We start from the raw sequence: 54,334 nt of genomic DNA on the forward strand, positions 1-54,334 counted from the left end.
GGGCGCGAACGCGAAGCCACACCAACAACAACCCGCCCGACACCACAGCACCACAGCACCACACCCACAACCACCACGCCCACGCCCACGCCACGCCCAACCGCAGCGAACCGCGAACCGACCCCAAGACCGACGCGGCGCGTCCCTAGTTCGGATTCGGATCCGTGTTCGGCGGCGTGCTGCCCGGCGTCGTCGGCCCGGTGGCCGGCGCCGTGTTCCCGATGGTGATCCCGATCGGCGGCAGCCCGGTGATCAGCGGAGGGAGCGTGACCGTGGTGCTCGACGAGCCGATCGGCACCGAGACGTGCAGGGTCGAGGTCGGGTCGCTGCTCGGGGTGCCCGGGGCGCTCCCGGGCGGCTCGCCCGCCGTGCTGGTCGGCCCCCCGACCGCGGGCGGGCGCTGGCCCTCCGGCGGGTGCGCGCCGGGCGCGCCGGTGGGGGTCGGGGTCTGCGGCGGGTCCTGGTGCCGGCTGGAGGAGGACGACCCGCCGGCCGGGTGCTGCTGCGCGGCCCGCAGCTTGTCCAGGTTCGCCTGCGCCACTGTCATCCGCGCGCTCAGCCCGTTCATCAGTGCGACCAGGCGGCGGGCCTTGTCCTGGGTGTCCGGCGCCAGCAGCGTCTCCAGATCCACGGCCCGGGGCTGGTAGGTGGTCAGGAAGTTCTGCAGGTTCGCCAGCGCCTCGGCGTCGCCGGACTCGGCGAGCGGGGCCAGCAGTTGGCCGGCGTCGTCGACGTCCCGGTAGAGCAGGTCCATGGTCTCGGCGATGAGCTTGCTGTCGTCGGTGCCGTCGACGTTGGAGTCGTGGCGGTCCAGCAGCTTGTGGACCTCGGTCAGGCGGGTCTTGGCCTGCCCCAGGTACTGCTCGCCGCGCTCCAGGTCCGAGCCGGACACCGAGACCCGCATGTTCTCCAGGCTGCGCTTGACGCCGTAGAGCGGGTCGCCCGGCAGCGCCGAGGAGGCGGCCCAGGCCACGCCGCCGATCCCGCCGGACAGCACGCCGACCGCGACACCGCCGCCGATCAGCCGGCGTCGCCAGGGTGAGCGGCCGCGCACCAGCACGTCGCCGCCGGGCCCGTCGCCGGGCGCGTCGGCGTTGAACAGCACCAGGAAGTCGCGGTGCAGCCGGGCGCCCAGCGCCTCCTTGAACTCCGGGCGGACCACCGGGGGGCGGGTCCGGCCCTCCTCGATGACGTTCTCGACCACGCGCAGCATCAGCGCGGTCTCCGGGTCGACCGCCGGGGGCGGGACGAGCGTGGCGACACCCGCGCCGCCGTCCCGCGGGCCGTCGAGGCCGTCGAGCAGTTTGGCGAACTGCTCGGCCCGCTGGCGCTCGCCGAATCCTGCGGCCATGTGTCATCCCTTCCTTTTCCCGCATGCGGGAAGCCCACCCGTCGCCCCTGCGCCGCCCACCGCGGTGTCAAGACACCGACGCATTGTTAGACACCGACAGACGACAAAGGTTGTGCCCCCGGCTTGCAGCGGCATGTCTTTCGGCCACTGATTCACCCGTCAGAGTGAGTTGTTGGACAGCAGTGGACCCGTGCCCTGAAAACGAGCATCCCAGTTCACGGGTTACGGCGTGTCCCGCATACGGGTGGCGCCGGTTGGGGGTATTAGAGCGATTCGGCCGGCAGCAGGCGCGCGAGCGTGCGGACCGCGCGGTACTGGAGCGTCTTGATCGCGCCTTCGTTCTTGCCCATGATGTCGGCCGTCTCGGCCACCGACAAGCCCTGCAGGAATCGCAGCGTGACGCATTCGCGCTGTTGGTCGTTGAGCCGGTGGACGGCGTCGAGCAGGGCCTCGTTGGAAAGGTGCTCCAGCACCGACTCCTCCGGGGAGGCCTCGACCTCGTTGGAGTCCAGCATCTCGCCGGTGGAGACCTCCATGCGGTGCCGGGAGGACTTGAAGTGGTCGGCGACCAGATTGCGCGCGATGGTCACCAGCCACGCCCCGAAGTCGCGGCCCTGCCAGCTGAAGGTGGTGATCCGGCGCAGCGCGCGGACGAAGGTCTCGCTGGTGAGGTCCTCGGCCAGGGCGCGGGTGGAGACCCGGTAGTAGATGTAGCGGAAGACGGTGTCGCAGTAGATGCGGTAGAGCTCGCCGAAGGCGTCGGCGCTGCCCTCCTGGGCCAGCCGGACCAGGTGCACCATGGCCTCGGACTCGCCGTCGCCGGCCACCGGGCCGCCGGCGCGGTCCGCGGTGCCGGTGCCGCCTCCGGACCCTCCGGACCCGCCCCGGGCGGAGCCGGCCCCGACCCGGCCGGCGGCGTGCGCGCCGCCGCGCCCGGCCCCCTCCCCGGCCACCGTGCGGATGGCCTCGCGCAGCATGAGAAGACCGCGCTCCTGGCGGTCCAGCAGCGGCGCCGGCATCGGCAGGGGGGCGGGCATGGGCACGTGCGTGGACAGCACCTGCGTGGACAGCGACCCGGTGCGGGCGAACGGATCGCTCCCCACCTTCGCGCTGTAGCCGTTGAGTCCGTAGTTGTCCCGGTACACGTGTCTCCCGTGGCTCGGTTCTTTAGCGGTCCGAATGCTCGTGAGAAGCCTGTCGGTTGCAGAGTGTTCCGCCTCGATCACCGATCGTAGGGTTCACCATCGTACGGAATGAAGGTGGACCCGTGCGGGTGATTCCGGCTATTGCACCCTGAGGAAACACCCCCGTGGAGAGGAAGTCCGGTCGAGGTCCGCTGAGTGGACGACGTGTGTCCGGAGGACTTTAGAGGACTTCAGGGGGCCTCCCAAGCGTTTCGCAGGGGACTTCCAGAAGGTTGAACGGCATTTTGCCTGGAGATGGCACGGCGCCTATATGCGTGCGGTGAATTCGGTCGGTCGCATTCAGCCGCGATCCCCGGACCAGTGGGCCGCGGCGGCCGCCGCCCCGGCCGCCACCGCGCCGACCGCGGCCGCCGCGCCGGCCACCGGCAGACCGACCCCGGCGCGCCGGGTGGTGCGGTAGTCGACGATCGCCCAGCCGTTGTGCCGGGCGTGGCGGCGCAGCCCGCGGTCCGGGTTCACCGCGACCGGGTGCCCGACCAGCGACAGCAGCGGCAGGTCGTTGGCCGAGTCGCTGTAGGCGTAGCTGTGCGCCAGGTCCAGGCCGCGCTCCCGGGCGAGCCGCGCCACCTGCCGGGCCTTGTCCGGGCCGTGCAGCAGCGGGCCGGCGATGCGGCCGGTGTAGACGCCGTCGACCGACTCCGGCCGGGTGCCCAGCGCGCCGGTCAGCCCCAGCCGCACGGCGATCACCTGGGCCAGCTCGATCGGCGCGGCGGTGACCAGCCACACCTCCTTGCCGGTCAGCAGGTGCGCCTCGCTCAGCGCCCGGGTGCCGGGCCAGATCTTGTCGGCCAGGTAGTCGTCGTAGACCGCCTCGCAGATCTTCTCCATCCGGGCCACCTCGTGGCCCTTGACGAAGTCCAGGGCGTGCTCCTGCACGTCGTCCAGCAGTCCGGACTGCTCGCCGAAGACCCGGAACCGGACCTGGCGCAGCGCGTGCCCGGCGATCTCGCGCTTGGACACCATGCCGTGCGCGGTCAGGCCGCGGGCCAGGTGGAACAGGGAGGCGCCTTGGACCAGGGTGTTGTCCAGGTCGAAGAACGCTCCGGCGTGCCCGGCGTTCGACCCCGTCGCTTCGGTGCCCATGGGCTTTACTGTAGGCCCTGAGCGTGACGGATAGATGACCTCTGCGTGTTCTCCGTACGCTTTCGTGTGTGATCCGACGCCTCTTCAAGCGCCCCGGCGGCGCTCCCGTGACCGTGACCCTGGTCGGCAAGCCCGGCTGCCACCTCTGCGACGACGCGCGGGACATCGTCCGGCGGGTCGCGGCCGAGACCGGCGCCGACGTCGAGGAACTCGACATCACCGCCGACGGCTTCGACCCGGCGCTGAAGGAGGAGTACTGGGAGCAGATCCCGGTGACCCTGGTGAACGGCGCGCGGCACGACTTCTGGCGGGTCGACCCGGACCGGCTGCGCGCGGCGATCACCGCCGCCTCCCGGGCCTGAACGGGGCTCTGGCCTGGGCCGGACCGGACGTGATGTACGGCACTTCGCCGCCGGTCGGGTAACTATTCAGCCGTCAGTTCTCCCGACAATCCGGACATCGCGTCATGGGGTGACCGAAGAGACTTTGTGCGTGCGTTCACAAACGCCTATCGTGCTTGTCCAGAGGAACAAGCGCGCAAAGTCGCGCCGACCCCCGCCGCGCCGCGCTGCCAGGGCACCCCGCACCGGGCCCGAGACAGCGCCCCGCCCCGGGGGTTCCCCGCGGCGCGGGGTTCCAGAGCAGGACAGATCCACCGCACGACGGCAACGCCGAGCGCGAGCGCGATGAGGAGCAGCGTGGCCAGCACGAGCAGCAACGCGTCGGGCGGCACCGGTCCGGACTCCCGTTCCGGCAACGGCGCCTCGCTGCGCTCGTCGCGGCAGGGCATCCCGGAGGCCACGGTGGCCCGCCTGCCGGTCTACCTGCGGGCCCTGATAAGCATGCAGGAACGCGGCATCATCACGGTATCGAGTGAGGAACTGGCCGCCTCCGCCGGGGTCAACTCCGCGAAGCTCCGCAAGGACTTCTCCTACCTCGGCTCGTACGGCACCCGCGGCGTCGGGTACGAGGTCTCGTTCCTCGTCTACCAGATCTCCCGCGAACTCGGCCTGACCCAGGACTGGGCCGTGGCCATCATCGGCATCGGCAACCTGGGCCACGCCCTGGCCAACTACGGCGGCTTCGCCTCGCGCGGCTTCCGGGTCGCGGCGCTGTTCGACGCCGACCCGGCGCTCACCGGCTCGCTGGTGGCCGGGGTCCGGGTCCGGCACACCGACGAGCTGGAGTCCGCGATCCGGGGCCTGGGGATCTCGATCTTCGTGATCGCCACCCCGGCGCCGGCCGCCCAGGCCGTCGCCGACCGTCTGGTCGCGGCCGGGATCACCTCGATCCTGAACTTCGCGCCGGTGGTCCTGAACGTTCCCGAGGGCGTGGACGTGCGCAAGGTGGACCTGTCCATCGAACTGCAGATCCTCGCCTTCCATGAGCAGCGCAAGGGCGGGCACGCGCTGCCGCAGGCCGCGAGCGGAAGCGGGGCGGCGGATCCGGGCGGCGGCAGGCGTGCCGCCGGACCGGCCGCCGCGACCGTCGACGCCCCCGACCGGTCCCTGGACGCCTCTCTGATCGACACCGGGATCCCCTCGTGAGTCTTCTAGCCCTAGGACTGTCCCACCGGTCCGCACCCCACGCGCTCCTCGAGCGCGCGGCCCTGAGCACCGAGCGCACCGGGAAACTGCTGGCCGACCTCGCCGCCTCGCCGAACGTGCACGAGGCCGCGGCCCTGGCCACCTGCAACCGCATCGAGGTCTACGCCGGCGTCGACAAGTTCCACGCCGCCGTGACCGAGGTCACCGAACTGCTGTCGGTGCACACCGGGATCGCGCCGGCCGACCTGACCCCGCACCTGTACGTGCACTACGACGGCCGCGCCGTCCAGCACCTGTTCACCGTCGCCTGCGGCCTGGACTCGATGGTGGTCGGCGAGCCGCAGATCCTCGGGCAGATCCGCACCGCGCTGGCCACCGCCCAGGAGCTGGGCACCGCCGGGCGCTCGCTGAACGACCTGGTGCAGCAGGCGCTGCGGGTCGGCAAGCGCGCGCACAGCGAGACCGGTCTGGACCGGGCCGGGCAGTCGGTGGTGTCGGTGGCGCTCGACGCGGCCTACCGCGCCCTGGCCGTGGACGGGCCGACGGGGCTGCGGGCCCTGATCATCGGGGCCGGCTCCATGGCCGCGCTGGCCGCCGCGTCACTGAATCGGGCCGGCGTTCGTCACATGGTCGTGGCGAACAGAACGCAGGAGCGGGCCGAGCACCTCGCGGCGCAGTACGGCGGCGTGGCGGTCCCGATCGAGCAGATCGTGCCGGCGCTGGGCGAGGCCGACCTGGTGGTCGCGTGCACCGGCGCGCCGGGCCACGTGATCACCGCCGAGATGCTGACCCGCAGCGCGCACAGCCACCCGCTGGCGCTGGTGGACCTGGCCCTGCCCCGCGACGTGGATCCGGCGGTGCGCGTGCTGCCCGGGGTGCACGTCGTGGACCTGGAGCGGGTGGCCGAGGACGGCAGCGCGCAGGCCGCCGGGGCGGCCCAGGAGATAGCCGCGGTGCGGGACCTGGTCCTGGCCGAGGTCGAGGCCTACGCCGCCGCGCAGCGGGCGGACGCCGTGGCGCCGACCGTGGCCGCGCTCCGGGTGATGGCCGCCGACGTGGTCCGCGCCGAACTGGAGCGGCTGCGCGGCAAGACCCCGGGGCTGGGCGACCGGGACCGCGCCGAGGTCGAGCAGACCGTGCGCCGGGTCGTCGACAAACTCCTGCACGTGCCGACGGTGCGCGTGAAGCAACTCGCCGGCGCCCCCGGCGGATCCTCCTACGCCGAGGCGCTGCGTGAGCTCTTCGGCCTCGACCCGGCCTCGGTGGAGGCCGTCAGCGCGGCGAACGCCGCGGGCACGACGAATGAGGTGTCAGCATGACCGGGAGTCCGGCCCAAGGCGGATCGCCCGCCCCCGGTGACCAGTCCGGCCGGCCCGGCGGACCACCCCCGCTGCGGCTCGGGACCCGGGCCAGCGCCCTGGCCCTGGCGCAGTCCGGGATGGCGGCCGCGGCCCTGACCGCGGCCACCGGCCGCGCGGTGGAGCTGGTCCACATCACCACGTACGGCGACACCTCGCGTGAGGCGCTGTCGCAGATCGGCGGCACCGGGGTGTTCGTCAACGCCCTGCGGGACGCGCTGTACGCGGGCGAGGTCGACTTCGCGGTGCACTCCCTCAAGGACCTGCCGACCGCCGCGCCCGAGGGGCTGCACCTGGCGGCGGTGACCGAGCGGGCCGCGGTGAACGACGCGCTGGTCGCCCGGGACGGGCTCAAGCTCGCCGACCTGCCGGCCGGAGCGAAGGTCGGCACCGGCGCGGCGCGCCGGATGGCGCTGCTCCGGATGCTGCGGCCGGATCTGGAGGTCGTGCCGATCCGCGGCAACGTGGACACCCGCGTCGGCTATGTCCGCTCCGGCGAGCTGGACGCGGTGGTGCTGGCGCTCGCCGGGCTGCGGCGGCTGGGCCGGGAGGACGAGGCCACCGAGGTCTTCGGCCCCGAGGTGATGCTGCCCTCGCCGGGCCAGGGCGCGCTGGCGATCGAGTGCCGCGACGACGCGCTCGTGCCGCTGCTGGCCACCCTGGACGACCCGCTCACCCGGGCCGCGGTCACCGCCGAGCGGACCATGCTGGCGGTGCTGGAGGCCGGCTGCTCGGCCCCGGTCGGCGGCCACGCGGTCGCCGCCGATGACAACGTTTTGTCGTTGACCGGCCTGGTTGCTACCGTCAGCGGGTCCGCCTGCCTGCGGCGCTCGGCCACCGGACCGGTCGCGGACGCCGAAGGGCTCGGGCGGCGGCTGGCCGAGGCGCTGCTGGCCGAGGGCGCCGCCGAGCTGATGGAGCGTGAGGCGTGAGCCGGGCCGCGAGCGAGATGTTGGAAGTGCTGGTGGGCGCCAAGGGCGGCGCCGGGATGACGGACGGTGGGGGTGAGGCGGGCATGGTGACGACGACTCGACGAGGTTCGGCCTCTGCACTCGATTCCTGTGGGACGACGGCGCTGCTGGCGTTCGTCGGCGCGGGCCCCGGCGACCCCGAACTGCTGACCCTGCGCGCGGTGGCGCTGCTGCAGGGCGCTGACGTGGTGGCCGCCGAGACCGGGCTGGTGGAGCGGCTCCGCCGGCACATCAACCCCGAGGCGCTGATCGTGCCGGTGGTCGAGAGCGAGCGGGCCGAGCTGGGCGAGCTCGGGGACGCGGCGGTGTCGCTGACGCCGGCCTCCCGGATGAAGAACCTGCTGGCCGAGGTGGCCGAGGGCCGCCGGGTGGTGCGGCTGACGGCGGGCGACCCGGGCCTGTCCGGCGTGGTCGCGGCCGAGGCGGCGCTGTGCGCCAAGGCCGGCGTGGTCTACGAGATCGTGCCGGGTGTGGCGACGTCCACCGCGGTGCCGCTGTACGCGGGCATCCCGCTGGGGCGGTCGTCGGGGCAGGGCGGTGTGCGGATCCGGTCGCTGGCCGACGTCGCGGACTCGGCCGGCAAGCCCGGCACCGGACCCCTGAACACCCACGAGACGTTGGTGATGGTCGGGCCGGCGCACCTGCTGGAGGCGGCCGCGGCCGCGCTGCAGGCGACCGGGCTGGCGAAGGCGACGACACCGGTGTCGGTGACCGCCGACGGCTCGCTGACCTCGCAGCGGACGGTGGTCTCGACGCTGGCGCGGGTGGCGATCGAGGCCTCGGCGCTGATCGCGGCCGGCGGCGAGGTCGTCGTGGTGGTCGGGGCCGCGGTCGCGGACCGGGCGGCGCTGTCGTGGTACGAGACGAAGCCGCTGTTCGGCTGGAAGGTCCTGGTGCCGCGGACGAAGGAGCAGGCCGAGGGCCTGTCGACGCGGCTGCGCGGGTACGGCGCGGTGTCGCACGAGGTGCCGACCATCGCCGTGGAGCCGCCGCGGACGCCGCAGCAGATGGAGCGCGCGGTCAAGGGGCTCGTCACCGGCCGGTACGAGTGGGTCGCGTTCACGTCGCAGAACGCGGTGAAGGCGATCCGGGAGAAGTTCGAGGAGTACGGGCTCGACGCCCGGGCCTTCGCCGGGATCAAGGTGGCGGCGGTGGGCGAGGCCACGGCCGCCGCGCTGGTGGCCTTCGGCGTGCAGCCGGACCTGGTGCCCTCCGGCGAGCAGTCGGCGGCCGGGCTGCTGGAGGACTTCCCGGCCTACGACCCGGTGTTCGACCCGATCGAGCGGGTCTTCCTGCCGCGGGCCGACATCGCCACGGACACCCTCATCGCCGGGCTCATCGAGCTCGGGTGGGAGGTCGACGACGTCACGGCCTACCGGACCGTGCGGGCGGCGCCGCCGCCGGCCGAGGTGCGGGAGGCGATCAAGGGCGGCGGGTTCGACGCGGTGCTGTTCACCTCGTCCTCGACGGTCCGGAACCTGGTCGGCATCGCGGGCAAGCCGCACGCGGCGACCGTGATCGCGTGCATCGGGCCGCAGACCGCGAAGACGGCCGAGGAGCACGGGCTGCGGGTGGACGTGATGGCGCCTTCGGCTTCGGTGGTGGCGCTCGCGGACGCGCTCGCGGACTTCGGCGAGACCCGCCGGGTCTCGGCGCTGGCCGCCGGGGAGCCGGTGTACCGGCCCTCGGAGCGGCGGCCGGGCGGGCGCCGGCGTTCGTCGGCGCGCTGAACCGGAGCGACGGGCGGCCTGGAAGCGCAGGCTGAGCGGACGACCCACCGATGAGTTGCGGCCGTCGGTGGGAAGTGGTCGGGTATTCGCATGAGCAGTGGCTTCGCGGACGACGTATACCTGCCGCAGCCGGACGCCGACGCCCAGGACATGATCGAGCAGCTCGACGGCTCCGACACCCTGGTCCCGGGCCCGGACGAGCTGGAGACCGGCTATTCGCCGCCGGACCGGCCGATCGCGCTGCGCGGTCCGGAGACGCTCGACGAGCGGCTCGCCGAGGAGCTCCCCGACGTCGCGCCCCCGCCGGAGGACTGGGACGGCATCGGCGACCACGCCGGCAACGACGGCGAGGCGATGGGCGACCAGGTCGGCGGCCGCCGGGCCGGGCGGTTGATGGCGCCGGACGAGGGCGCGCACGGGGGCGGGAACGCGGACCTCGCGGCGTGGGACGTCGGGATCGACGGTGGGGCGGCCTCCGCGGAGGAGGCGGCCATGCACGTGGTCGACGACGAGGAGCTCGAGGACGAGTTCGACGACGCCGTGGAGTGAGATCCGTCGCGGACCGGCCGCCGCCGCTGCTTTCGTGCCCCGCGGCCGAAAATCCGCGAGTACCCTCAAATGTATGAGCTTTCCGCAGGACCGCCCCCGCCGCCTCCGTACCAGTCCGGCCATGCGTCGCCTCGTCGCGGAGACGCGGCTGCATCCCGCCGACTTCATCCTTCCGCTGTTCGTGAAGGAGACCGTCGACGAGCCGACGCCCATCGCGTCGATGCCGGGCGTCCTGCAGCACACGCTCGGCTCCGTCCGCAAGGCCGCCGCCGAGGCCGTCGCCGAGGGCCTCGGCGGGGTCATGCTCTTCGCCGTCCCCGCGCACAAGGACGCCCGCGGGTCGGCCGGCACGGATCCGCACGGCATCCTGCAACGGGCCCTCAGCGAAGTGCGCGAGGAAGTCGGCGACCGGATCGTGATCATGTCCGATCTCTGTCTGGACGAGTTCACCGACCACGGGCATTGCGGGGTTCTGCGCGCGGACGGATCGGTCGACAATGACGCGACGTTGGAGCGGTACGGCGAGATGGCCGTGCGGCAGGCCGAGGCCGGGGCGCACATGCTGGGGCCGAGCGGAATGATGGACGGGCAGGTGGGATACGTCCGCGGCGTGCTGGACGAGTCCGGTTTGCAGGACACGGCGATCCTGGCTTATTCCGCTAAGTATGCGAGTGCGTTCTTTGGTCCGTTTAGGGACGCCGTGGAATCGAGTTTGCAGGGGGACCGGCGCACTTATCAGCAGGATCCCGCCAATGCCCTGGAGTCGTTGCGCGAGGTGCGGCTCGATGTGGCGGAGGGCGCGGACATGGTGATGGTGAAGCCGGCGATGTCCTATCTGGACGTGGTGCGGCAGGTGACCGACGCGGTCGACGTGCCGGTGGCCGCGTACCAGGTGTCGGGGGAGTACGCGATGGTGGAGGCCGCGGCCGCCAACGGGTGGCTGGACCGGGAGCGGACCATCCTGGAGACCCTGACGTCCGTGCGGCGGGCGGGAGCGACCTCGGTGCTGACGTACTGGGCGGTGGAGGCCGCGCGCATGCTTTAGCGCTTTCGCGAAGAGCCGGGGAACGCCACCCTTCTGGGAACCCCCTCACCCCTTGTCGGACCCTTGCGAGGGCTCGAGAAGGCCGGTGAGGGGGTTCATCCGTTATCCGATCTTGGTATTCCCGATGGAAACGAGTGGATATAAAGGTGATGTGCCGGCGAGGCGGTGAACTGCGGGGACAATGAAGTGATCTTGAAAGGCCGTTCCCGGGAGCCCGAGATGTCGATCTTGTTAAATCCCCGCGGGCACGGCCCATACCACGTTCGTGCGTCTTTCGACATCGATTTCGTTGCCGATCCGTGATCGCTTTTCCCTCATTGTTGGGCCACTGTATGCAGGAGTGGTCGTGAGCCACCCTCGGCGCCACTGCCTGTCATCACGCCTTTGTCGCTGTCGGCTGCGCTCACAACCGCGACCGGCCCGGATCCACACACCGAGCCGGATCCGTCGAAGGGGAGGGCTTGATGGCCGTCAGCAATACCCGAAGGTTCGTGGCGATGGTGGGCGTTCTCGCCACCGTCACCGCCGCTGCCGCTTGTGGCAGTTCCAAGTCCAGCAGCGGACCGAAGCAGAACAACATCACCAGCAGCAACACGGCCTCGACGCCGACCAGCTCGGGCCCGGCCGCGAAGCAGGGCGGCACGGCGCGCGTGGCGGAGTGGCCGGCCGGGTCGTTCCCGGACGCCATTTGGCCGTTCATGTCGATCGACCAGCTGAGCACGCAGAACGCGGGCCAGTTCCAGTACTTCTTCTACCGTCCGCTGTACTTCGTCGGCCTGAACGACAAGCTGGCGGTCAACTACGACATGGGCCCGGCCGACAAGCCGACCTGGAGCTCGGACGGCAAGACCATCACCGTCCCGATGAAGTCCAGCTGGCAGTGGAGCAACGGTGAGAAGGTCACCGGGCAGGACGTCCAGTTCTGGCTGAACATGATGAAGGCCGAGCACGACAACCTCGGGTACTACAGCGCGCCGAACGACGTCGTCGGGGTGAAGTACCTGCCGGACAACATCGTGTCCACCAAGGTGAGCGACTCCAGCATCGAGATCACCTTCGACCAGCCCTACAACCAGGACTACATCGTCGGCAACGCCCTGCAGACGGTGACGCCGATGCCGCTGGCCTGGGACGTCACCGACGACAAGGGCACCAAGGGCAAGTGCTCGGCGGACACCCTGGACTCGCCGACGCTGAAGGCCGACTGCGAGGCGGTCTGGAAGTACATGTCGGGGGCCGGCAAGGACGTGAAGTCCTTCGCGACCAACCCGCTGTGGAAGATCGTCGACGGCCCCTGGGTCCTGAAGGGCTTCAACGCCACCAGCGGCGCGTTCGAGATCAGCAAGAACGACAAGTTCGGCGGTGAGCACAAGCCGTACCTGGACGAGGTCGACTTCGTCTCCTACACCGGCCCGGACGCCGAGTGGAAGGACCTGCAGGCCGGGTCCTCCCAGGCGAACGCCCTGCAGATCGGCGTCTTCCCGTCCGCGAACACGCCGCAGTACAACAAGGACGACCTCCAGAAGGGCAACCCGCTGGCGTCGGCCGGGTACCTGCTCGAGAAGGGCGCACTGCTCGACTCGATCGGCTACTACCAGGTGAACTTCGGGTCCAAGGCCCACGGCAACCTGTTCAAGCAGGCGTACTTCACCAAGGTGCTGCAGGACGAGATGGACCAGCAGGGTGCCATCGACGGCCCGTACAAGGGCTGGGGTTACCCGACCACCGGCATCGTGCCCGGCTCGCCCGAGGGCAACCCGCTGTCCCCGGCCGCCAAGGCCGCCGCGGCCAAGTACGACCCGGCCGAGGCCAAGCAGCTGATGACGCAGCACGGCTGGGACCTGAGCACCACCCCGGCCACCTGCAAGAGCCCGGGCACCGGTGACAACCAGTGCGGCGCCGGCATCAACGCCGGTGACAAGGCCGAGTTCACCATCGAGTACCCGACGGCGCACCCGGCGCTGGACACGGTGATGCAGGCGTACAAGAACGCCGCGGCCAAGGCCGGCGTGGCGATCACCGTCACCACCAAGACGCAGAACACGCTGGGCAGTGAGCTGGTCGCCTGCTCGCCGGACAAGCCGGCCGGCTGCCAGTGGGACGCGATCCTGTACGGCGGCTGGGTGTACTCCCTGCTGCCGACCGCCGACTCGCTGCTGACCACCGGCGCGGGCTCGAACATCTACGGCTTCTCGGACCCCAAGTTCGACGCCGCCGTGGCCAAGACGGTCAAGAGCAGCGACCCGCAGGCCTGGTACGACTACGAGGCCTACGCCTCGTCGATCTCGCTGCCGCTGATCTGGATGCACAACAACGTCTGGGTCTGGGCCGTGGCGAAGGGCTTCCACGACTCCGGTCAGGACGCCTTCCAGGGCTTCGAGCCCGAGTTCTGGTACTACACCCAGTGATCAAGTGCACTGACGTCACCGCGACCCCCGGCGGGGGGTCGCGGTGACCGCCTACCTGATCCGCCGCACTCTGCAGGCGATCGCCACCCTGTTCATCGTTTCGATCGCCACCTTCGGTCTGCTGCACCTGATGCCCAACGGCGTGGTGCGCGGGATGCTCGGCCAGAAGGCCACGCCCGACCAGATCGCGTATCTGACCCACAAGCTCGGCCTGGACCGGAACCTGTTCGACCAGTACTGGATCTGGCTCAAGAAGCTGGTCCAGGGCGACCTCGGCTTCAGCTACCAGTACAACCAGTCGGTGGACGACCTGATCAAGGAGCGGCTGGGGCAGTCCGCCTATCTGGTGGGCCTGTCGCTGCTGATCACCATCGTGCTGGCGGTGCCGATCGGGGTGCTGCAGGCCACTCGCCGCAACAGCATCACCGACTACACCCTCACGACGGTGTCCTTCGTGGCCTACGCGGTGCCGGTGTTCTTCATCGGTGTCATCCTCCGCCAGGTCTTCCAGGTGGAACTGCACTGGATCCCGACCGCGAACCAGATCGACTCCTTCCACGCCGCCTTCACCCAGCCGGTGCAGATGATCCTCCCGGTGGGGACGCTGGTGATCGGCCTGGTCGCCGGGTACAGCCGGTACATGCGCTCGTCGATGCTGGACGAGCTCACCCAGGACTACGTCCGCACGGCGACCGCCAAGGGCGCGACCAAGCGCCGCGTGCTCTACGGGCACGTGCTGCGCAACGCGACGATCCCGATGGCCACGCTCGTCGGACTGTCGCTGCCCGGCCTGGTGGGCGGTGCGCTGCTGGTGGAGCAGGTCTTCAACATCCAGGGCCTCGGTCTGCTGACGATCAACGCCGCGCAGCGGAACGACTACGTGGTCGTGCTGGGCACCACCATGCTGACCGCGCTGGCGACCGTGATCGGTTCCCTGGTGGCCGACATCTCCTACGCGGCCCTGGACCCGCGAGTGAGGCTCACGTAAATGGTCATGTCTCCTGCTTTCCCCGAGCAAGGGGATCCGACGGTCCCGACGGACCAGATGCTCGGCCTCGCCCCGGCGGAGAAGCCGCGCTCGATGTTCCGGCGCGGCCTGGAGGTGTTCGTCGAGAACAAGCTCGCGGTCGTCGCGGTCGGCGTGCTGCTCTTCTACATCCTGTTCTGCTACCTCGGGCCGCTGTTCTACCACGGCAACACCACCGACGTGCAGATGGGCGAGATCACCCTGCCGCCCGGCGCCGGGCACCCGCTGGGCACCGACAAGGACGGGATCGACGAGCTCGGCAAGCTGATGAAGGCGGGGCAGATCACCCTCGAGGTCGGCATCAGCTCCGGTCTGCTGGCCTCGCTGATCGGCATGCTCTACGGCGCGATCGCCGGTTATGTCGGCGGCTGGGTCGACTCGCTGATGATGCGCACCATCGACGCGCTGCTGTCCATCCCGATCATCTTCGCCCTGATCTACCTGTCCTCCACCCGCGGGCACACCAAGACGGTCTTCATCCTGACCATCGCGCTGACCAGCTGGTTCAGCCTGACCCGCCTGACCCGCGGGGACACGCTGACCATCAAGGTGCGCGACTACGTCGCGGCCTGCCGGATGATGGGCGGGCGGAACCTGCGGATCATCGGGCGGCACATCCTGCCGAACACCATCGGCACCACGATCGTCAACACCTCGCTGACCATCGCCAACTCGGTGTTCGCGCTGTCCGTCCTGAGCTACATCGGGCTGGGCCTGCAGGCTCCCGAGGACGACTGGGGCGGCATGTTCGCCACCGGGTCCAGCTACCTGGACCAGAACTACTGGTGGATGATCTATCCGCCCGGCGTGTCCATCGTGCTCATCATCATCAGCTGCAACTTCATCGGCGACGCGCTGCGTGACGCCTTCGAGACCCGGCTCCAGAAGCGGTGAGGCGGCCATGGCACTACTAGAGGTCCAGAACCTCCACACCGAGATCAGGCTCAAGCGCTCGGTGGTCCGCGCCGTCGACGGCATCAGCTTCAGCGTCGAGGCCGGCGAGACCATCGGCATCGTCGGCGAGTCCGGCTGCGGCAAGACCATGACCGCGATGTCGATCATGCGGCTGCTGCCCAACGGCGGCTCCAGCCCGGACGGCAACATCTTCCTGGACGGCCGGGACCTGCTGCAGCTCGACGACGACGAGATGGCCGGGGTCCGGGGCAACGACATCGGGATGATCTTCCAGGACCCGATGACCTCGCTGAACCCGACGATGACCATCGGCAAGCAGATCTCCGAGTCGGTGCGCATCCACCGCGGGGCCGGCAAGCAGGAGGCCCACGACCGCGCGGTCGAGGTGCTGCAGCTGGTTGGCATGCCCAGCCCGCAGCAGCGGGCCCGGGACTACCCGCACCAGCTCTCCGGCGGCATGCGCCAGCGCGCGATGATCGCGATGGCCCTGGCCAACGAGCCCAAGCTGCTGATCGCCGACGAGCCGACCACCGCGCTCGACGTCACGGTGCAGAAGCAGATCCTGGAGCTGATCGACAGCCTGCGGGAGCGGCTGGGCATGGCGGTCATCCTGGTCACCCACGACCTGGGCGTGATCGCCGGCCGCGCGGACCGGGTGAACGTGATGTACGCCGGCCGGATCGTGGAGACCACGCAGACCGAGCGGCTGTACGCCAACCCGCGGCACCCCTACACCGAGGCGCTGTTCGACTCGCTGCCCGAGCGCGGGGCCGAGAGCGGCACCCGGCTGTACTCGATCCCGGGCCTGCCGCCGGATCTGACCGACCCGCCGAAGGCCTGCCGCTTCGCGGCGCGCTGCCGGTACGCGCAGGACGACTGCCGCGCGCAGGACCCGCCGCACCGGGTCGACGAGGTCGGCCACGAGTTCGCCTGCTTCCACCCGGTGGGCGCCGCCGAGCGCTCCGGCGAGGACGTGGTGGTGACGCTCACCGAGCGCACCTCGGCCCGGGAGATCCCGAGCGCGGAGATCGGCGAGGTCCTGCTGGAGGTCACCGACCTGGTCAAGGACTACCCGATCACCAAGGGCCTGCTGCGCCGGCAGATCGGCTCGGTCAGCGCCGTGGCCGGGGTGTCGTTCAGCATCCGCCGGGGCGAGACGGTGGGCCTGGTCGGGGAGTCCGGCTGCGGCAAGACCACGGTGGCCAAGCTGATCGCGGGCCTGGAGGCCACGACCTCCGGGTCGATGCGGCTGGCCGGCGCCGACCTGGCCGGGCTCAAGACCCGGGAGCGCCGCAAGTACGCCAAGGACGTCCAGCTGATGTTCCAGGACAGCTACGCCGCGATGGACCCGCGGATGCGGGTGCGCACGGTGGTCCGGGAGCCGCTGGACATCCAGAAGGTCGGCGACAAGGCCTCCCGGGAGGCGCGGATCAAGGAGCTCTTCGACCAGGTCGGCCTGCCGGCCTCGGCGCTGGAGCGCTATCCGCACGAGTTCTCCGGCGGCCAGCGGCAGCGTGTCGGCTTCGCCCGGGCCCTGGCGCCGGCGCCGAAGCTGATCATCGCCGACGAGCCGGTCTCGGCGCTGGACGTGTCGATCCAGTCGCAGGTGCTCAACCTGATGAAGGACCTGCAGACCGAGCTCGGCCTGTCCTACCTGTTCATCTCGCACGACCTGTCGGTGGTCCGGTACCTGTCCGACCGGATCGGCGTGATGTACCTGGGCAAGCTGGTGGAGATCGGCCCGGCCGACGCGGTGTACTCGCGGCCGGTCCACCACTACACCCGCGGCCTGCTCGACACCATCCCGGTCGCCGACCCGGAGGTGGAGAAGGCCAAGGCCGACGCCGGCGTGGCCGGCGAGCTGCCCAGCGCCATCGAGCCGCCCTCGGGCTGCCGGTTCCGCACGCGGTGCCCGGCGGCGCAGGAGATCTGCGGCCAGGTGGAGCCGCCGTTGTCGGAGTACGGCACCGACGGGCACCAGGCGGCGTGTCACTTCCCGATCTGGAAGTGACAGTCTCAGAAGGGTCGGCGGGCAGGTAAGGGGTCCACGCCGCGGAGGCTCTGACGCCTTCTCAGATTGTGGACACAACTGAAGATCAGTATGTTGGGCACCGGGTTCCGTGATCGTTCGGGAACCCGGTGTCTCTTTTTCCCCTTATGGGCCTACTGTCCGCTATGAGACATTCACTACCTGTATCAGGGTTTATAACTAGAGATCCATTCGTGTCCTTTTCGTGATCGATTTTCCGGCGATCATCCGACAACCTGTTAACCAACGGGCTCGACACGATCTACGCCCGGTTCACCTGGGTTGTGGGTCTCGAGCACGGAGGTCGTTCGGACATGGGCGCGTTCATCGTCCGCAGGCTGCTGAATTACGTGGTCCTGGTGTTCATCGCCACGTCCCTGGCGTACCTGGGGGCGGCCACCGCCTTCCACCCGAAGGACCAGTACCTGCAGAAGAACCCGCCGACTCCGGCCGTGGTCATGTACCACGAGCTCGACGAGCGCAACGGGAACCCGGACAAGCCGGTGCTCGAGCGCTACGTGAAGTGGGTCGACGGGGTCGCGCACGGCGACTTCGGCAAGACCTGGCAGCTGGACTCGGTGCAGAAGCACTTCTCGATCAGCGTGTGGGTCACCGTGCGCCTGGTGAGCGTGGCGGCGGTGCTGTCGGCGATCCTGGGCGTGCTGATCGGCTCGTTCCAGGCGGTCAGACAGTACAAACTCAGTGACCACTCGATCACGTTCGCGTCCTACCTGATCTTCGCGATGCCGGTGTTCGTGCTGGCGCCGTTCCTGAAGCTGATCGCGGTCCAGGTGAACAAGGCGGTTGGCGGGGACACGCCGCTGCTGCAGTACCAGGGCGAGATCGACCCGAACGCCACCGGCTTCTTCGGCCAGCTGTTCAGCCGGGCCGACCACCTGCTGCTGCCGACCATCTCACTGTCGCTCGGCCTGATCGCCTTCTACAGCCGCTACCAGCGCGGCACCATGCTCGACGTCATGGGCTCGGACTTCCTGCGCACGGCGCGGGCCAAGGGCCTGCGCAAGGGCCGGGCGATCCTCAAGCACGGCGTGCGCACCGCGGTGATCCCGGTGATGACCCTGGTGACCTACTCCACGATCACCACCTTCGCCGGCGCCATCATCACGGAGCGGGTCTTCGGCTGGAACGGCCTGGGCTCCTGGTTCACCGACGCCACCCGGCACGCCGACGTCAACTCGGTGGCGATGATCACCCTGTTCTCCGCGGTGCTGGTGCTGATCGCCGGGATGCTCTCGGACGTGATCACGGCCGTGCTCGACCCCCGCGTCCGGCTGTGACCCTCCGCGCCGCCTCCCGCCCCAGTTCGAACCCCAGCCTCCGAAGGGCTTCGTGATGTCCATCCCGATCATCGACAGCGGCCAGACGCCCGACGTCCTGGGCGACGGCCCGGCCGTCTCCGTGCAGTCCGGCCGCGCCCGCCTGGTCTGGCGCCGCTTCCGCCGCAACAAGCTGGCGATGGTGGGCCTGGTCGGCCTGGTGCTGCTGTTCGTGTTCGCGTTCACCGGCGGGCACCTCACGCACTGGTCGCCGGCCGAGAACGACTTTGTGAACACCCAGTCGGCGCCGAGCTCGGACCACCTGTTCGGGACCGACGACGCCGGGCACGACATGTTCGCGCAGACCGTGTCCGGGATGCAGAAGTCACTGATCATCGGCCTGCTGGTGGCGGCGCTGTCCACCGGGACCGCCGGCATCCTGGGCACCGCGGCGGCCTACTTCGGCGGCTGGTGGGACAAGGCCATCGTCTGGTTCACCGACCTGTTCCTGGTCGTGCCCTCGCTGCTGATGCTGATCATCCTGTCCCCGTACTTCCAGGGCACGAACTGGATCATCCTGGTCCCGATGATCGCCCTGTTCAACTGGATGATCACCTCGCGGGTGGTGCGCGGGATGACGCTCACCGTGCGCGAGCGCGAGTTCGTGCGGGCCGCCCGGTACATGGGCGTGCCGTCCTGGACCATCATCCGGCGGCACATCCTGCCGAACATCTCCTCGATCCTGATCGTCGACTTCACCCTGAACGTGGGCGCGGCGATCATCACCGAGTCGTTCCTGTCCTTCCTGGGCTTCGGCATCCGGACCCCGGACGTGTCGCTGGGCACCGTGATCGACGACGGCTCCAACTTCGCCAGCACCGACCAGTGGTACCTGTTCGCGTTCCCCGCGGCGTTCCTGGTGCTGATCATCCTGTGCGTCAACTTCATCGGGGACGGCCTGCGCGACGCCCTCGACCCCAACTCGACGGGAGGTTCGGCGCGATGAGCCAGAACGACCACCTGCTGATCGCGGACCCGGCCGGCCGCCCCGGTCCCGGTTCGGCGCGGACCGGCGCCCCGGTGCTGAGCGTGCAGGACCTGCACGTCACCTTCGCCTCCGAGGCCGGCGACGTGCGCGCGGTGCGCGGCGTCAGCTACGACCTGCACCCGGGCGAGGTGCTGGGCATCGTCGGCGAGTCCGGCTCCGGCAAGTCGGTGTCCTCGATGGCGATCCTCGGCCTGCTGCCGGACAACGCGAAGGTCACCGGCTCGGTCAAGCTGGAGGGCCGCGAGCTGCTCGGCCTGTCCGACAAGGCGATGTCGAAGGTCCGCGGCAAGGACATCGCGATGGTCTTCCAGGACCCGCTGTCCGCGCTGACCCCGGTGTTCACCGTCGGCGACCAGATCGTCGAGGCCCTGACCGTGCACCAGGACCTGGGCAAGGAGGCGGCCCGCAAGCGCGCGCTGGACCTGCTCGACGTGGTCGGCATCCCGGACCCGCAGCGGCGGTTCAAGAACTTCCCGCACGAGTTCTCCGGCGGCATGCGGCAGCGCGTGATGATCGCGATGGCGATCGCCAACGACCCCAAGGTCATCCTCTGCGACGAGCCCACCACCGCGCTCGACGTGACCATCCAGGCCCAGATCCTGGAGGCGCTGAAGAACGCGCAGGAGCTCACCGGCGCGGCGATCCTGATGATCACCCACGACCTGGGCGTGGTCGCCGGCTTCGCGGACAAGGTCACGGTGATGTACGCCGGCCGCCCGGTGGAGCAGGGCGCGGTCGACGAGATCTACTACCGCCCGCGGATGCCGTACACCATCGGCCTGCTGGGGTCGATCCCGCGGCTGGACGAGTCCGGCGAGCACGGCCGCCGGCCGCTGACCCCGATCGAGGGCAACCCGCCGTCGATGGTGGACCTGCCGGACGCCTGCCCGTTCGTGGCGCGCTGCCCGATCGCGGTGGACGCCTGCCGCGCCTCCGAGCCGGAGCTGCTGCCGGCCGGGCCGAACTCGCACCCGTCGGCCTGCCACCGCCGCGCCGACCTGGAGAGCGGGACCATCCCGGTGGACCAGGTGTACCCGATGCCGGAGATCCCCGAGGCCGCCCTGGACACCGTGCCGCGCGCGCAGCGCGAGACGGTGCTGGAGGTCAAGGGCCTGCAGAAGCACTTCCCGCTGCTGCGCGGGGCGGTCTTCAAGCGCCGGGTCGGCACGGTCAAGGCCGTGGACGGGATCAGCTTCGACATCCGCGAGGGCGAGACCCTGGGCCTGGTCGGCGAGTCCGGCTGCGGCAAGACCACCACGCTGCTGGAGATCCTGGAGCTGGTGGCCCCGCAGGCCGGTTCGGTGGCGGTGTTCGGCCGCGAGGCCGCGAACCTGTCCGGGCGCGAGCGCATGGAGATGCGCAAGGACATCCAGATCGTCTTCCAGGACCCGATGGCCTCGCTGGACCCGCGGATGCCGGTCGGCGACGCCATCGCCGAGCCGCTGCGCACCCACGGCTGGTCCGCGGACAAGGCGCAGGCCCGGGTGGCGGAGCTGCTGAAGCTGGTCGGCCTGGAGCCGTACCACGCCACCCGCTTCCCGCGGGAGTTCTCCGGCGGCCAGCGGCAGCGCATCTGCGTGGCCCGCGCGCTGGCGCTGAACCCCAAGGTGGTGATCCTGGACGAGCCGGTCTCCGCGCTGGACGTGTCGATCCAGGCCGGCGTCATCAACCTGCTGGACGAGCTGCGGGCCAAGCTGGGCCTGAGCTACCTGTTCGTCGCGCACGACCTGTCGGTGGTCCGGCACATCGCCGACCGGGTGGCCGTGATGTACCTGGGGCGCATCGTCGAGATCGGCGACGTGGCCTCGGTGTTCCACGCGCCGTCGCACCCGTACACCCAGGCCCTGCTGTCGGCGATCCCGCTGCCGGATCCGCACAAGGAGCGCGAGCGCACCCGGATCCTGCTGCCCGGCGACCTGCCGTCGCCGGCCAACGTGCCCTCGGGCTGCCGTTTCCGCGACCGCTGCTTCAAGTATGCGTCGCTGTCGGAGGCCGAGCAGAAGAAGTGCCGCGACGAGGACCCGACGGTCGTCGCGCGCCCCGGCCGGGAGGACCACGCGACCGCGTGCCACTTCGCCGGTGCCCTGGAAGTGGTCTGACCGGTGTCCCCGACGACCACCGCCCGGGTTCAACGCCCCAACCCTCGAGCTGCCCGGGGCAACCGGCGCCGCTAAGTCCCATCAATGCGTCCCTACCCGACGTCACCCGGTCCCGCTCCTTCGGAGCCGCGGCCCGAGCGATGCGTAGGGGCCCTAGCTAGGAAGAGCCACTCATGAACATCACCAAGAAGTCGCCGGCGATCATCGCCATCCTGGCGACCGCCGCCCTGGCGGCGTCGGCCTGCTCCTCCAGCAAGAGCGGCGGCTCGGCCGCCGGCGCGGGCAGCACCGCGACCTCGGCCGGCGGCAAGGCGATCCCGGTCGCCACCAGCAACGACATCAACGCGAAGGACGTGTCGTCGCTGAAGCAGGGCGGCACCCTGACCATGGCGATCGACCAGTACTCGTCGCAGTGGAACAACATGACCAACAACGGCAACGAGCTGGACACCGCGCGCGTGATGTCCACGATGATGCCGCAGCTGTTCCACTTCGACGCCTCCGGCGCCGCGATCGTGAACAAGGACTACCTGGTCAGCGCGGACGAGACCACCACCGGCGGCAAGCAGGTCGTCACCTACAAGATCAACCCGAAGGCCAAGTGGTCGGACGGCACCCCGATCAGCTACAAGGACTTCGTCGCCACCTACAAGGGTGAGATCGGCGCGACCCAGGGCTTCGACGTGGCCAGCTCCACCGGCTACGACCAGATGGAGTCGGTCGAGCGCGGCGCCGACGACCAGACCGTGGTCGTCACCTACAAGACGCCGTTCTCGGACTGGAAGAGCATGTTCACCCAGTTCAACGGCGCCGGCCTGTTCCCGGCCTCGCAGGTCTCCACCGCGGACGGCTGGAACAAGGCGTACCTGAACGCGATCCCGGTCACCGCCGGCCCGTTCAAGCTGGACAAGATGGACCCGACCACCAAGACCGTGACCGTGGTCAAGGACCCGGCGTGGTGGGGCGACAAGCCGGTCCTGGACAAGATCGTCTTCCGCGCGATCGACGACACCGCCGCCCAGGCCGACGCCTACAACAACCACGAGCTGGACGTCTTCGAGGTCGGCCCGTCCGCCGCGAACTTCTCCAAGGTGAAGGACGCCGCGAACAGCACCCTGCACTACGCCGGCGGCCCCGACTGGCGCCACATCACCATGAACACCCAGGCCCCGGCCCTGAAGGACAAGGTCGTCCGCCAGGCGATCTACCAGGCCGTGAACCGTCAGCAGATCGCCGACGTCGACCTGAAGAACCTGGGCACCTGGAAGCCCACCATCCTGAACAACCGGTTCTTCGTGAACAACCAGACCGGCTACCAGGACAACCTGGGCAACCTGACCTACAACGTCGACGCCGCGAACAAGGCGCTCGACGCCGCCGGCTGGGTCAAGGGCAGCGACGGCATCCGCGCGAAGGACGGCGTCAAGCTGGACCTGAAGTGGGTCGAGTCCCAGGGCATCAAGGTCACCTCCAACGAGGCCCAGATGGTGAAGGCCGACCTGCAGAAGATCGGCATCAACATCACCGAGACCCCGGTCAACGGCGACGACTACTTCGACAAGTACATCAACGTCGGCCAGTACGACATCACCGCCTTCGCCTACGCGGGCAACCCGTTCCCGGTCTCCAGCGGCGCCCCGCAGATCCAGTCGGTGGACGACCCGAAGAACATCCACAACAACCCCCGCCTGGACAAGGCCCCCGAGGTCGACGCGGCGCTGACGAAGGCCCTGCAGGACACCGACCCGACCCAGGCCATCGCCGACGCGAACGAGGCCGACAAGCTGGCCACCCAGCAGGCCTCGCTGATCCCGCTGTACCAGCGTCCGCAGATCTGGGCGACCAAGTCGACCCTGGCGAACTTCGGTTCGTTCGGCTTCCAGGACTACGACTGGACCAAGGTCGGCTTCACCAGCTGAGTGCGGTAGCGGTGAACGAGGACAACTGAATACGTGAAAGCTCGAGGGCCCCGTTGTGTGGAACGGGGCCCTCGTTTTCTGCCGGGCGTGCAGCTCCCGCCTACTCCCCGCCCTCCAGCGTCAGAATCGCGTCCGCCAACCGGGCGATCTCCCCGGCCAGCAACTCGGTCTGCTGCCGCTGCTGATGCGCGATCCGCGCCAGCCACGACCCGAAGAACAAGAATCCGCCGAGGGTCGTCAGCGCCAGCCCGCCGATCCCCCCCGAGACCAGGTACGCGACCTGCTCGAAGGTGTAGGGCGTGTGCGCCGCGCCGAACCATCCCAGCCCGATGGCGATCAGCCCCAGGGGCATCAGCAGGCTGCCGGCCAGTCCCAGTCCCTGTTGCATCAGGCGCTCGGACTCGGTGGTCCGCGTCTTCGGGCGCGCGGTCACGCTCGCCGCGGTCACGGTGGTCTTGGTGGCCGCCCCTGGCCGCGTGGTGCCGGCGACTGCGCGAGCTGCCCACGTCTTCGAAGTACTCATCTACTCCTCGATCTCCCGCAGATCCGGCACTCCTGTGGTATGCCCCATCTCGCACCCGGCGCCCCCGAACAACAGGCTGCTGTACTTCCTCAGCCCCCAAGCGGCCGCGGCAGCCACGGCGAACGCCCCCACTGTCAGCTGCCCTGGCAAACCACCGAACGCCGCGGGTGACACCTTGTCCGCACTCGCCTGCATCGGCGGGCTCGGTGCCAAACCGCCTGTGCTGCCGCCAGCAGTGGTCCCACCTGCCGCCGCGCCTCCTGTGGTGCCGCCTACGGTCCCGCCACCCGTCGTTCCGCCGCCCACGACGCCGCCTGAGTCACTTCCTCCCACGCTTCCCGTCGTTCCGCCCGTCGTTCCATCCGTGGTGCCGCCTGTCGTGCCGCCCGCCGACGTCGACCCGGTCGTCCCCGTGCTCCCCGTCGTCCCGGACGAGCTGGACGGCGGCGGTGTGGTTCCGCCCGTCACCCCGCCCGTCACGTCGATCGCCGGGGAGGCGTCCGCCTTCGACTTCGCCGAGCCCACCGTCACCACGATCTTCGGCGCCAGGTCCGGCAGGATCCCGATGATCTGGTTCAGCTGGGGCGGCAGCTGCTGTGTCACCTGCGGCGGCACCTGGGCGATCAGCTGCTTCAACACCGGTGTGAACGGCAGCATCTTCTTCAGCACCGCGGTGTCGATCGAGATCTGCATCCCGTGGCTGAACATCTCGCCGGCGGTGTCCTTCGACACGTCGCTCGCCGCCGGCATCGTCACCGTGATCCCCAGCGGGGCGAGCACCTGGTTCATCGCGTCGGGCAGCTGCGGCAGCGCGATCATCCCGAACGGCGTCCGGATCCCGTTCGCCGTGATCCCGAACGGGACGCCGGCCACCGACATCGATCCGTAGTCGACGTTCCCGGTCGCGGCGCCCTTCGTCCCGTCGGACGTGCTCTGCGACGTCACCTTCAGCCCGTCGAACTCGATCAGCCCGCCGAGGATCAGCAGCTTCCCGGCGTCGGACTCCGCCGTCGCCACCGCCTTGTCCCCGGTCACCGTGGCCGAGCTCTCCGACCGCTCGCCCTGCACGTCCACGAGCGCCGCCTGACCGGTCAGGAACTTCACCATCGTCCCCAGGTCGGGCAACTGTGGCTGGGGCAGCACTCCGCCCAGCAGTCCGCCGCCGAGCAGTCCTCCGCTCGTCGATCCGGACGGGGACGAAGGCGCGCTCGTCGGCGACGACCCCGGCAGAGCCGGCCCCGTCCCCGGCAGCGGCAGCCCGAAGGTCGACACCGACTTCGCGCCGTCGGTCCCCGTGTGCGACTGCATGTACGACCCGGGGATCGGCTGCATCGTCGCATCCGGTGTCTGCCCGGGGAACTGCACGTTCGTCAGGATCGGGTACTTCACACTCGGATCGTTGAACAGCTGCCCCAACCCGAAGGCGACGGCGTCCCCCGGCCACAGCCAGCTCGCGGTCGCCGCCCCGGTCGGTCCCGACCCGTAGCTGGCGCGCGTATAGGAGAAGTCGAACTCGAGGTTCGGCTTGCCCGGCATGGCCGGAATCGGGATCTTCGGGTCGTAGATCTCCATGGTGAAAGGTGCCGCGGACGCCGACAGCGTCCACCCGCCCAGCGCCGCGTATGCGTTCGTCGCCGGCTTCGTCCCCCTCGCCGGACCCGCGTCCGCCGTCACGGACACCGGTGCCGCGAACGCCACCATCGCCACCGCCGCGGCTGCCGCGCCACCTCGTCGTACGTTCCGCTCAAGGGCCATCACACCGTCGCCCCTCCCAGATACAGCTCCGTCAAATCCCTCCGCACGACGTCCGGCTCGTCGAAAGCCACCACGCGTCCGTGCGTCATCACCGCCGCGAAGTCCGCCACCGCCAGCGCCGTGTCGGCGAACTGCTCCACCGCGAGCACCGTCACTCCCTGCTCCGCGATCTGCGCCAGCACCTCGTACAGCTGCCGCACGATCAGCGGCGCCAAGCCCATCGACAGCTCGTCGACCAGCAGCACCGCCGGGTTCGTCACCAGCGCCCGCGCCATCGCGAGCATCTGCTGCTCGCCGCCAGACATCGACCCGGCGAGCTGGTCGTAGCGCTCGGCCAGCCGCGGGAACCGTGTGAAGGCCGTCTCGTAGATCTCCGGTGTCGAGGCCTGCCCGGCCAGCCCCGACAGCCGCAGGTTCTCCGCGACCGTCAGGTTCGGGAAGATGCCGCGGCCCTCGGGGATCGTGCACAGCCCGGCTCGGGCCAGCGCGTCCGGCGCCGCGTCGTTCACATGCGATCCGCCGAGATGCACATGGCCCGATGTGGCCCGCAGCCGTCCCGAGCAGACCTTCATCAGTGTCGACTTGCCCGCGCCGTTCGGCCCGAGCAACGCCACGACGGCGCCCCGCGGCACCGCGAGGTCCACGCCGTGCAGCACCTCGATCCGGCCGTACGCCGCGTGCACGTCCCGCAGTTCCAGGATGGGCGCCATCAGAACCAGCTCCCTGACTCCGGACCGCCGCTCTCCAGAACGCCGTTCTCCCGCTCGACGCTCTCCGGACCGCCGCCCTTCGGCAACGGCGGCGGCAGCTCCTCGTCGACAGCCGGCATCACCAAGGTGGCGTCGGGAGCGGGACCGGCCTCCGGAGCCTCGTCCTCCCCCAGATACGCCTTGCGCACCAAAGGATCCGCCTGCACCTCCGCGGGCGTCCCCGTCGCGATCAGAATGCCCCGGTCCAGCACGTGGATCCGGTCCGACACCCGCATGATCAGCGGCATGTCGTGCTCCACGATCAGCACGGCCCGCCCTTGAGCGGCCAGATCCCGCAGCAGATCCCCGAACGTCTCGGTCTCCGCCTCCGACAACCCCGACGAGGGCTCGTCCAGCAACAGCAGCGCCGGGTCGATGGCCAGCGCCCGGGCCAGCTCCACCAGCCGCGCCACGCCGGTCGGCACGGCGTCCGCCCGCGTGCCGGCGTACCGTTCCAGGCCGATCCGGCCGATCAGCTCCCGTGTCACCCGCGCCGGCTTCGCGTTCTTCGAGCGGATCGCGTCGGCCGCGACCCGGATGTTCTCCTCGACGGTCAGCGACCCGAACGCCTCCAGCCGCTGGAACGTCCGCGCGATCCCGTGCCGCGCCCGACGATGCGTCGGTGTGTGGGTGATGTCGTTCCCGTTGAGGAACACCCGTCCGGCCGTCGGCTTCTGCAATCCGGTGATGACGTTGAACAGCGTCGTCTTCCCCGCGCCGTTCGGCCCGATCAACGCCGTGACCTGACCGCCGTCCGCGGTGATCGTGGCCTCGTTCACCGCCGTGACGCCCCCGAACCGCACGGTGACGTCCTGCACTTCGAGTCGCGTCATGCTTCGGCCTCCGCGTTCTCCCGGACCGGGACCGCGGACTTGGCGGCGATGCCGCGGGCCATCCCGGCCGAACCGAACCCGAGTCGCCCGGCGAGAGGATGCTCCCGCATCTCGAACAGCCACCCGGCGATGCCGTTCGGCTGCTTGCCGAGTCCGACCGCCGCGACCGCCAGGATCAGGAACAAGTAGGCCTGCGTGGACGGATAGCTGTTCAACGCCATCAGCAGCATCCCACCCAGCAAGGCCCCGGTCACCGACGTCACCCCGGCGCACACCACGATCAGCAACAGCGGCAGGCTGTTGAAGAACTGGAAGTTCGAGCTCCCCACCTGGTTCTGCAGCCCGGCGTACAGCCCGCCGCCGAGCCCGGCGACCGCCGCCGAACCGGCGAACACCGCGACCCGCGCCACTCGCGGGTTCAGGCCCAGCGTCGCGCAGGCGGCGGGGGAGTCCCGCAGCGCGATCAGGATCCTGCCGTAGCGCCCCTTGCGCAGCACGATCACCGCGGCTCCGACGAGACAGAACACCGCGGCGGCCAGGATCGCGTAGGCCTTGTCCGACGTGAACCGGAACCCGAACAGGTCCAGCCGCTTCGTCGTCAGCGACCCGCCGTACCCGCCCAGCGACGGGTTCTGGAACACCATCGAGTCCATGATCTGCGCGAACGCGATCGTCGACAGCGCCAGATACAAGCCCTGCAACCGCAGCGACGGCAGCGCCACCAGGATCCCCGCGACCGCCGCCAGCAGCGCCCCGAGCAGCACCGCGGCCGGTGCCGAGGAGTGGGTCTTGGCGACGGTGAGCGCCCCGACACCGAAGAAGCTGAACTGGGCCAGCGACACGTACCCGCTGAACCCCGTCAACGGCACCAGCGACAGCGCCAGGATCGCGAAGCACAGCCCCAGCGCCATCCGGTTCACGTTCACATCGCTCAGCACCGCGTTCCCGACGACCACGGCCAGCAACAGCGCGGCCGCCGCCATCCCGACCCGCCGCAACTCCGGAGTCCGCACCCCCGGCACGCCGGCCAGCCGCCCGACGCGCAGCTGCGCCTGGGGCATCAGCAGCAGCATCAGCAGCAGGAAGATCGCCGGAATCGCCTCCCGGAACCCGGTCCAGGCGTTGCTGGTCCACAAGTAGCCGGAGGCGTAGGCGTTCAGCAGACCCAGCACCGCCGCTCCGACGAAGGTTCGGGGCAGGCTGGTCAGCCGGCCGGCCATCGCGGCGGCATACGAGTTCACGACCAGCAACGTCAGCGAGATGTAGTTCAGATCGCTGGGCCGCGCCGAGACCAGGAGGATCCCGGCCAGCGCGGCCAGCGACGAACCCATCGCCCAGGCGATCGCCGCCATCAGATGCGGACGGCCGCCGTGCAGCGCCAGCAACTCCTTGTCGTCCACCGCCGCACGCATCGCCACACCGGTGCGGGTGAAGGTGAGGAACCCGTACAGCACGGCTCCGGCCGCGATCGCCAGACCCACCGTCAGCAGGTCGTTCCCGGAGACGTGCACCTTCCCGACGACCACACCGTGCCCGGCGAAGAACATCGTCACCTGGTGCACACCCGGGGGCCAGATCTTCTCCGCGGCGCCGATCAGGCCGACGAGCACCGCACACGTGACGACCAGCGTCACCCCGACCCCGGCATCCGCGACCCGCCGGATCACCCACCGTTCCAGGACCGCCCCGAACAGCGGCGCCACCACGAACACCACGAGCAGCACCGACAGCCAGTTGGACAGGCCCTGGTTATAGGCGAGCTCCCAGTACACGAACGCCATGACCATCGCCGTCGCGCCGTGCGCCACGTTGAAGATCCGGGTCGTCGCATAGGTGAGCACCAGCCCTGACGCCGCGATGGCGTACGAAGCCCCGATCACGAGGCCCAGGACCGTGTACGTGAGGAAGATGTTCATCGCGCGGCGCCGTCAGTTCACGCCGGAGTCGATGAGCTTCCCACACGACCAGCCCGAACCCGGCGCGACCCGCTTCCACGTCGTCCCGTTCAGCTGCATGAACAGCGCGCACGGTGAGGTCGTCTTCCCCCCGACGTCCTGCGGCGCGAACATGCCGTTCCCGGTGTAGTCGTGGACGTTCTTCAGAGCGGTGACCATCGCCTGCCGTGTCAGGTTCGGCCCGATCTGGTTGGCCAGCCGCGTGAACAACTCCGCCGAGGACCAGGCGTACATCCCGAAGTACGTCGGAGCGGCGCCGGGCGCCACCTGCTTCAGCCACTTGGTGTAGAGCTGGAGCTCAGGGTTCGAACCCGCCTCCTCGAACATGGCCGCGTTGCTGAAGACGTAGGTGTGGTCCGCCGCCCCTCCGGCCTGCTGCACGTAGTTCGGGTCGTACCCGGTCGGGTCCAGCACGAACGCCTTCGGCGTGAAGCCCTGCTGCTGCATGGCCTGCGCGAGCGTGGCGGCCTCCTGGAAGGCGCCGAGGAACTGCACGTACTGCACACCGGCCTGCTGCATCTTCACCACGTACGGCGTGTAGTTCGACTCCGAGATCCCGATCGGCTGGCTCAGCACCCAGGTGAAGCCGTCCTTCGCGTACGCCTGCTCCCAGGACTTCGCCTGCTGGGCCGTCGTACCGGTGTCGACGTACACGAACGCCGCCTTCGTCCCGGCACCCGGGAACTGCTTGTTCCAGAAGTCCGACTGAACCTGTGGAACCAGTGGCAGTTGCTGGGAGTCGGTACCGAAACACACTGCGCACGTCTGCCGGGCCCGCGTGGTGCTCACCGCGCGCAGGTCCGGGATTCCGCACGAGGCCGCCGAAGCCGCACCACCGGAGTCGAAGGCCGAAACCGAGCCGACCATGGCGAAGTCGGCCTGGCACGCGGTCAGCGTCTGCTGGTTGTCACCACTGTCCGAGGTCTGCGAGTCGTAGGAGTGAACGGTGAGCTTCCGGCCGCAGATGCCGGTGGGATGCGTGGCGTTGAAGTAGGCGACATAGGCCTGGACGGCCTGCGCGGCCGAGCTGAACAGCCCCCCGATCGGCCCGGACAGGTCACTGGCGTTGCCCAGGCTGATGCTGGTGGCCGTGACACCGGGCGCCGTGGAACCGCTGGCGGTACCAGTGCAGGAATCAGAGCCCGGCCCGTTGCCGGCGCCGCCACTGCTGCCGCCGGTGGTGCCCCCTGTCGTCCCGCCGTTGGTCCCGCCGGTGGTCCCCCCGGTCGTGCCGCCCGAGGTCTTGCCCCCGGTGGTGCCGCCGGTGGTGCCACCCGTGCTCTTGCCCCCGGTGGAACCGCCGGTCGTGCCGCCGCTGGAGCCTCCGGTCGTGCCGCCTGTCGTGCCTCCGGTGGTGGTCCCGCCGGCGGCACCGTTGGCGTTGCCACCGGTGGTGCCTCCCGACGTGCCGCCGCTGTCACCGGAGGTCTGGGAACCGTCGGCGCCCGGGGCTCCGCCGGGATGGGCGCCCTGGCCGTATGCCACGGCGGCCGCTTTCTGATCGGCCGAGAGGCGCGCACCGCACGCGCCCAAGGACAGCGACAGCGCCGCGATCATCGCCGCGGTGGCCGTCTTGTGGTTTCTGGGGCGGGAACGAACGGAACGCGCGCAGGTCATCGAGTGCTACCACCTGACGGGTCGTCAGAAACGTTGGGTGTAGCAGTGCAGCGTGCTCTAATTCAACACAGAACTCAATAGTGTTGCGAAGGCCTCACGCCACAATTTGGCAAAACGTGACTCTGATTCACTCGTATGAGTGAGCGTCACCTTCACCATCGGCTGGCCGTTGACGGTCCGCGCACGCTGATCCATTGACCCACATGCCGAACGCAGTGCTCGGGCAGGGAAGTCCCGCGCTTATCGGCCCTTGAGGATCTTGCTGAGCGCTTCCAGTCCCCGGCTGGCGGTCGACTTCACCGTCCCGCGACTGATCCCCAGCGCGTCGGCGATGTCCGCCTCGGACAGATCCGACCAATAGCGCAGCACCAGCACCTCGCGCTGCCGCGGCGGCAGCTGCTGCATCGCCTCCAGCACCTCGCGGTGCTCCTCGGACAGCATCGCCACCGACTCGGCGCTCGCTGCGTCCGGCACGTGCGGCGGCGTGTACCCGCGCGCCGTCTTCCGGCGCCGCAGCACCGACCGTGCGTTGTTCACCACCGCGGTCCGCAGGTACCCCAGCGGATTGTCCATACCCGTGAGGTCGTCGCCGTACCGGCGCCACAACCCGGTGAACGAGTCCTGCACCACGTCCTCGGCCGACGCCTGGTCGTCGACCAGCAGCACCGCCAGCCGCACCAGCGACAGCCGGTGCGCGTAGTAGAGATCAGCCAACGACGGCCCGTCGCCGGGCTGCAGCGCCCGGTGCCCCCGCGGCGCGGTCCCGCCGCCGATCATCGACAAGCTGTGGTTGCCGCTGGCGGTCAGATCCCCGGCGGTGTTCTCCGCCTCCGGCGTGTTCAACGCCTCCCGCATCGCGGCCAGCACCCCCGCGACCCCCGCCGCGACGGCCGGGCCGACGGTCGCACGACGCCGCCGCGGCCACCATATGGTGCGCGCCGGCCAGGCGACAGCGCCCGCCACACTCATCCGTTTGCTCCTGATCCGACGCATCCCCCGGCGGCCGCGCACCGGCGACAACAAAGAACCCCGAAGCCCCATGCTATCGCTCGACCGGGGTGCGGCGGCAGGGCGTCTTTTTCGGGGACGCCGTCAGTGTGCCATCAGCGTTCCGCCGGGATGGCGCCGGGGTTGCCGCAGAGCACGCTGTCAGAACGCCGTCAGCGGCACCCCTGACGTGCCTTCACAGCTTCTCCCCCCGCAACCCGAGCGCCCGCGGCACCGGCTCGTTCCGCGCCTCCGACACCCGCGTGATCCTCAACCCGGCGTCGGCGAACGCGTTAAGCAGATCCGCCAGCGGCACATGCCGCCCCCCGAGCCGCTGCCGGACACCACCCTCCCGCCACTGCGACTCCGGCCGGCTCCACCCCGCGGCGCGATAACTCGGATGAACGACACGAGCGCCATCGTCGCGCATCTCCGTATGCGGCCCGTTGAAACACGGGTGCACCCCGTAGTAGACCAGAACCCCACCCGGCCGCAGCACCCGCGCCGCCTCCCGCACCACACCCGCGAATTCGTCGACATCACTCGACAGCCACAACGTCGCGACCGCGTCGAAGACCCCGTCCCGGAACGGCAGCGCCGCCGCATCCGACCGCACCAGCGCTTCGCCCCCGACGACCCGTCTCCGTGCCAGCCGCAGCTGGTCGGCCGAGAAGTCGAGCCCGACAACGCTCCGTCCGGACGCGCGCAGCGTCCCCAGGTGCTGGCCCGTGCCGCACCCCAGATCCAGGCACAACCCGTCGCCCGGGCCGAGCAGCTCCAGCAGCGGATCGCGGTCGGCGTGCGCGGTCGCGGCGTTGTGCTGGTCATACCAGTCGGCGAGGCCGTCGTAGTGCGGGATCCGTTCTTCGATCGCGGTCATGCCGGTCTTCCTTCCCGGCTGCGCGCGATCGACTCCCGTTCGGGGCGAGTCCGCCGAATTCGTCAGAACTCGAACTCGCACCACACCGACTTGCCCTCCGGCAGCGGCCGCGCGCCCCACGCCGCGGCCACCGCCGCGATGATGCTGATGCCGCGGCCGTCCTCGTCGGTCTCGCGGGCCAGGCGGCGGCGGGGGAGGTGGTCGGACTGGTCGGCGACGTCGATGATCAGCCGGCGGTCGGTGCGGCGCAGCCGGAGCACCACCGGCGCGGTGCCGTGCGTGACGGCGTTCGCGACCAGCTCGCTGACCGCGAGGACCGCGGTGTCGGTCAGGTCCTCGGCCAGGCCCCAGGTGGTCAGCACCCCGGCGGTGTAGCTGCGGGCGTGCGCGGCGATCTCCGGGCCGCCGACCAGCTCGATCGAGGCCGAGCGGAACAGCGCGGCGCGGCCGCCGGTCCACACTGGGGCGTGCGCCACCAGCAGCGCCACGTCGTCGGTGCGGACCGCGCCGGTCGGGTCCAGGCTGCCGCTGGAGACGGACAGCGGGTCGATGGCGGCGAGGATGTGGTCGCGGACCAGGTCCACGGGGCCGGCGCCGGGCCGCGGGGGCTCCTCCTCCGGGGCGCGTGCGAACACCCGGCGCAGATCGCCGGTGACACGCTCCAGCAGGCCCTGCGTGTAGAAGGCGAGGTACGAACCCGGCGGGACCGCCACCGCGGCCTCCTGCCACGTCCAGTCGCCGGTGCCGAGCGACGGCCCGGAGGCCCCGTCCAGCGTCACCACGTACCCGTCCGGCAGCCGCAGGAGCGGCGGGATGTGGCCGGCGTTGGCGTAGGTCAGGGCGCCGTCGTCGGCGTCGTGGACCGCGTAGACGAGGGTGGCGACGGCCACGTTGGTGCGCTCGCCGTCGAACTCCAGGGCGTGCCGGTCCAGGTGGTACATCACCTCGCCGGGCGGCAGGTTCTGCGAGGCGTACGCGCGCACGGCCGCGCGCAGCCGGCCCATCACCGCCGCCGCCCGCACCCCGACGCCGCCGGCCTCCGGCGTGACGCCGCCGACCACCAGCGCGGTGCGGCCGGCGCCGAGCGGGATCGCGTCGTACCAGTCGCCGCCGACCTCCAGCACCGGCTCGTCGTCGAGCGAGGCGTCCTCATAGCGCACCAGGGCGGGCAGGTAGCACGCGGCCAGCCGGATCTCGTCCGGCTGCACGATGCGCTGCGGCAACAGCGAACGCTGCAACGCCACCGCCATGTTCCGGTTGCGGGCCTCCTCCTCGGCCAGCGCCTCGTCCCGCCGCACGCGCTCGGTCTCGTCGCGGCAGAACACCGCGACGCCCCCGCGCGCCGGCACGCACATGATCGAGTAGTACCGGTCGCCTCCCCGCAGCCGCACCAGCCGGTCCTCCAACAGCACCGAGCGGCCGGTGTCGTAGACCTGGTCCAGGGCCGCCGGCAGCCCGGTCCCGGCCAGCTCCGGCAGCGCCCGGCCGACCGGCAGCCGCAGCGCCACCGTCCCGAACTCGGCCACACAGGCGTCGTTGGCGGCCACCAGCAGGTGCTCCGGGCCGTCGGCGAGCACGGCGGGCAGCGGCGCGGCGTCGAACGCCGCGTGCAGCAGCTCCTCGATCGCGGGCATGACCGGTGACTTCATGGCGGCCTTTCGGAGGGGACGGGCGCGAAACCCCAGTGTGGACCTCGATCCCGGCCCGTCACGGGAGCGGCGCGGGGCGATCCATCCGAATGAGGGATCGCGGAGGGCGGCGAAGCGATCGCTCCGCGTGACGAAGGGGATCCGCCGGAATCAGGCGTCCTCGAACACCCGCAGCCGGTGCGCCACCGCGGCGGCCTCCCCGCGTCCGGAAACTCCCAGCTTGGCGAGGATGTTGGACACGTGCACGCTCGCGGTCTTCGTCGAGATGAACAGCCGCTCGCCGATCTGCCGGTTCGACAGGCCCTGCGCGACCAGCGCCAGCACCTCCAGCTCCCGCCCCGTCAGGCCCAGCGGCGTCCCGGGGTCCGCGGCCGCGCGCCCCGCGTCCTTCGGCGCCGGCATGCAGTCGCTGATGTCCAGCCGCGCGCGTCGCGCCAGCGCCTGGATCTCGTGGCACAGCGGGCCGTCCGGCAGTTCCGCCACCTGCTGCACCGCCGCGCGCAACAGGCGGGCGGCCGTCTCGCGCTCGCCGTTCGCCGCCGCGGCCTCGGCCGCGCGGAAGCCTATGTACGCCGCCTGATACGCGTGCACGCCCTCGCGGGTCGCCAGCTCGCTGGCCGTCGCCCACTCCGTCGCGCCCGCGACGCCGCGCCAGCGCGCCAGTTCCGCCGCCATCTGCGCGGCGGCGGCCGCCTGGCTCGGGGTGACGGCGGGCAGCCGGGTGGCCCGCTCGGCCAGGGCGGCGATGACCGCCGAGGACGCGGTGTCCGCGGGCGAGGCGCCGGACCGCGCGGCCGCGCGGGTCTTCTCGGCGTGGTCCGCCTCGGCCATGGCCATCGCGGTCAGGACACGCCAGGCGTACCGCTCGTCGCCGAGGAACTGGGGCTTGTCCAGGAAGGCCTGGAAAGCGGCGCGCGCGTCGGTGATCGAGCGGGTCAGCCAGGCCGCCTTCTCGATCTCGCGGCGGATGCCGGGGAGCGCGTACTGGTGCTCGAAGTTGCGGCTGGGGGTGCGGGCGCCCAGGGTCAGCTCGCTGCGGGCGGTGTCCGGGTCGCCGCGCAGCAGCGCCAGGTCGGCCAGGTACTCGTGGGTGGTGGCGCCGTGGATGCCGGGCGGGTCGACGTCGAGGCTGGAGGTCAGCGCCACCACGGCCTCGTCCCAGCGGCCCAGCGCCATCAGCGACTCGGCCATGTTGGTCCACATCATGCTCTCGGCGATCCGCAGCCGGACGCCGCGCCGCTTGAGCTCGGCCAGGCCGGCGCGCGCCACCTGCACCGCCTCCTGGTGCCGGTCGAGGGTCTCCAGCGCGCTGCACAGGTTGATGTAGCCGCGGCCGATGACGCCGGGGTCGCCGAAGCCGAGGGCGTCGATGATGGCCTGGCGCAGGATCGCCAGCCCCTCCTCGTGGGTGCCCAGCGACACCTGGCCGGCCAGGACGGTGCCCTTGGTGATGGCCGCGGCGATCCGGTACAGGTCCGAGTCGATCTTGTCGGCCAGGATCGCCGTCTCCTCGGCGAAGCGCAGCGCGGCGTCGATGTCGTCGGAAGTCAGCATCTTGATGAACGAGGCGCTGTTCGTGATCTGCACCCGCACCTGCGGGCACGACTCGCCGTCCACCAGGTCCAGCGCGGCCCAGATGTCGGCCATGCCGTCGCTGCGGCCGAGGACGTGGTGGTCGCGGCTGCGCAGGTGGTGCAGCAGCGCGGCCAGCTCCGGGTCCTGCCCGGGATCCACGCGCTTGAGGGTCTTGTCGGTCAGGAAGAGCGCGCGGTGCGGGTCGCCGGCCAGGTGCGCCGCGCACGCCGTCCGGTAGAGCAGCCGCGCGTAGTCCAGACCCGGCTCCGGCACCTGGTCCCACAGGTCCAGCGCGCGTTCCAGCATCTGGTGCTCTTCGACGTACGCGTACCGCGCGTCGGCGGTCTCCGCCGCCTTCACCGCCGCCTCGTACGCCCGTGCGTAGTCGCGCGCCGAGTACCAGTGGTGCGCCAGCTCGACCTCGCGCATCTCGCCGGCCACCAGCGAGGGCTCGGCCTCCAGCAGCTCGGCGTAGCGCCGGTGCAGCGCCGAGTGCTCGCCGGGCAGCAGCTCGTTGTGCACGGCCTCGCGCAGCAGCGCGTGCCGGAACCGGTAGCTGGTCGGCCCCTCGCCGGGCACCAGGATGTGCGCCTGGAACGCCGGGCGGATCAGCTCGTTGAGTTCGTCGTCGGTGGTGCCGGTGACCAGCAGCAGGAACCGGTGGTCGACGGGGGGCAGCGCCGCGGACAGCAGCCGCAGCATCCGCTGCGTCGGCTCGGGCAGCTGCTCCACCTTGATCAGCAGCAGGTCGCGCAGGGTGTCGGAGAGGGCGAAGCCGCCGACGTCGGAGGGCATCAGATGGGAGCCCTCGGTGGCCGCGCAGGCCAGCTCCTCGGTGAAGAACGGGTTCCCCTCGGCCCGCGCGAAGACCTCCTCGGCGAAGCCCGGCGGCAGGTCCCGGCCGGTCTTGCCGTAGATCGCGGCCAGCTGCTCGGCGGTCTCGCCGGTGGTCAGCGGCGCCAGGTCGATGCGCCGCACGCCGCGGATCCGGTCCAGTTCGGCCAGGAACGGCCGCAGCGGATGACCGCGGTGCAGGTCGTCGGTGCGGTAGCTGCCGACGATCAGGACCTGGGACTCGCGCAGCGACCGGGACAGGAAGCCGAGCAGGTCGCGGGTGGAGCGGTCGGCCCAGTGCAGGTCCTCCAGGACCAGCAGCAGCGTCTCGTCCGAGCCCAGGTCCTCCAGCAGTCCCAGGACCGCGTCGAAGAGCCGCCCGCGGGCGGTGATCTCGCCGGCCCGGGTCACCGCCGGCAGCGCGTCGTCGTGCCGCTCCATGTTGGCCGGGTGCCGCGGCCCGCCGGGCACCGCCTCGCCGGTCAGCCCGTCGGCGAGCTCGGGCAGCAGCCACGACAGCTCGCGGCGCCGCACCCCGTTGTTGTCCCCGAACGCGGCCGGGCAGTCGCGCAGCAGCTGGCGGAGCGCGGCGACGAAGGGGGCGTAGGCCACGCCCTCGTCGCCGAGCTCCGCACACCCCCCGATCAGCACCCGGACCTCGTCGCGCCGATCGCCCTCCCCGGGCGGCCGGGCTCCGGGATCCGGGTCCAGCAGCGGCCGGACGAACTCCTCGATGAGCCGGGACTTGCCGATCCCGGCGTCGCCGCCGACCACCACCACGGCCGGCTCCCCACCGGCCGCTCCGGCCAGCAGCGAGCGGAGCTGGGACAGCTCCGGCCCGCGGCCGACGAAGACGGGGCTCACCTGGCGCATCGACACATGGTCGAGCATCGCACAGGCGCCGCGGTCAGGTCATCGCCGTTTCATCGGAATGTGATGACCGGCGTACGGAATGCACCTTGTCCGGGCTTTTGCCCTCCACCCGGCGCGCGGACTGCTTGGCCAGACGGTGGCGCTTGGCCGCCTTGATGAGGTCGGTGTTGCGGGACTTGGCGATGTCGAGCGTGAACAGCGTGTTGTTCATGGTGTGGTCTGCACCCTCTCGGCGGATCTCTCTTCTGGTGACGTGTACTAGTCTCCGCCGGGAGGCGCCCCCTACACATGAGGAAGCAGACCAGTTCTGCGCCCCTGAGGTACCTTAGGTATGGTCCTCAGGTACCTCAGAGGCGCTTACAGCACATTCGAATCACGATGTCGAAGCGTTATCGGGGCCTCAGCGCGTCTCGACATGCCGCGCCGAGTCCGGCGCGTACCGCGCGCCCGAGACCGCACTGGCCGGGATCGCGGCCTCGATCCGCGCCAGCTGCTCCGGAGTCAGCTCGACGTCCGCCGCGGCGCAGTTCTCCTCCAGGTACTTGATCCGCTTCGTGCCCGGGATCGGCACGATGTCCGGCCCCTGTGCGAGCAGCCAGGCCAGCGCCAGCTGCACCGGCGTGTGCCCGCTCTCCGCGGCCACCGCGCGCAGCTCCGCGACCAGCTTCAGGTTCGCCTCCAGGTTGCCGTCGGCGAAGCGCGGGTTGGTGCGGCGGAAGTCGTCGGCGGCCAGCCCTTCCAGCGACGTGATGGCACCGGTCAGCAGACCCCGGCCGACAGGGGAGTAGGGCACGATCCCGATGCCGAGTCCGCGCGCCGCCGGCAGCACCTCGGCCTCGATGTCGCGGGTGAACAACGAGTACTCGCTCTGCAGCGCGGTGATCGGGTGGACGGCGTGCGCCGCGCGCAGGGTCTCGGCGTTCACCTCCGACAGGCCCAGGTACCGGACCTTGCCCGCCCGCACCAGGTCGGCCATCGCGCCGACCGACTCCTCGACCGGGACGTCGGGGTTGCGGCGGTGCATGTAGTACAGGTCGATGTGGTCGACGCCGAGCCGGGCCAGCGAGGCGTCGACGGCGGACCGGATGTACGCGGGGTCGTTGCGGATGACGCGGGCGTCGGTCTCGGGATCCCGGTGGATGGCGAACTTGGTGGCCAGGACGACCTGGTCCCGGCGGCCGCCGGACAGCGCCCGCCCCACCAGCTTCTCGTTCTCGCCCTTGCCGTACATGTCCGCGGTGTCGAGGAACGTCACGCCGAGATCCAGCGCGCGGTGCAGGACTGAGATCGACTCCGACTCGGACTCCGGCGTCACGCTGTAGAACTCAGACATGCCCATGCAGCCGAGTCCGAGTGCTGAGACCTGCGGACCGTCGGCTCCGAGGATGCGGTTCTTCATGCGGAAACTCCCATAGATCGCATAGCGGATTCACCCGTCACCCGCGCTGGCCGCCGTCGTTGTCCACGGTGGATCGCGCGGAGACTGGAGGTCATACCTTGAGTGTCGCAAGTCTTGATGAAGTCACTGTGCAGGATTCCCGCGGTTGGGCGGGTGTGCTGTTCGCGATGCATCGACGTGTCGTCGTGCGGACGCCGAACGGCCAGGCCGGACCGGAATTCTGTACGTGCGGGGACGTGTGGCCGTGCCGCCGGGAGGAGCTCGCGGCGCGGATTCTCGACTTCCCTATGGCAGAGCCCTTATAGAGCCCTCACAGATCCCGGTCCTCCTCGGCCTCCCTCGGCGGCGTCACCGGCGCCGAGCGGTAGGGCAGCTCGGCCTTCTTCCCGAACAGCATCCCGGCGATCGCGGTCAGCTCGTCGTCTTCGTCGGCGTCGATGGGCCGCACCTCGACGCGCTCGTGGCGGCCCGCCGGCCGCGGCTGGTTCCCGGAGGCGATCGCGCGGTGCGGGGTGGCCGGGGCGGGCAGCACGGCGTGGGCCCGCCGCTCCTCGAGCATCGCCGTCTCCTCCGCCTCGGCCGCCGCGAGCGCCGCCTCGGCGCGGTCCGCCGAGCTCTCGGTCATCGCGCGGTCGGTGAACACCAGCGGGCGCTCGTGCTCGGTGACGATGTGCTTCACGACCTGCACGTCGCCGTTGACGTCCCAGACCGCGATGCCCGGGGTCAGCGAGGGGATGATCTCCACGGCCCAGCGCGGCAGGCCCAGGACCTTGCCGGTGGTCCGGGCCTCGTCGGCCTTCTGCATGTAGACCGTGCGGGTCGAGGCCATCTTCAGGATCGCCGCCGCCTCCTTGGCCGCGGCGCCGTCCACGACGTCCGACAGGTGGTGCACCACCGCGACGAAGGACAGGCCGAGCCGGCGCCCGAACTTCAGCAGCCGCTGGAACAGCTGCGCCACGAACGGCGAGTTGATGATGTGCCAGGCCTCTTCGACCAGCAGGATGCGCTTCACCCGGTCCGGGCGCAGCCAGGTGTGCTCCAGCCAGACGCCGACGATGGCCATCAGGATCGGCATGCCGATCGAGTTGCGGTCGATGGCCGACAGGTCGAAGACGATCAGCGGCGAGTCCAGGTCGATGCCCTGCGTGGTGGGGCCGTCGAACATGCCCGCCAGGTCGCCGTCGACCAGGCGGTCCAGCACCAGCGCCACGTCCAGGCCCCAGGCCTGCACCTCCTCTATCGTGACGTTCATGTCCTCGGCGGCGGCGTTCAGCGGGGTGCGCAGCGCCTCCACGACGTCGGACAGGATGGGCTGGCGGGCGTACCGGGCCGCGGCCTCGCCGACCCGCAGGTGCGCCGACTTCAGGGCGTAGCCGGCCCGCTCGTCCAGCGGCCGGCCCTGCGCGACCTCCACTATGGTGCGCAGCAGGGCGAGCTGGCCGGTGGAGGTGATCGCCGGGTCCAGCGGGTTCAGGCGGATCCGGTCGCCGCCCCGCACACCGTGCGGGTCCAGGCGGACCGGCTTGACGCCGAGCGACTCGGCGATCAGGTGCCACTCGCCGACACCGTCCTCGCCCTGCGCGTCCAGCACCACCACCTGCCGGTCCTTGAACCGGAGCTGGCGCAGCACGTAGGTCTTCTCCAGCGCCGACTTGCCGTTGCCGGACTCGCCGAGCACCAGCCAGTGCGGGGCCGGCAGCTGCTGGCCGTAGAGCTGGAAGGGGTCGTAGATGTAGCCCTTGCCGGAGTACACCTCGCGGCCGATGATCACGCCGGAGTCGCCCAGGCCCGGCGCGGCGGTCGGCAGGTACACCGCCTGCGCCTGCGAGGACGAGGTCCGCACCGGCGGCCGGGTGGTCTCGACCTTGCCGAAGATCAGTGAGGCGAAGCCCTCGGTCAGGGAGTCGAGGACGGAACGTCCGGCCATGGGATCAGCCTCCTTACTTTCTCAGCCCGGTCGCGAACGGCAGGGTGTTGGTGAACGCCCGGTGGTGCTCGCGGTCGCACCACTCCAGCTTCAGGAAGGACTTGCCCGCCGAGGCCCGGATCGTGCGCTTGTCCCGGTTCAGCGGCTCCGGGCCGCGCGCCGAGACGGTGATGTAGCCGACCAGGTTCACCCCGGCCGCCCCGGACGCCAGATCCTCACCGCGCTGGTCCACACGCCCAGCATGGGCCCGTTCCCGCGGATCGTCGACCCGCCCGAGCTTGGCCTGCCGCGACGCCTCCGCGTCGGTGTTGATCTTCTCGGTGAGCATCCGCTCGATCGCCACGTCGGTGGGCTCCAGGTCCATGGTGACCGCGACCGTCCGGATCACGTCCGGCGTGTGCACCAGCAGCGGCGCGAGGAAGTTGACCCCGACCGGCGTCAGCGGCCACTCCTTGATCCACGCCGTGGCGTGGCACCACGGCTCGGCGGTGGTCGACTCCCGCGTCTTGGCCCGCAGGAACTGCGGATGCGTGGCGTCCAGCTCGGCCGGCCACGCGTTCCGCCGCGACATGGCGTGCAGATGGTCGATCGGATGGTCGGGGTCGTACATGGAGTGGATCAGCGAGGACAGTGCGACCGGACCCAGCGGCTGGCGCACCTTGATGTCGGCGTCGGCCAGCCGCGCGCAGATGTCGGCCAGCTCCCGCGCCATGATGATCCCTATCCCGACGTCCACCGCGCCCCGCCCGATGACGTACGCCTCCGACGCCAGGTCCTTGGTGTAGGGCATGCACGCGATGAGGTAGGCCCGGTGTTGCTCGGACGAGGTGGAGACCATGGAGAGCAAGTGCTCGTAGGACTCCTGCAGCCACCGCGGCGCCTGCTCGTCGCCGCGCCGCGCCACGTCCTTCGCGTGCGCGTCGGGATCGGCGGGCAGCGTCCGCGCGAGCATCTGCAGCCGGGTGACGAAGCCGTCGCCGTTGGCCACGTGCCGCAACAGGGTGCCGAAGCGGTCGACCAGCGCCTCCTGGTCCTCCGAGTCCCGCGAGCCGACCCCGGGACCCTCGATCTCCAGCGTGGCGGTGACGGTCCGCCGGTCGAGGTGCATCAGCACCGCGATCTCGTCGGGACCGAACTGGGCCCGCAGCCACCGCAGACGGCCGACCCCGGGCGGCGGACCGATCTCCACCTCGGTACCGTCGATCCTGGTACCCGCCTCCATGGCCCGCGACCGCCACGTCGCCTGCGGGGAACGCAGCAGACGCTTGTAGGAGCGGTTGATCTCGTACCACTTGTAGATGGTGCGGCCGTTGTAGGGCATGAACACCACGACCAGCGCGAGCGCCGGCCCGGCGAGGATGCCCAGCACCTTCAGGAACGTGGTCGGCACGAAGAACCCGGACAGCAGCGACAGCGCACAGCAGAGCACGATGACACCGATCTCACCGGTCTCCCGGTTGCGGCCGATCAGCGCGCTGGGCTTCGCCTTCCCGAGGAGGTAGGCGCGCCTATACTGCGGCGGCTCCTGCTGCGTGGTGCTCATCGGTGTCCCCCGGTCGAGCTGGTCGAGCCGTTCGGCGCGGAGGTGCTGTCACTGCTTGGCGTGGTGCTCACGGCGGTGCCTTCCAGCGGGTGTTCAGGTGATCGTGGTGCGCGGCCGGGGCCCTGGGAGGCTCCTGGAGGGACGGGGACGACGGCCGAGCGTGACGAGGCCCCGGCGGTCACGAACGTCCGCCGTTCGCCCGCTGAGGCCGATTCTGGGTACTGATACCCATTGCGCGTCACGTCGTAGCCTCCCCGCCGGCCCTCAGGACCCACCGCGCGGAGGCGGCGGTGGGTTGGGGACGACTGGCGCCGGCGTGGCCCTGAGGCGGGAGGCGGAGGTGGTGGACCCGCCGTTGCCCCCGCTGGTGCCCCCGTTGCCGCCCACTCCGCCCGCGGCCGCGGCGCCACCGTCAGCGCCGGGACGCACCGTCAGAGCCCTGCCGGTGTGCGCGGCGATACCGGCGGCGGCACTCGCCCCACCGGCCAGCGCACCCACGGACATACCGGCGATGGCGCTGCCCATGTTCCCGCCGCCACCCCCACCGCCCGCGAAGGCCCCGCTGATGCGGTTGGCGTGCGCGGCGATGCCGTTGCGCATCGTGCCCGCCGTGGAGGTGAAAGCGGCACTGGTGATCGCCGCCTTACCGATCTTCGCCGCCCGCTCCTTGTGCAGGCTCAGCATCTCGTCGCCGAACATGGGCACGAAGCGATAGACGAGGCCGGAGGCGAAGATCGAGAGAATCATGATCGCCAGCCCGGAGAGCACGGCGGCGAACGAGTCCTGCGGCCCGGATGAAACAGCGGTCGCCAGCGACAACACGATCACGATGATGGGCTTGACCAGGTCGATGGAGATCATCAACCCGACCCAGCGCCGAATGTGCCCCCACATGGACTTGTCGACGAACCCCGCGTAGACCGCCGTCGCGAGCGCCGCACCGACGTAGAGCATCGCCGCCCGGATGACCAGCTCCAGCCACAGCAGAGCGGCCGCGATCATCGAGAGCACCGAGACGAAGATCAGCATGATCGGCCCACCGCCCAGCCCGGAATTCGGGTCCAGGGCATGCGAGAACGACGCCAGGAACCCGTTCCGATCCGACGCGGACCCGTTGCCGATCGCATCGGAGACCGAGTCGGTGATCTTCACCATCCCCGCCAGCACCACCGGCGTGAAAGCCGAGGCGAGCACGGCCATCCAGAGGAATCCCGTCGCCTCGCCTATCGCGCTGACGATCGAATCACCCCGCACCGCCCGCTTGATGACCGAGAGCAGCCACAGCAGCACGGTCAGAATCGCCGAGGCGGCGAACACGATCGCGTACTGCTTGAGGAACCCCATGTTCGTGAAGTTGACGGTCGCGGTCTTACTGATCGCATCCGACAGATGATCGATGACCCACTGCGCCGCCTGCGCACAGCCGTGCGCGATCGAGCCGAGCGGGTCGGTGATCGCGTTGGCCGTGGTGGGAGTCGACGCCGGGTCCTGGCCGGGGGCGGGCTGGGTCGGGTCGACCATCTGCTGCGTGTTCTCACACGCCTTCTTCATGGCGCCGATCAACAGCGCGCATGGGTCTGACGGGGCCGCTGTCAGCGCCGCGAGATCAGGGAGCATATCGGAGCCTCGAGAACTGCTGGACGGCCTTCTGGATGTCGGCGGGCACCGAGCCCTGCTGAGTCGACACCGGAGTCGGTCCGTCGGCCTGGGCGAAGTCGTTGAGGCGCCAATCGTTGTTGACCCATGTCAGCGTGAGAGTCGACGTGCTCCAGGTCTGGGTGATGGGCTCGGTCGAACCTTGTCCGGCGATGCCGTCGATGGTCGTGTCCCATACCGATACGACCGCCTTGTCATTGGCGTATGACTGCACGCTGACCCCGATCGGCACGTTGCGGTACACGAAGGTCTGCCCCTTAGGAGGGTTGCCCTGCGCGTCCAACCCATACGCCTTCAAAGTACGACCGAATGCGTCGTCGAGCGATTTCTGAAGACCCGCCAGTATGGCCGGATCGGCGATCGATTCGATCAGCTTGTGCCGTGAGTCGGGATGCACCATGTCGTCCGAGGCGAATGCCGCGACGTAGTTCAACGCGGCGGCCTGCGCGCCGTCCTTGGTATCGGGGTAGCCGACCGGTACCCCCTGCGCCGTCTGCGTCGGGAACGCGGGATTACCACTCGTCACCGCACTCAGCCCCGTAGAAGCCGTCGCCGGCGGCACCCCGCCACCGACCCCGGTGCTCGCGCCCTGCCCCTCGCTGCCCTTGCCGTCGCCGCCGTGGCTGTTCAGGGCGATGACCGCGGCCACGACCACTGTTACTGCCGCCAGGGCGAGGACGCCGCGGCCGCGGCGGGCCTTGGGGGTCGGGTAGTCCGTCTCGTAGGGGTCCTTGGGGAGGCGGATGACGGTTTGTGGCTGCTCCAGGCGGCGGTCGCGGGTGGGGCGGGCCGTGCGGCGGGTGCCGCCGCTGCCGCCCGGGCGGCGTGGGCCGCCGCCGCTACCGCCGTCGATAACCATGTTCAAGTCTCCCCACCCCGGACGCCCCGGTCGTGTTACATCGTCGTCGTGTCGGGCCACCAGTTCCTAACAAATACCCGGATGGCTTCCCGGAGGTTTGCCGGGTGGTGGCAGTGGTTCTGCCCGGGTCCGGATCAGATGGCCATGCCGTAGACGATGGTGAACAGCGTGCCGAGCGATCCGATGATGAACACACCGGTGAGGCCGGCCACGATCAGGCCCTTGCCCTGCTCGGCGGAGAAGGTGTCGCGCAGGGCGGTGGCGCCGATGCGCTGCTTGGCCGCGCCCCAGACCGCGATGCCCAGGCAGATGATGATGGCGGTGGCCATCACCACCTCGATCATCACGCGGGCCTCGTTGCCGACGCGGCCGAACGGGCCCCAGTTCGGGGCGATGCCGCCGATGATGGTGTTGATGTCGTTGCCGCTGGACGGGGGGGCCGGAGTCGGCGTGGGGGGTGGGTCGGTGAGGAGCGCCGCAACGGTGTGGGCCGCGCCGCGCAGAGCTTGCAGTGCAGACACGATGACCGCCTGCCTCCAGTCCTGTGTTTATAGCGGTGGTGTTCGTCGTACTCACGATGTGGTGTCACTGCCGGTAGCGTAGGGAACTCAGTCTACGAGGATGACGCGGACGGCAGATAGCTTGCCTATGGTGTCGTTTTCCTGATTCCGTCCGCGGCACACCTTGGTTATCGGCTCATCCGATGATCGACTGAAGGGGAGAGAGGAAGAGGTCTGATGCGCACGTCGGTGGTCGTCGGCGCCGGTCTGCTGGCCACGCCCTTCCTCCTGGTCGGCGCGGTCGTGGTCGGCACCATGAGCGTGGCCGCCGGCAGTTCGACGGCGGCCGCGGGAGTGGGCCGGATCGCCGAGGGTACCGTACCTTCGGACTATGCGGTACTGATGGAGAAATCCGGACACATGTGCCCGGAGCTCACCCCGTCGCTGCTGGCCGCCCAGCTGTATCAGGAGTCTGGCTTCGATCCGAACATCGTGTCCCCGGCCGGCGCGATCGGCATCGCCCAGTTCATGCCCGGCACGTGGCCCAACTGGTCCTCGCCGCAGGACGGCGACGGCAAGCAGGACCCGCGGAACCCGGCCGACGCCATCCCGGCCGCCGCGCGCTACGACTGCGCGATCGCCCACCAGCTCTCGGGCATCGGCGGCGACCACGTCGCGAACATGCTGGCCGGCTACAACGCCGGCCCCGGCGCGGTCCAGCAGTTCCAGGGCATCCCGCCCTACGCCGAGACCCAGCACTACGTGAAGAACATCAAGGCCCTCGAACAGGCGTTCCGCGCCCCGGACCCGGTCCTGGCGCCCTCGGACATGGCGGTCCGCGCGATCTCCTTCGCCTACAACCGCCTCGGCACCCCCTACGAGTGGGGCGGCGACGGCACCGACGGCCTGTTCGACTGCTCCGGCCTGGTCCAGGCCGCCTACACCTCGGTCGGCATCACCATGCCCCGCACCGCCTCCGAGCAGTGGTACACCGGCCCGCACGTCCCCGTCGACCAGCTCCAGCCCGGCGACCTGGTCTTCTACGCCACCAACCTGAAGAACCCCGGGACCATCCACCACGTCGGCATCTACGTCGGCGGCGGCGCGATGATCGACGCTCCGCACACCGGCGCGGTGATCCGCTTCGACCCGATCGGGGCCGCCGACTACATCGGTGCCACCCGCCCGCAGCCGCTGGTGGTGGACGCCGCCGTGGACGCCTCCACGCCGCAGGCGAAGAAGACGGGGACGCCGCCCGGTCAGACGCCCGCACCGAACCAGACCCCGAACCAGCCGGCTCAGAACCCGGCGACCGCGCCCCGTACGACGGCGACCAGCAAGCGCTGAAACGGCCGAGGGCGGCGGCCGGAGCACAAGCTCCGAACCACCGCCCTCCGGCCGCGAACCGAACACCGCGTAGCGAGCGAGGACTCTCACATCGCGGGCACCTTGTCCAGGAACCCCGCCACCGCTCCGATCCGCCCATCCGGCGCGATCAGTGCCACATCGAACCCGACCACCAGTGCCTCGGCGTCCCCGGCGGCCAGCTCCCACGTGAACCGGACGACGTCGTGGTGCGCGTCCGGCGCGCCGGCCAGGCGGAAGGTGAGGCCCGCGAACTGGGCCTGGGCGCCCGCTATCAGGGCTCCGAGCTCCTCGTGGCCGCGCACCGAGGCCAGCGGGTCGGTGTACTCGATCTGCTCGGAGAACACCTCCGCGATCTTCTTGGCGCGGGCGTCGGCGTCGGTCTCGTTCCACGCGGCGATGTAGCCGTCGATCAGGTTCGTCACGTCCGTCATGGCAGTGCCTCTCGTCTCGGCCCCGGCTTGTCCGGCGGCCTGTGCTCCAAGATTGGCGGCCGGCGCCCTGACCAGGCGATTACCTGAGAGGTAAAGATCGACAGGGTGGGTCCGCGTTACCTGTCGGGTAATCGCCGCCATGACTTCCCGCGGCCATCGTTATGCCCATGACCGCAACCGAGATCCGGCCGGCGACACCGGCCCGCGAGGCGCACGAGGCGCCCGCAGCCAAGAGCACCCCGAACGCCAAGAGCGCCAACCTCACCCTCCTGGTGCTGCTCGCCGGCGTCTTCATGACGACGCTCGACATCTTCATCGTCAACGTCGCCATCCCCGCCACCCAGCGCGACCTGCACGCCTCCTCGGCCTCCATCCAGTGGATCGTCGCCGGTTACAGCCTCACGGTCGCCGCGGGCGTCATCACCGCCGGCCGCCTCGGCGACATGTTCGGCCGCCGCAGGATGTACGCCGTCGGCATGGCTCTGTTCACCGCCGCCTCCGCCGCCTGCGGCCTGGCTCCCACCGCCGGCGTGCTGATCGCGGCGCGCATCGTGCAGGGTGTCGGCGCCGCGCTGCTCAGCCCGCAGACGCTCGCCATCATCGGCACCACCTTCGAGGGCGCCAAGCGCGTCCGCGCCTTCACCGCCTACGCCTTGGCGATGGGCCTGGCCGCGGTGTTCGGCCAGCTGATCGGCGGTCTGCTGATCGACATGGACTTCGACGGCCTCGGCTGGCGCAGCTGCTTCCTGATCAACGTCCCGGTCGGCGCGGTGGCGCTGACGCTGGTCCCGCGCGCCGTCCCCGAGTCCAGGGCCGAGGGCCGGACCCGTCTCGACCTCCCCGGCGTCGCGCTCGTCAGCGGTGCGCTGGTGGCCACCGTGCTGCCCCTGATCCAGGGCCAGAGCCAGGGCTGGCCGCTGTGGACCTGGCTGAGCTTCGCCGCCGCTCTGGTCCTGTTCGGCGTCTTCGGCTGGTACCAGGGCCGTCTGGCCACCGCCGACAAGTCCCCGCTGATCGACCCCGCGCTGTTCCGTACCAAGGGCTTCGGCAAGGGCATCGTCGCGCAAATCGTCTTCTGGATGGGTCAGGGCTCGTTCTTCCTGGTCTTCGCTCTCTACGTGCAGCTCGGCCGGGGCCTGGACGCCTTGCAGGCCGGCCTGATCTTCACCCCGATCGGCGTCGGCTACCTGGTCACCTCGATGACCGCGCAGAAGATCGCCGCGAAGCTCGGGCGCCAGACGGCCGCGGTCGGCACCCTGGTGATGGCCGTGAGCCTGCTGGACATGATCGTCACACTGCACCTGACCGGTACCGGCGGTTCCCTGCTCTGGCTGGTCCCGGCGCTGGTCGCGGACGGCGCGGGCATGGGCCTGGCGATCGGCCCGCTGGCCGCCAACGCCATGGGCCGGGTGGCCCCGCACCATACCGGCGCCGCCTCCGGCGTGGTCTCGACCGTGATGCAGGTCGGCGGCGCGGTCGGCGTCGCGGTGATCGGGATCGTGTTCTACTCCGCCCTCGGCACCGCCCCCAGCCCGGCCGCTTACGCCCACGCCTTCACCGCCGGACTGGAGCTCCTGGTCGGCGTCGCGGCCGCGGTGACCGTCCTGCTTCAGTTCGACAAGGACTAGGGCAAGTCCTAGTGCTACACCGGCACGGCGGCACCATCATGGAGACGTACCAAGTCTCGGTGATGGTGCCGCCGCCGTTTCGGGTGCGGCGCCTGAGGTGGGTGTTCGGTGATGGGGGGATATACGTGCTTTGCCATTCGTGCCGATATCAGGTCCGCAAGGACTTCCCGTACTGCCTGCGCTGCGGCACACAGCGCAAGAAGGCGCGGGTCGACCAGTTCGACGCCCCGCAGCTGCGCCGTCCCGGCTCCACCGGGACCTCGGTGGCGATGGTCACCAAGGACGCGTTCACGATCGGCCGCTCGTCCGGCAACGATCTGAAACTGGACCATCCGTCGGTCTCCCGCGAGCACGCCCGGATCGTCCGTGAATCAGGCTCCTACTACCTGGAGGACCTGGGCTCCCTGAACGGGATCCGGGTCGACAGCGGCCAGGGCCCGCAGGACGCCGAGCGCATCCGTGGCGGCAAGGCCCGGCTGCACGACGGCTCCGTGGTCTTCGTCGGCGACGTCGCCCTGATCTTCGAGCAGCCGCGCACCGCCGCGATCGGTTCCAAGACCATGGTCCGGCCCGCGGGTGCCACGATGCTGGCCCCGGCCCAGGAGCTGATCAGCCCGGCCGACGCCCTCGCCGACGAGCACGCCCCGCCCGAGCCGCTGTCCGCCACCCCGCGCAAGCGCTCCGGATGGGCTCTGAAGCAGGTCCCCGACGACCGCGGCCGCCTGGAGTGGGCCCTCAGCAACACCCGCACCGGCGCCTACCTGAGCCTCGACGAGCGTCAGGTCTTCGTGTGGAACCAGATCGACGGCCGTTCCACGACCCGGGACCTGCTGTTCGCCTACCTGGAGGAGTACGGCGAACTCGCCCTGCCCCGCATCGAGCAGGCACTGCGCATGTTCGCCTCGGTGGACCTGGTCGCCGGCCTGCCGGGCCAGCGCAGCACCGAGGAACTGTCCTTCTGGCGCCGTGCCGGCCGCGCCACCCTCAACGCCCTGCTGCGCATGGAGATCTCGGTCAAGGGTCTGGACGGCCTGATCGAACGCGGCTACCGCCGATTCGGCTGGTGGTTCTTCACCCGCCCCGCCATCGCCCTGCTCGCGCTCGTGGTCCCGGCGGGCCTCGTGGCGTTCTGGTTCGACCGCGACAAGTACAAGCTGCTCGACACCGCGGGTGCGGGGCCCTGGGGCGGCGCGATCGTCCTCATCGTGTTCTTCGCCGCCTGCACCGTGCACGAGATGGCGCACGCCATGGCGGTGAAGTCCTACGGCCGCCGGGTGAACCGCGGCGGCTTCATGATGATGATGGGCATGCCGTTCGCCTTCGTCGACACCTCCGACATGTGGCTCGGCTCGCGCTGGTCCCGAGTCGTGGTGGCGTTGTCCGGACCGCTGGTCACCGCCGAGATCGCCGGCGGGCTGGCGGTCGGCGCCTGGTACACGCACTCGCCGATCGCCGGTGCCATCCTGTTCCAGATCGCCTTCGCGCTCTATCTCAACACTCTGTACAACTTCAACCCGCTGATGCCGCTGGACGGCTACATGGCGCTGTCCGACGCGATGCGCTTCCCCCGCCTGCGCGAGGAGTCGCGCGCCTACTTCACCCGCGGCCTGTGGCGCGACCTGCGCCGCCGGAAGCTGCCGACCCTCAAGCAGTGGGGCATGACGCTCTACGGCCTGTGCGCCATCCTCGGTACCTACGGCTTCATCGCGCTCGGCATCCTCGCCTGGAACGGCCGGATCGGGAAGTTCGTGCACAAGAGCGTGCCCGATCCCTGGGCGCACATGATCATCGTGGCCGGTATCGGCGTCGTGCTGTTCCCGGTCTGGTACGGCTATTTCAAGGCCCTGACGCGCCTGCTGCGCCGCCTCGGCGACAAGCGGCAGCGGCGCGTCCGGCAGGCCCCGGCCAAGGCGTAGGAGGGGATTCCCGACGGACGACGACGAAGCGGTGGCCCGCGCCCGGGCGGGTGACCACGACGCCTTCGCGCTCCTGGTCACCCGCTACACGCCGCTGGCCCGGCGTACCGCGCAGCTCACCGGCGCCGGCGACGACGCCGAAGACGTGGTGCAGGAGGCCTTCACCAAGGCGCTGCGCGGACTCGGCGGCTTCCGGGACGGCGGCGCGTTCCGGCCCTGGCTGCTTCGGATCGTCGTCAACGAGACCCGGAACCTGCACCGCGGCGGGCTCCGGCGCGCCCGCCGCGAGGACTTCGTCCAGAACGGTGTCGCGCTCCTGGAACACAGCTCCGAGGAGCAGGCGCTCGCCGGCATCACCCGCGAGGGTCTGCTCGACGCCGTCCGCGGCCTGCCGGAGCGTGACCGTGCCGTCATCGTCTGCCGCTACTTCCTCGATCTCTCGGAGGCTGAGACCGCCGAGGTACTCGGCGTGCCGCGCGGCACCGTGAAGTCCCGTCACTCGCGCGCCCTGGAACGGCTGCGGCGGGCCGCAACCGTCCTGGCGCTGGTGCTGGCCGCGGTCGGTGTGGCGGCGGCGGTCTCGCCGCAGGTGCGGGCCGCGATCGAGCGGGTGCTCCGGTTCGCCGGGGTCGAGGTGCACCACGGTTCGCTGCCGGCGCCCGCGCCGCCACCGTCCCCGACGCCGAACTCGTTGACGCTGCCCGGCGAACACGTGACGAGCCTGGCCGAGGCCCGGCGCGCGGTACGGTTCCCCGTCACCGTGCCGCCGCACCTCGGGCCGCCGCTCCAGGTGACCGTCAGCGACGGCGGCCGCGTGGTCTCGCTCGTCTTCGCCGGGAGCGGCGCCGGGCAGACCGCCCGGCTGGACGAGTTCGACGGCCGCCTCTCCGACGTCTTCACCAAGATCGCCTACGGCAACGACCCGGTGGACGTCACCGTCGACGGCGCCGCCGGCTGGTGGATCGCCGGACCCCAGGACGTCGTCTACCTCGACCGCACCGGCCAAGCGGTCACCGCCACCGCGCACCGCACCGACGGCACGCTGGTCTGGCAGGCCGGCGATGTCTCCTACCGCCTGGAAGGCATCGCCGACCGCGCCGAGGCGGTCCGAGCGGCCTCCGGCTGACTCCTCCCGCAGTACCGCGAGAGCCTCCCGTCGTACGACTACACCGCAGCACCGCCGAAGGTGGAATCGGCGGTATGAACGCGACCACGAGCACCATCACAGCCCCGGCCGCCCGGGCGGTGGCGGCCGTCAAGCGGTACGGAGGCGGCGACGCCGCCGTGTACGCCCTCGACGGCGTCACGGTCGCCCTGCCGACCGGCCGCTTCACCGCCGTCATGGGCCCCTCCGGGTCCGGCAAGTCCACCCTCATGCACTGCCTGGCCGGCCTCGACCGCCTCACGTCCGGTCAGGTCTACATCGGCGACGTCGAACTCGGCTCCGCCTCCGACAAACAGCTGACCCTGCTGCGCCGCGAGAAGCTCGGCTTCGTCTTCCAGTCCTTCAACCTGCTCCCGACGCTCTCGGCCGCCGAGAACATCACCCTCCCGCTGGACCTGGCCGGCCGCACCGCGGACCAGGACTGGCTGAAGACCGTGGTGGACACCGTCGACCTCGGTGACCGGCTCAAGCACCGCCCCGCCGAGCTGTCCGGCGGCCAGCAGCAGCGGGTCGCCGTGGCCCGGGCCCTGGCCGCGCGCCCCGAGGTGGTGTTCGCCGACGAGCCCACCGGCAACCTCGACTCGCGCTCGGCCGCCGAAGTGCTGCGGCTGCTGCGGACCATGGTCACCGACCTCGGCCAGACCCTCGTCATGGTCACCCACGACCCCTCCGCCGCCGCCTACGCCGACGAGGTGCTGTTCCTGGCCGACGGCCGCCTCGTGGACCGGCTGGAGCAGCCGACGCGCGACGCGGTGCTGGCCCGCATGCAGCGCTTCGGCGAGTGACACACCGAGCCTCCAGGACCAAGGGACATCCGCCATGCTCACCATCGCCCTGCGCAACCTCACCGCACGCCGCCGCCGGCTGATCGGCACCTTCCTCGCGGTCTTCCTCGGCGTCGCCTTCCTCGCCGGCACCCTCACCCTGAACGCGACGCTGTCGCGCAACTTCGACAACCTCTTCGCGACCGCGGACAGCGGTGTCGCGGCCGTGGTGCGCTCGGACACCCTGATCTCCGACTCCGCGCGCAACGGCCCGATCGGCGGCCTGCGCGCCCCGGTTCCGGCCCGGCTCGCCGCGACGCTGCGCACGGTGCCCGGCGTCGCCGACGCCCAGCCGGAGATCGCGGGCTACGGCCAGCTGCTCGGCGCGGACGGCAAGGCGGTCGGCGGGAGCGGGCCGCCGCGCACCGCGGGCTACTGGATCCCGTCGGCCCGGCTGAACCCGTACCACTTGGTGTCCGGGCGCGCGCCGCGCGACGTGCCGGACGGGCAGCCGGCGGAAGTCGTGGTCAACAGCGGCGCCGCGGACTCGGGTCATCTGAGGCTCGGCGACACCACGACCGTGCAGACCCCGTCGCCGGTGCGCGTCACGATCGTCGGGATCGCCGGTTTCGGCAGCCAGAGCGGGATCGGACAGGTGACGTACGTCGGCTTCGCGCAGGACGCGGCCGAGAAGTACATCGGCCGCCCCGGTCAGGCCACGCAGATCATGGTCGCCGCGAAGGACGGGGTCTCGCAGGACTCTGTCGTCGCCGCCGTGGGCAAGGCGCTGCCGCCCGGCGTGCAGGTGATCAGCGGTGCGGAGTACACGAAGGCGAACACCGACGCGATCGGCAAGGCGTTCCTGACCTTCTTCAAGACCTTCCTGCTGGTGTTCGCGGCGGTGGCGCTCCTGGTGGCGTCCTTCTCGATCCACAACACCTACACGATCCTCACCGCGCAGCGGACCCGTGAGAACGCCCTGCTGCGGGCGCTGGGGGCTTCCCGGAGCCAGATCCTGCGGTCCTCCCTGGCCGAAGCGGCGTTGCTGGGGCTGCTGGCCTCGGCGGTCGGTGTGGTCGGTGGTCTGGGGATCGCGCAGGCCCTGAAGGCGCTGTTCGACGCGGCCGGGTTCGCGCTGCCCGCCGGGGGACTGGCGGTCACCGGGTCCACGATCGTGCTCGCGCTGGTGGTCGGCGTCGGCGTAACCGCGCTGGCGGCGTTGTCCCCGGCGGTCCGGGCGTCGCGGGTGGCACCGCTGGCGGCGCTGCGCGAGGCCGCCCTGGGTGACGCACGCTCCGGATTCGGGCGCGTGCGGACCCCGCTGGGCGGGGCGCTGCTGGCCGCCGGCATGGTGCTGGCCGCGGCCGGCGGCTCGGTCGCGGCGGCC

Annotated in this window: 41 protein-coding genes and 1 pseudogene; 21 read left to right on the forward strand and 21 right to left on the reverse strand. The window is 70.6% G+C overall.

The features are described from left to right. Positions 1–145 precede the first annotated feature (145 nt). The 3 genes from ABD466_RS38215 to ABD466_RS38225 all read right to left on the reverse strand — a co-directional run bounded on the left by ABD466_RS38215 (position 146) and on the right by ABD466_RS38225 (position 3,639). Complete coding sequence (locus ABD466_RS38215) at positions 146–1,351, reverse strand: DUF5667 domain-containing protein (RefSeq protein WP_344662169.1); 1,206 nt, start codon at positions 1,349–1,351, stop codon at positions 146–148. A 263-nt stretch (positions 1,352–1,614) separates the two neighbouring features. Then, the gene (locus ABD466_RS38220) at positions 1,615–2,388 is read right to left on the reverse strand and encodes an ECF subfamily RNA polymerase sigma factor, BldN family (RefSeq protein WP_425558847.1); all 774 of its coding nucleotides are present in this window, start codon (positions 2,386–2,388) and stop codon (positions 1,615–1,617) included. Between the two features lie 447 nt (positions 2,389–2,835). Next, complete coding sequence (locus ABD466_RS38225) at positions 2,836–3,639, reverse strand: HAD family hydrolase (protein ID WP_344662170.1); 804 nt, start codon at positions 3,637–3,639, stop codon at positions 2,836–2,838. A gap of 68 nt (positions 3,640–3,707) precedes the next feature. Between ABD466_RS38225 and ABD466_RS38230 the strand changes: the two genes are divergently transcribed. From ABD466_RS38230 to ABD466_RS38300, 15 genes are all read left to right on the forward strand, one after another. Beyond that, entirely contained in the window at positions 3,708–4,001 is a 294-nt protein-coding gene (locus ABD466_RS38230; RefSeq protein ID WP_344662171.1) for a glutaredoxin family protein, read from the forward strand. 336 nt (positions 4,002–4,337) lie between these two features. Then, complete coding sequence (locus ABD466_RS38235; RefSeq protein WP_344662172.1) at positions 4,338–5,186, forward strand: redox-sensing transcriptional repressor Rex; 849 nt, start codon at positions 4,338–4,340, stop codon at positions 5,184–5,186. Beyond that, positions 5,183–6,505, forward strand: coding sequence for a glutamyl-tRNA reductase (locus ABD466_RS38240; RefSeq protein ID WP_344662173.1), 1,323 nt, complete (start codon positions 5,183–5,185; stop codon positions 6,503–6,505). The genes ABD466_RS38235 and ABD466_RS38240 overlap by 4 nt, the downstream gene beginning before the upstream one ends. Beyond that, the gene (gene hemC, locus ABD466_RS38245; protein ID WP_344662174.1) at positions 6,502–7,476 is read left to right on the forward strand and encodes a hydroxymethylbilane synthase; all 975 of its coding nucleotides are present in this window, start codon (positions 6,502–6,504) and stop codon (positions 7,474–7,476) included. The genes ABD466_RS38240 and hemC overlap by 4 nt, the downstream gene beginning before the upstream one ends. 56 nt (positions 7,477–7,532) lie before the next feature. Next, entirely contained in the window at positions 7,533–9,245 is a 1,713-nt protein-coding gene (locus ABD466_RS38250) for a bifunctional uroporphyrinogen-III C-methyltransferase/uroporphyrinogen-III synthase (RefSeq protein ID WP_425558848.1), read from the forward strand. A 90-nt stretch (positions 9,246–9,335) separates the two neighbouring features. Beyond that, positions 9,336–9,794: a DUF5709 domain-containing protein gene (locus tag ABD466_RS38255; RefSeq protein WP_425558846.1), complete on the forward strand. Its 459-nt coding sequence runs from the start codon at positions 9,336–9,338 to the stop codon at positions 9,792–9,794. 73 nt (positions 9,795–9,867) lie between these two features. Further along, entirely contained in the window at positions 9,868–10,839 is a 972-nt protein-coding gene (gene hemB / locus ABD466_RS38260) for a porphobilinogen synthase (RefSeq protein ID WP_344662175.1), read from the forward strand. Between the two features lie 464 nt (positions 10,840–11,303). After that, complete coding sequence (locus ABD466_RS38265; protein ID WP_344662176.1) at positions 11,304–13,247, forward strand: ABC transporter substrate-binding protein; 1,944 nt, start codon at positions 11,304–11,306, stop codon at positions 13,245–13,247. Positions 13,248–13,290: 43 nt separating this feature from the next. Further along, entirely contained in the window at positions 13,291–14,235 is a 945-nt protein-coding gene (locus tag ABD466_RS38270; protein WP_344662177.1) for an ABC transporter permease, read from the forward strand. Then, positions 14,236–15,168: an ABC transporter permease gene (locus ABD466_RS38275; RefSeq protein WP_344662178.1), complete on the forward strand. Its 933-nt coding sequence runs from the start codon at positions 14,236–14,238 to the stop codon at positions 15,166–15,168. A 7-nt stretch (positions 15,169–15,175) separates the two neighbouring features. After that, positions 15,176–17,200 carry an ABC transporter ATP-binding protein gene (locus ABD466_RS38280; RefSeq protein ID WP_344662179.1) on the forward strand — a complete coding sequence of 675 codons (2,025 nt, stop codon included), beginning with the start codon at positions 15,176–15,178 and terminating at the stop codon, positions 17,198–17,200. Positions 17,201–17,532: 332 nt separating this feature from the next. Beyond that, positions 17,533–18,516, forward strand: a complete 984-nt coding sequence (locus tag ABD466_RS38285) for an ABC transporter permease (RefSeq protein ID WP_344662180.1) — start codon at positions 17,533–17,535, stop codon at positions 18,514–18,516. 55 nt (positions 18,517–18,571) lie between these two features. Then, positions 18,572–19,501, forward strand: a complete 930-nt coding sequence (locus ABD466_RS38290; protein ID WP_344662181.1) for an ABC transporter permease — start codon at positions 18,572–18,574, stop codon at positions 19,499–19,501. Then, positions 19,498–21,642, forward strand: a complete 2,145-nt coding sequence (locus tag ABD466_RS38295; RefSeq protein WP_344662182.1) for an ABC transporter ATP-binding protein — start codon at positions 19,498–19,500, stop codon at positions 21,640–21,642. Before ABD466_RS38290 ends, ABD466_RS38295 begins: the two co-directional genes overlap by 4 nt. A 173-nt stretch (positions 21,643–21,815) precedes the next feature. Further along, complete coding sequence (locus ABD466_RS38300; protein ID WP_344662183.1) at positions 21,816–23,561, forward strand: ABC transporter family substrate-binding protein; 1,746 nt, start codon at positions 21,816–21,818, stop codon at positions 23,559–23,561. A 100-nt stretch (positions 23,562–23,661) separates the two neighbouring features. On the opposite strand, the gene ABD466_RS38305 is transcribed toward ABD466_RS38300, so the two are convergent. The 17 genes and pseudogenes from ABD466_RS38305 to ABD466_RS38385 all read right to left on the reverse strand — a co-directional run bounded on the left by ABD466_RS38305 (position 23,662) and on the right by ABD466_RS38385 (position 45,591). Beyond that, positions 23,662–24,084, reverse strand: coding sequence for a hypothetical protein (locus ABD466_RS38305; protein ID WP_344662184.1), 423 nt, complete (start codon positions 24,082–24,084; stop codon positions 23,662–23,664). Then, positions 24,085–25,839, reverse strand: coding sequence for a choice-of-anchor P family protein (locus tag ABD466_RS38310; protein WP_344662185.1), 1,755 nt, complete (start codon positions 25,837–25,839; stop codon positions 24,085–24,087). It lies immediately after the preceding gene. Beyond that, complete coding sequence (locus ABD466_RS38315) at positions 25,839–26,549, reverse strand: ABC transporter ATP-binding protein (protein ID WP_344662186.1); 711 nt, start codon at positions 26,547–26,549, stop codon at positions 25,839–25,841. The genes ABD466_RS38310 and ABD466_RS38315 overlap by 1 nt, the downstream gene beginning before the upstream one ends. Beyond that, positions 26,549–27,421, reverse strand: a complete 873-nt coding sequence (locus tag ABD466_RS38320) for an ABC transporter ATP-binding protein (protein WP_344662187.1) — start codon at positions 27,419–27,421, stop codon at positions 26,549–26,551. The genes ABD466_RS38315 and ABD466_RS38320 overlap by 1 nt, the downstream gene beginning before the upstream one ends. Beyond that, on the reverse strand, positions 27,418–29,337 hold the full coding sequence (locus ABD466_RS38325; protein WP_344662188.1) for a branched-chain amino acid ABC transporter permease: 1,920 nt from the start codon (positions 29,335–29,337) through the stop codon (positions 27,418–27,420). Before ABD466_RS38325 ends, ABD466_RS38320 begins: the two co-directional genes overlap by 4 nt. Positions 29,338–29,349: 12 nt before the next feature. Further along, entirely contained in the window at positions 29,350–30,861 is a 1,512-nt protein-coding gene (locus ABD466_RS38330) for an ABC transporter substrate-binding protein (RefSeq protein WP_344662189.1), read from the reverse strand. Between the two features lie 372 nt (positions 30,862–31,233). Continuing rightward, on the reverse strand, positions 31,234–31,770 hold the full coding sequence (locus ABD466_RS38335; RefSeq protein WP_344662208.1) for an RNA polymerase sigma factor: 537 nt from the start codon (positions 31,768–31,770) through the stop codon (positions 31,234–31,236). 406 nt (positions 31,771–32,176) lie between these two features. Beyond that, on the reverse strand, positions 32,177–32,860 hold the full coding sequence (locus tag ABD466_RS38340) for a class I SAM-dependent methyltransferase (protein WP_344662190.1): 684 nt from the start codon (positions 32,858–32,860) through the stop codon (positions 32,177–32,179). A gap of 62 nt (positions 32,861–32,922) precedes the next feature. Further along, the gene (locus ABD466_RS38345) at positions 32,923–34,494 is read right to left on the reverse strand and encodes an ATP-binding SpoIIE family protein phosphatase (RefSeq protein ID WP_344662191.1); all 1,572 of its coding nucleotides are present in this window, start codon (positions 34,492–34,494) and stop codon (positions 32,923–32,925) included. A 165-nt stretch (positions 34,495–34,659) separates the two neighbouring features. Then, entirely contained in the window at positions 34,660–37,791 is a 3,132-nt protein-coding gene (locus tag ABD466_RS38350; RefSeq protein WP_344662192.1) for a helix-turn-helix transcriptional regulator, read from the reverse strand. 34 nt (positions 37,792–37,825) lie between these two features. After that, complete coding sequence (locus ABD466_RS38355) at positions 37,826–38,002, reverse strand: hypothetical protein (protein ID WP_344662193.1); 177 nt, start codon at positions 38,000–38,002, stop codon at positions 37,826–37,828. Positions 38,003–38,191: 189 nt separating this feature from the next. Further along, on the reverse strand, positions 38,192–39,190 hold the full coding sequence (locus ABD466_RS38360; RefSeq protein WP_344662194.1) for an aldo/keto reductase: 999 nt from the start codon (positions 39,188–39,190) through the stop codon (positions 38,192–38,194). A 538-nt stretch (positions 39,191–39,728) separates the two neighbouring features. After that, positions 39,729–41,117, reverse strand: a pseudogene (locus tag ABD466_RS38365) (ATP-binding protein); the annotation flags it as partial. 13 nt (positions 41,118–41,130) lie between these two features. After that, on the reverse strand, positions 41,131–42,660 hold the full coding sequence (locus ABD466_RS38370) for an SCO6880 family protein (RefSeq protein WP_344662195.1): 1,530 nt from the start codon (positions 42,658–42,660) through the stop codon (positions 41,131–41,133). A 264-nt stretch (positions 42,661–42,924) separates the two neighbouring features. After that, positions 42,925–44,211: a hypothetical protein gene (locus ABD466_RS38375; protein WP_344662196.1), complete on the reverse strand. Its 1,287-nt coding sequence runs from the start codon at positions 44,209–44,211 to the stop codon at positions 42,925–42,927. Between the two features lie 55 nt (positions 44,212–44,266). Continuing rightward, positions 44,267–45,175, reverse strand: coding sequence for a DUF8175 domain-containg protein (locus tag ABD466_RS38380; RefSeq protein ID WP_344662197.1), 909 nt, complete (start codon positions 45,173–45,175; stop codon positions 44,267–44,269). 134 nt (positions 45,176–45,309) lie between these two features. Beyond that, positions 45,310–45,591, reverse strand: a complete 282-nt coding sequence (locus ABD466_RS38385; protein WP_344662209.1) for a hypothetical protein — start codon at positions 45,589–45,591, stop codon at positions 45,310–45,312. Positions 45,592–45,912: 321 nt separating this feature from the next. On the opposite strand from ABD466_RS38385, the gene ABD466_RS38390 reads away from it, so the two are divergent. Continuing rightward, positions 45,913–47,022, forward strand: a complete 1,110-nt coding sequence (locus tag ABD466_RS38390) for a C40 family peptidase (protein ID WP_344662198.1) — start codon at positions 45,913–45,915, stop codon at positions 47,020–47,022. Positions 47,023–47,108: 86 nt separating this feature from the next. Here the strand turns inward: ABD466_RS38390 and ABD466_RS38395 are convergent, their stop codons facing one another. After that, entirely contained in the window at positions 47,109–47,474 is a 366-nt protein-coding gene (locus ABD466_RS38395) for a nuclear transport factor 2 family protein (RefSeq protein ID WP_344662199.1), read from the reverse strand. Between the two features lie 167 nt (positions 47,475–47,641). On the opposite strand from ABD466_RS38395, the gene ABD466_RS38400 reads away from it, so the two are divergent. The 5 genes from ABD466_RS38400 to ABD466_RS38420 all read left to right on the forward strand — a co-directional run. After that, positions 47,642–49,102, forward strand: coding sequence for an MFS transporter (locus ABD466_RS38400; RefSeq protein ID WP_344662200.1), 1,461 nt, complete (start codon positions 47,642–47,644; stop codon positions 49,100–49,102). 38 nt (positions 49,103–49,140) lie between these two features. Beyond that, a complete protein-coding gene (locus ABD466_RS38405; RefSeq protein ID WP_344662201.1) occupies positions 49,141–51,018 on the forward strand; it encodes an FHA domain-containing protein in 1,878 nt (625 codons plus the stop codon). Positions 51,019–51,049: 31 nt separating this feature from the next. Further along, entirely contained in the window at positions 51,050–52,144 is a 1,095-nt protein-coding gene (locus ABD466_RS38410) for an RNA polymerase sigma factor (protein WP_344662202.1), read from the forward strand. A gap of 74 nt (positions 52,145–52,218) precedes the next feature. Then, positions 52,219–52,968 carry an ABC transporter ATP-binding protein gene (locus ABD466_RS38415; protein ID WP_344662203.1) on the forward strand — a complete coding sequence of 250 codons (750 nt, stop codon included), beginning with the start codon at positions 52,219–52,221 and terminating at the stop codon, positions 52,966–52,968. A 34-nt stretch (positions 52,969–53,002) separates the two neighbouring features. Next, positions 53,003–54,334: ABC transporter permease (locus ABD466_RS38420; protein WP_344662204.1), on the forward strand; the 1,332-nt coding region annotated here is incomplete at its 3' end.

It is taken from the genome of Catenulispora subtropica (assembly GCF_039531675.1).
Lineage (GTDB): Bacteria > Actinomycetota > Actinomycetes > Streptomycetales > Catenulisporaceae > Catenulispora > Catenulispora subtropica.

Bases quoted from the DNA above. Each gene is read 5' to 3' on its own strand.
- ABD466_RS38215 (WP_344662169.1), bottom strand. From the start codon at position 1,351: ATGGCCGCAGGATTCGGCGAGCGCCAGCGGGCCGAGCAGTTCGCCAAA.
- ABD466_RS38220 (WP_425558847.1), bottom strand. From the start codon at position 2,388: ATGCCCGCCCCCCTGCCGATGCCGGCGCCGCTGCTGGACCGCCAGGAG.
- ABD466_RS38225 (WP_344662170.1), bottom strand. From the start codon at position 3,639: ATGGGCACCGAAGCGACGGGGTCGAACGCCGGGCACGCCGGAGCGTTC.
- hemC (WP_344662174.1), top strand. From the start codon at position 6,502: ATGACCGGGAGTCCGGCCCAAGGCGGATCGCCCGCCCCCGGTGACCAG.
- ABD466_RS38250 (WP_425558848.1), top strand. From the start codon at position 7,533: ATGACGGACGGTGGGGGTGAGGCGGGCATGGTGACGACGACTCGACGA.
- ABD466_RS38255 (WP_425558846.1), top strand. From the start codon at position 9,336: ATGAGCAGTGGCTTCGCGGACGACGTATACCTGCCGCAGCCGGACGCC.
- hemB (WP_344662175.1), top strand. From the start codon at position 9,868: ATGAGCTTTCCGCAGGACCGCCCCCGCCGCCTCCGTACCAGTCCGGCC.
- ABD466_RS38265 (WP_344662176.1), top strand. From the start codon at position 11,304: ATGGCCGTCAGCAATACCCGAAGGTTCGTGGCGATGGTGGGCGTTCTC.
- ABD466_RS38275 (WP_344662178.1), top strand. From the start codon at position 14,236: ATGGTCATGTCTCCTGCTTTCCCCGAGCAAGGGGATCCGACGGTCCCG.
- ABD466_RS38280 (WP_344662179.1), top strand. From the start codon at position 15,176: ATGGCACTACTAGAGGTCCAGAACCTCCACACCGAGATCAGGCTCAAG.
- ABD466_RS38285 (WP_344662180.1), top strand. From the start codon at position 17,533: ATGGGCGCGTTCATCGTCCGCAGGCTGCTGAATTACGTGGTCCTGGTG.
- ABD466_RS38290 (WP_344662181.1), top strand. From the start codon at position 18,572: ATGTCCATCCCGATCATCGACAGCGGCCAGACGCCCGACGTCCTGGGC.
- ABD466_RS38295 (WP_344662182.1), top strand. From the start codon at position 19,498: ATGAGCCAGAACGACCACCTGCTGATCGCGGACCCGGCCGGCCGCCCC.
- ABD466_RS38300 (WP_344662183.1), top strand. From the start codon at position 21,816: ATGAACATCACCAAGAAGTCGCCGGCGATCATCGCCATCCTGGCGACC.
- ABD466_RS38305 (WP_344662184.1), bottom strand. From the start codon at position 24,084: ATGAGTACTTCGAAGACGTGGGCAGCTCGCGCAGTCGCCGGCACCACG.
- ABD466_RS38310 (WP_344662185.1), bottom strand. From the start codon at position 25,839: ATGGCCCTTGAGCGGAACGTACGACGAGGTGGCGCGGCAGCCGCGGCG.
- ABD466_RS38315 (WP_344662186.1), bottom strand. From the start codon at position 26,549: ATGGCGCCCATCCTGGAACTGCGGGACGTGCACGCGGCGTACGGCCGG.
- ABD466_RS38320 (WP_344662187.1), bottom strand. From the start codon at position 27,421: ATGACGCGACTCGAAGTGCAGGACGTCACCGTGCGGTTCGGGGGCGTC.
- ABD466_RS38325 (WP_344662188.1), bottom strand. From the start codon at position 29,337: ATGAACATCTTCCTCACGTACACGGTCCTGGGCCTCGTGATCGGGGCT.
- ABD466_RS38335 (WP_344662208.1), bottom strand. From the start codon at position 31,770: ATGATCGGCGGCGGGACCGCGCCGCGGGGGCACCGGGCGCTGCAGCCC.
- ABD466_RS38340 (WP_344662190.1), bottom strand. From the start codon at position 32,860: ATGACCGCGATCGAAGAACGGATCCCGCACTACGACGGCCTCGCCGAC.
- ABD466_RS38345 (WP_344662191.1), bottom strand. From the start codon at position 34,494: ATGCCCGCGATCGAGGAGCTGCTGCACGCGGCGTTCGACGCCGCGCCG.
- ABD466_RS38350 (WP_344662192.1), bottom strand. From the start codon at position 37,791: ATGCGCCAGGTGAGCCCCGTCTTCGTCGGCCGCGGGCCGGAGCTGTCC.
- ABD466_RS38355 (WP_344662193.1), bottom strand. From the start codon at position 38,002: ATGAACAACACGCTGTTCACGCTCGACATCGCCAAGTCCCGCAACACC.
- ABD466_RS38360 (WP_344662194.1), bottom strand. From the start codon at position 39,190: ATGAAGAACCGCATCCTCGGAGCCGACGGTCCGCAGGTCTCAGCACTC.
- ABD466_RS38370 (WP_344662195.1), bottom strand. From the start codon at position 42,660: ATGAGCACCACGCAGCAGGAGCCGCCGCAGTATAGGCGCGCCTACCTC.
- ABD466_RS38375 (WP_344662196.1), bottom strand. From the start codon at position 44,211: ATGAAGAAGGCGTGTGAGAACACGCAGCAGATGGTCGACCCGACCCAG.
- ABD466_RS38380 (WP_344662197.1), bottom strand. From the start codon at position 45,175: ATGGTTATCGACGGCGGTAGCGGCGGCGGCCCACGCCGCCCGGGCGGC.
- ABD466_RS38390 (WP_344662198.1), top strand. From the start codon at position 45,913: ATGCGCACGTCGGTGGTCGTCGGCGCCGGTCTGCTGGCCACGCCCTTC.
- ABD466_RS38395 (WP_344662199.1), bottom strand. From the start codon at position 47,474: ATGACGGACGTGACGAACCTGATCGACGGCTACATCGCCGCGTGGAAC.
- ABD466_RS38400 (WP_344662200.1), top strand. From the start codon at position 47,642: ATGACCGCAACCGAGATCCGGCCGGCGACACCGGCCCGCGAGGCGCAC.
- ABD466_RS38405 (WP_344662201.1), top strand. From the start codon at position 49,141: ATGGAGACGTACCAAGTCTCGGTGATGGTGCCGCCGCCGTTTCGGGTG.
- ABD466_RS38415 (WP_344662203.1), top strand. From the start codon at position 52,219: ATGAACGCGACCACGAGCACCATCACAGCCCCGGCCGCCCGGGCGGTG.